Below are 57,671 nucleotides of genomic sequence, written 5' to 3'. Positions count from 1 at the left end.
TAACATCGGTAAAGACATAGATAATATGCTTGGCTTTGTTGCCTTTGGCAGGGTAAATCAACAGGTCTTCGGCTTTTAGTGCTGCAAAGATTTTCTTGTTTACATCGGATTGCAGGGTTTCGCTGACATTATACAGCTGTTTGTCACCCAGGCGGATCACATCACCCTGAATGATATATTTACCATCACTGGTCGCATAGACAGACGACATGCCTTCCAAGCTGACCCAGAACAGATTGGGTACTTCAGTGGTTTTAACGCCAGTGATTTTTGCCTTAATACCAGCCTTTTTGAAGTGACCTTCCAGGGTTGAGATCAGGCGTTGCTGAGCATTACGTTCTGATACGGTAGATGCTTCACCCGTCGCTGGTGCACTTGCAGTTAAAGTATCTGACTTTTTATCGTTTTGATTAGAGTTGGAGCAAGCAGTAAGACTGAAACCTGCAGCAAGCATACATGCGATAAACAGACTGGAGCGGGCAAATGTCATGGATAACCCTTTTTGTTCTTAGATAAAAATAGATGCCTAGCATAACAAAAAAATAGTTTGCAGGTTGAACTTCTCTGTACACGTTGTCAGTTCAGGTTCAGGCCCGTGGATGATGTGACGCATGCAGCTGTTGCATACGCACTTGTGCCACGTGGGTATAAATTTGGGTGGTCGACAGGTCACTATGTCCCAACAGCATCTGCACGACACGTAGATCTGCACCATGATTCAACAGGTGGGTGGCAAAGGCATGACGCAAGGTATGGGGGGAAAGCTCTGCCTGGACACCGGCCTGTAGTGCATAACGCTTGATCGCATACCAGAAATTCTGTCGGCTCATGATGCCACCATGCTGGGTCAGGAACAGATAGTCGGTTGCTGTCTTGTACAATTGCGGACGTGCTTCATTCAGATATTTCTCGATCCATTCGCAGGCGACCTGCCCCATGGGTACTAATCGTTCTTTGTTGCCTTTACCTACGATACGCAGATAGCCTTGTTTTAGGTTAATCAGTTCCAGTCGCAGGTTGAGTAGTTCTGTCACACGTAATCCACAGGCATAGAGCACTTCCAGCATCGCCCGGTCACGTAAACCCAAGGCAGTATTGATATCCGGTGCATTGATTAGTGCTTCAACATCGGCTTCAGAAAGATCTTTGGGCAGGGCACGTCCCAGTTTTGGTGTCTTGTGTGCAGCAACCGGATTGTCATTTCTCAGCTTTTGTTCACGCAAGAATTTATAAAATGAGCGCAGGGCGGACAAACAGCGTGCAATTGAACGTGGACTTTTTTGCTGTTTGGTCAGCTCAATCAATACATCCGAGACATCATCATGATTCCATTCTGGTAAGGCTTTAGTTAGGCAACTATTGCATTGAATTAAATCAGATAAATAGGCATTCCGCGTATGAGGACTTACGGTTTGTGCAATCAGATAGTCACGATAACCGTGCAGAAACTGGGCATTTTCCGGAATCTGGACAGGAGCGGGAATACGGGGTTTTTTATTCAACATAGGATGAAAGAATCTGATCTAAAAAAGCGATAATGAGTATTGATATTCTCCAATGTAGTTTAATTTTATTACAGTGTCGATGTGATATAAGCTAAATCGGTTTGTAATTAATCTTATTTGTTAATTATTCTCATTTGTTTGTATACTGTACAAAATAGTTTAGGAATTTTCGCGGTGCGTTTGTCGGATTTGAAAGTGAAGCAAACAGCTATCATTCGAAAGGTTAATCGAACTACTGATGGCGAGGGCGCTCAACACGATGTCGTGGCGAGTCGCCTGGAAACGTTGGGTTTTGTGCCTGGCACAGAAGTGCAGGTCATTACCAAAGGTATTTTTGGTGGGGATCCGATTTTAATTCAGGTCGGTTTTACCCGTTTTGCCCTGCGTAAGTCAGAGGCAGCCAAAATTGAAATTGAAGCTGGAGTGTCGGCATGAGTGATGCCTTACGTATTGCCCTTGTCGGTAACCCTAACTGTGGTAAAACCTCATTATTCAACCATTTAACAGGTACACGTCAAAAAGTCGGCAACTATGCCGGAGTGACAGTAGAACGTAAAGTAGGTCACTTTACTTTGCCATCGGGCAAGGCTGTGCGTGTACTGGATCTGCCGGGGACTTATAGTCTGGATGCTACCAGTCCGGATGAAGCGATTACCCGTGATGTTGTACAGGGCAAAATTGCAGATGAAGAACAGCAGGATGCATTCCTGTGTGTGGTCGATGCCACCAATCTGAAACTGCATCTCGGTCTGGTTCTGGAAATGATCCAGCTCGGCCGTCCGGTGTTACTCGTTCTGAACATGATGGATGAAGCACGCCGTCGTGGGATGCAGATCAATACCCAGAAATTGTCCGAGCGTTTAGGTGTACCCGTCGTTGAAACGGTTGCAGTGCGCAAGTCCGGTGTTGAAAACCTGATGAATGCACTGGATCAGGGAAAATATGCTGTTCCAGAGACTGAAATGACCGGCTTAAGCGGTGACGGTCATCACAAAGTTGAAAGTATCCTGAAAGATGTGGTGAACTTTGTGGATCAGGAAGACAAGCGCACCGATTTTCTGGATAAAATTTTCCTGCATCCGGTACTCGGTCTGCTTAGCCTGGCGGTGATGATGTTCGTGATCTTCCAGGCGGTATTTGCCTGGGCGGCACCCTTCATGGATGGGATTGAAACCTTCTTCGGCTGGCTTGGTGAGGTAGTGGGAGACAACATTGCCCATCCTTTGCTGAATAGTCTGCTCGTAGATGGGATTATTGCCGGTGCCGGCGGCGTTGTAGTGTTCCTGCCACAGATTCTGATCCTGTTCTTCTTTATCTTGGTACTGGAAGAATCCGGTTATCTGCCACGTGCCGCATTCCTGCTAGATAAATTGATGTACAAAGCCGGTCTTTCTGGTCGTGCCTTCATTCCATTGTTGTCGAGCTTTGCCTGTGCAATTCCGGGCATCATGGCGTCACGTACCATTAGTGATCCACGTGACCGTTTGACCACAATTTTTGTAGCACCCTTGATGACCTGTTCAGCTCGTCTGCCGGTATATGCATTGCTGATTGCTGCATTCATTCCATCACAGTCGGTCTGGGGTATTTTTAACCTGCAAGGCCTGGTGCTGTTTGCTCTATATATGGCAGGCATTCTAAGTGCACTGATTGTTTCGTTTGTGTTGAAGTTTTTCAGCAAAGACAAATCAGAGCATATGCTGCTAATGGAACTACCAAGTTATCGTTTTCCAGATATCAAGAACGTCTGGATTGGTTTGCTGGATCGCGGCAAGATCTTCTTGAAGCGTGTTGGTGGCATCATCTTCGCATTGTCGATTCTGCTGTGGTTCCTGTGTACCTTCCCGCAACCGCCTGAAGGTGCCACGTTGCCAGATATTGATTATTCCTTTGCCGGGATGATTGGTCATTTTATCCAGCCGATCTTTGCACCGTTGGGCTTTAACTGGCAGATCTGTATTGCACTGATTCCGGCAATGGCAGCTCGTGAAGTGGTTGTGGCCGCACTGGGTACAGTTTATGCCTTGTCAGCAGTTGATGAAGATGCGATGTCTGAAGGGCTTGCAGCTTTGATTAGCGGTGGCGGTGACTTAGGCTGGACATTGGCAACCGGTTTATCGTTACTAGTTTGGTTTATCTATGCACCACACTGCCTGGCAACTCTGGCAACGGTAAAACGTGAAACAGGTTCATGGAAAACTGTGGGCTTTATGACAGTTTATCTGTTTGGTCTGGCATATATCATGTCATTCCTGACTTATCAGATTGCTTCACACTATTTCGGTTAATACTGACTGAAACAGCACAGTGAAGGGGAGATTGAGATGATTGAAATTCTGATTGTGACGGCACTGGTGCTTTGGAGTGCAGTGGTGGTATTTAAGAAGGTACTTCCGGATACTTCACGCTCGGTCTTCCTGAAGCTATCCAATGCTTGCGAAGCCCAAGGCTGGCATAAGCTGGCGAAATGGTTAAAACCTGCGATGGCCAGCGGTTGTGGAGGCAATTGTGCCTGTCCGGCATCCGAGCAGCCAGCAGAGAAAAAGCCTGCTCAGCAAGCAGTGAAGTGGAAATAATTTTCCAGCAAAATTAAAAGTGAAAAAGCCATCATTTTTATGATGGCTTTTTTATGCAATATACAAAAAAATCTGCAGAAAGATGAAACAGAAAAAGCATTCAAAACGGCAAAGTGCTAACATTTCAAAAGTTTCAAATTAGACCAGAACATGAGGCAAAAATGTTAATACAACGTGGTGGACTTAAGGTCGTTGCAGGACTTGGAATTTCAGGTGTTGCAGCAGTCAATTTCTTACATGACAAGGGCTACCGCGTTGCAGTAACAGACTCCAGGGCAAATCCACCGGGGCATGACCAGATTCCTGCCGAAGTACAAACCAGCTTTGGTAAATTTGACCAGGAATTATTACTCTCAGCAGAAGAAATCGTCATCAGTCCGGGGCTTGATCCGAAACTTCCTGAAATTCAGGCAGCGATTGCCAAAGGTATTCCGGTGGTGAGCGAAATCCAGATTCTGCGCCGTTCTACCGATAAACCCATTGTTGCGATTACCGGTTCAAATGCCAAAAGTACCGTCACCACATTAATTGGCCTGATGGCCGCAGATGCAGGTAAGAAAGTGGCCGTTGGTGGCAACCTTGGCCGTCCTGCGCTGGATCTGACCAAAGATAATCCTGAACTTTATATTTTAGAGCTTTCAAGTTTTCAGCTGGAAACCACGTCGAATCTGAATGCTGAAGTGGCAGTCGTGCTAAATATGAGTGAAGACCATCTGGATCGTCACGGTGACATGATGGGCTACCACACAGCAAAACACCGTATTTTCCAGGGTGTCAAAAAAGTGGTGTATAACCGCGATGATTCACTGACTCGTCCACTGGTTCCAGATATAACGCCAATGCAAAGCTTTGGTTTAAATGCACCTGATATAAATCAGTACGGCGTGTTACGTGACACGGATGGCACGATCTGGTTAGCGCGTGGTCGTGAGCGCTTGCTGAAAAGTTCTGAGATGTATATTCAAGGCACGCACAATGTCGCGAATGCTTTGGCCTGTTTGGCTTTAGGTGAAGCAATTGGCTTGCCAATAGATAGCATGCTGGAAACACTCAAAACCTTCAAAGGGCTGGAGCATCGCTGTGAATTTGTCAAAGAATTTAATGGCGTGCGTTATTATAACGATTCTAAAGGTACCAACATCGGTGCGACTCTGGCCGCTTTAGACGGTCTAGGTGCGGCGATCGAAGCACAAGGTGGGAAAGTGGCAATCATTCTCGGTGGCGAGGGTAAAGGCCAGGACTTCTCTGCTTTACGTAATTCACTGTCTAAATATGCGAAGGTAGCAGTGTTGATTGGTGTAGATCGTTCAATCATTGAGGCAGCAATTGAAGGAACCACGACACTTGTGCATGCGGAAAGCCTGCAGGAAGCAGTAGAAATCTGTCAGAGCAATACCCAGCCACATGATGTCGTGTTATTGTCTCCGGCATGTGCAAGTTTTGATATGTTCTCAGGCTATCCTGAGCGTGGTCGTCAGTTCGTTGCGTATGTCAACGCACTTAATTAAGAACAACAAGGATTCGTGATATGGCTGAGTTTGCTCAGACTGCGATCAATAAAATTACTCAAATCTACGAGCAGTGGGTACCCAAGTTACCCGCTGAAGTTAATCCACGTAATGTGCTGATTTTCTGTGTATTGGCTTTGCTGTGTATTGGTTCAATCATGGTGGCATCGGCTTCGATGCCGTATGCAGAACGAATTAATGGCAATGCCTTTCACTATATTACCCGTCATGCCATCTCGATCGGGGCTGGGGCAGCAGTCGCCTATGCTACTTATAAGATTCCTTTAAATCGCTGGTTTAACAGTACTTTCTTCTTATGGTTTGTGACCATTCTGCTGCTATTGGCAGTATTGCTGGTCGGTACTGAAGTCAATGGTTCCAAGCGCTGGATTCGTCTTGCTGGCTTTACCTTGCAAGCTTCAGAAGTAGCGAAGGTAATGATGGCAATCTTCACCGCAGACTACGTAGTACGTCGTGCTGAAGAGGTACGTAACAAGATTTCCGGTTTGGGACGCTTAAGTATCATCATGGGGGCAACCATCCTGTTGGTCATGCTTGAGCCGGACTTGGGGGCAACTGTAGTCATCACGCTAACCATGCTTGGAGTGTTCTTCCTGGCGGGTGCGCCATGGAACCAGTTTGGTCTGGCTTTCGGCGTCATTATTGGTGCGTTGATCGCTGCAATTGCTTTTGAGCCATATCGTCTGCAGCGTTTCCTGTCTTTCTCGAATCCTTGGGAAGATCCGCTGGGTACGGGTTATCAGCTATCCAATGCGCTCATGGCTTTTGGTCGTGGAGAATGGACGGGTGTCGGTCTGGGACACAGTATTCAGAAAATGTCTTACCTACCTGAAGCGCATACCGATTTTATGCTGGCAATTCTGGGTGAGGAATTCGGTTTTCTGGGCATTGCGATCGTTCTGATTCTGTCTTTCAGCATGATTGTCTGCTGTATTCGCATTGGTCATCGAGCCCTGAAAAACCATTACCTGCGTGCTGGTTATCTGGCATATGGCATTAGTATTATTTTCCTGTTACAGGTTTTGGTGAATGCAGGCATGAACATGGGCATGCTGCCAACCAAGGGTTTGACCCTGCCATTTATCAGTTATGGTGGTTCTTCGCTGATTATGTGTGCCATGATGATCAGCCTGATTCTCAAGATTGATGCCACAACTCGTGAAAGTAATCCAAGCCGTGAGGAATCAAGCTTCTAGATTAGACTGACGATTCGAGTCAGGCTGGGCATGGTCGAGAACTGTGCTTGGCATGACCGTACCGCAGTGATTACAGCGCACAAAAGCATCCTTGGCTTTCGACAGGGGAATCAAGGGAATAAAGAATAAGGAAAAATAATTACGCTGCTGTCTCAATTCGTAACCGGCTCGGGTTCGGCACACTGGACATAAGAACTGACTTTTCTCAATGACTTTGGTTTTCGGTCCAACACCAAAAATAAAAAACATAGACTGACTTCCACCTGAATTTTTCTTTAGCTTAAGCCAAAACAGCCCTTTATAAATAGTAGCCTTGTAGCTCAGTTGTGTGTGGAATCCGTTCGATTTTCCATTGTGCCACTGCCTGTTTCAGCATTTTTTCCGGAGTATCCAGTTCAACTTCAGCCTGGTGCAAAGCTTTAAGTACCTGTTTTAATAATTGCGGCGCCTGAGTTAAATCCAGTGCTTGCGCCAGATTCTGTTTAGAGAGTTTCTGACCCTGATCATTCATTGCGAGTGGCAGGTGCATATACTGCAGACGAGGGTAGCCGAGCAATTGGCCTAGATAAATCTGACGTTCGGTATTATCCAGCAGGTCCGCGCCACGTACCACATGAGTTATGCCTTGCAGGTAATCATCCACCACGACTGCCAGCTGATAGTTAATGATGCTATCACGGCGCTTCAGGACAAAATCTCCCAGATCATGCTTAAGATTAGAGCAATGATGACCTTGCAACGGATCATCAAAACAGATTTCGACATCTTCAACTTTTAAGCGAATGGCCTGATGTTCGAAAGCTAAGCCTAAATCACGGCAGGTATCCTGATAGATATGATTGGAACCGAGCATCTTGCGCGTACATTGACAGGCATAGACCAGACCCTGCTGACGTAGCTGTTCAATCACAGCATCATAAATGTCTAGGCGGTCTTTTTGAAAAATGATTGCGGCATCGGGATCGAAACCAAAGACATCCATGGCACGAAGAATATGATCTTCACTACCGGGATAAATGCGGGGAATGTCGGTATCTTCAATACGAACCAGCCATTGACCCTGATGGGCACGGGCATCGCAGTAGCTGGCGACTGCAGTAATGAGGGAACCAAAATGTAAAGGGCCGGTTGGCGATGGCGCGAACCGACCTGAGTAGCGAGTTAGCGAAACATCGTTTCGCCGCTGCGCATGAGGAGCATGCTCCGCAAGGGAGCTGTGCTCGGCTGAGGAATTCTCAACAGTCACGATTAACCGTTATTTTGCTTCTCTTTGATTTCAGCAAGAGTCTTACAGTCAATACACAAAGTCGCAGTTGGACGAGCTTCTAAACGACGCAGACCGATTTCGATACCACAAGTTTCACAGAAACCGTAGTCATCATTTTTGATTGCTTCGATAGACTGTTCGATTTTGCGGATCAGTTTACGTTCACGATCACGGGTACGTAGTTCAATCGCAAATTCTTCTTCTTGTGTTGCACGGTCGTTTACATCTGGAAGTGCCGTATTTTCGTCTTGCATGGTATTCAGCGTACGGTCAACTTCAGTCATCAACTCAGCTTTCCAAGCCAGCAGAATCTGGCGGAAGTGCTCAAGCTGACCTTCAGACATGTATTCTTCATTTTTTTTCGGTTGATAAGGTTCGATACCAAATAAGCTAGCAGTAGAACCACCTTCAGTCGTTTTTGGCTTAGATTTGCGCACACGTTTTGTAGCTTTTTCATCTACCACATCAGTTTGTTCATCTAAGACTTGATTTTGGTTGTCATTCGCCATTTAGGGCATTCCTCATCATATGCGTAGGTAACTACGCAAAAAATATGGTGATATGCAAATTTTTATCCACCCCGAAGAAGGATTATCCTCCTATGGGGGTCGTCATCATATAGACTTTTTATGCGTTTTGATAGTCTTTGATGGCGGGATTGTAGATATCACGTTTCCTTTAAGAGCAATAAAGTAAAGCAAAAAAAACAAATTGAAAAGTTAATAACCTGAAATTTCAGTATTAATTTTAGCTTGCTTTAAAACTACCCTTTGAATGTAAGTCTGGTACTCACCATTGTCTTTTAATTGTAATACGCGATAGCCGGGCTGCGCCTGGTCTAAGGCAAAATTTTCGCTCAAGGGTTTGAACTGTACACTGGTTGAAGGGGTAGACAGATAGCGTACGCCCTGCCATTCATTTTCAGAATCCTGATGCACATGTCCAAATAGCACCATTTTGACATTGGTATGTCGTGCAATCACATCTTTCAATGCTTCTGAATTTTTCAGCCGATGCTGGTCAATCCAGTGTGATTGCATCGCAAAAGGATGATGATGACAGGCCACGATCACATACTGCTTGCTATGTTCAAGCAATAACTGTTCCAGCTGATCCAGCTGTTTTTGTTCTACCCAGCCATCGACCCGGCCTTTTACAGCACTGTTGAGCAGAATTAACGTCCAGCAACCAAAGCTAATCGCATGCGCTTCATCACTATTTTTATAAAAAGGGAAAATAGCGAGATAATCATCATGATTACCCGGAATCTGATAATGCGGCACATTCCAGGCCTGCATAAATTGTAAGTAACGTTGATAGGTAGATTCTGCTGCAACCTGGGCCAGATCTCCGGTATGTACCACCGCATCAATATGCGGAAAACGCTGCTGAATGTCGTGTACGACCTCTAAAAAGCTTTGCTCCGGATTCATGCGGGCAAATTCAAGCTCAGGCTGGTCCATCAGATGCGTGTCTGAAATCTGGATGAGCGTCCAGACTTTTTCAGATGCAGGAGTAGAGGTCTGTGTCATCTGATCTACTCCTTTGGATAGGCTGTTGAGATATGTTGCTGTAACCATTGTAATGCCATAATGACGGGCGCATTTTTGAGGCGGTTATAACGGAATAATTCTGGAAGGTGGGCATAATCAAAAATATGCAGCTGGATATTTTCCCCTTCATCCGGCATGCCATGTACACCGCCATGTTCAGGCAGTTCTGCCTGAGCCACATAAAGGTGGAACAGTTCAGAGCAGGCACCCGCTGAAGGATAGAAACTATACAGATGTTGCAACTCCTGGATTTCACAGCCAGATTCTTCCAGTGCTTCACGACGGATGCAGTGCTCTGGAGATTCATCACCATCTAAAACCCCGGCGATGATTTCTAACTGCCATGGGGAATCGGTATCATCCAGTGCACCAATACGGAACTGCTCGATCAAGGCAAATTTTTGTTGTTGGTCATTATAAATCAGCACCCCAGCTGCAGGACGCCGCGCAATCAGTTCACGCTGAATCGGAGGAATATATTCCTTGCTCTCAAAAAGACGATGACTCAGCTGCACTTTTTCGACTTTCACGAATCCTTGATACAGATATTCGCGCTGTTGCAGGTCGACATCATTATAGTTATAGGACGCTTGCTGAATAATCTTCATAAATCAGAAAAGGATGAAAACATTTATTTCATCCTATCTGAGTTTTTAGCAAAAACAACTGATTTTCAGTGGGAATTAGACTTTATGATATAAATTTCGACCACTTTCAATGAAGCTGGTTTTCATGCTGTTAAGACCTGCTTCAACCTCTGGATCGAGCTCTGCTGCCTGCTGTGCATTTTTCTGATTATTCGCATAATCCCGCACATTCTGGGTGATCTTCATCGAACAGAATTTCGGACCGCACATCGAACAGAAATGCGCTGACTTATGTGCCTCTTTCGGCATGGTCTCATCATGCATGCTGCGCGCCGTATCCGGATCCAGACTCAGGTTAAACTGATCTTCCCAACGGAACTCAAAACGGGCTTTGGACAGGGCATTGTCACGTGCCTGTGCACCCGGATGGCCTTTGGCCAGATCCGCTGCATGTGCGGCAATCTTGTAGGTGATGATACCGTCTTTCACATCCTTTTTATTTGGCAGACCCAAATGTTCTTTTGGCGTCACATAACACAGCATCGCGGTGCCATACCAGCCGATCATCGCGGCACCAATGGCGGAAGTAATATGGTCGTATCCCGGAGCGATATCGGTGGTCAGTGGTCCCAATGTATAGAAAGGCGCTTCTTTGCAGACTTCCAGTTGCAGATCCATATTTTCCTTGATCATATGCATTGGCACATGGCCTGGACCTTCAATCATCACCTGTACATCATGCTCCCAGGCACGATGGGTCAGTTCACCTAAAGTACGTAACTCAGAGAATTGTGCTTCATCATTGGCATCCTGAATACAACCCGGACGCAGGCCATCTCCCAGACTGAACGAGACGTCATAGGCTTTCATGATTTCGCAGATCTCATCGAAATGGGTATACAGGAAGTTTTCCTGATGATGGGCCAGACACCATTGCGCCATGATTGAACCACCACGGGATACAATCCCGGTTAGACGGTTCGCAGTTAGTGGGACATAATGTAATAACACGCCAGCATGAATCGTAAAGTAATCCACGCCCTGTTCGGCTTGCTCAATCAGGGTATCTTTAAAGATTTCCCAGGTCAGGTCTTCGGCTACACCATTCACTTTTTCCAGCGCTTGATAAATTGGCACAGTACCGATTGGCACAGGGGAGTTACGGATAATCCATTCGCGGGTTTCATGAATATTCTGACCTGTAGACAAATCCATAATCGTGTCAGCACCCCAGCGGGTCGCCCAGGTCATTTTTGAAACTTCTTCTTCAATGGATGAACCCAGTGCCGAGTTACCGATGTTGGCATTAATCTTGACCAGGAAATTACGCCCGATGATCATCGGTTCGCATTCAGGGTGGTTGATATTGGCTGGAATAATGGCACGACCCGCTGCAACTTCCTGACGCACAAATTCAGGCGTGATTTCAGTCAGGTTTTTCGCACCAAAGTTCTGTCCGGCATGCTGGCGCATATCGACACCTTCACGCTGGCGCAGATTTTCACGAATGGCGATGTATTCCATTTCCGGTGTAATAATGCCTTGCTTGGCATAGTGCATCTGGCTGACATTGTGACCGCGTTTGGCACGACGGGGTTTTTGAATATGCGCAAAGCGGATATTGGCAGTACGGATATCGCGTAGGCGCTGGCGACCAAATTCGGAACTTAAGTCTTCTAGTACTTCGCTATCACCACGCTGTTCAATCCAGCTTTCGCGTACATGCGGCAGACCTTTGTTCAGGTCAATCGTGATTGCAGGATCGGTATAAGCACCAGACGTGTCATACACCATTAAAGGTAGATTTTTTTCACCGCCTAAACCTGTGGGAGTATCTGTCAGTGAGATTTCACGCATTGGCACCTGAATATCAGGGCGTGAACCTTGAATATAGACTTTGCGGGAAGCTGGTAAAATACGGGTGAGATCTCGAGCTTCCTGCTCATGATGAGCATCGGTTGCGGGAGTGGAGAGATTCGTTAATTGGTTCATGGCAATGATCCTTAGAATGACATCAACGAATCAAGCACGACCAAAAACGCAGGCGGATCTATCTTATAGATAGAAAGAGGGCTTTAAGTTTTTAGAGGCTTGATTCCTACGCAGGTCTTAACCTGATCAGGTTCAACGGTACTCACCATCAAATTGCACTCTAAAAGGCTATTTTGGTGATCTCAGCGAGTGATTACTCGCGCTCCGTCAAGCTCAGGCGATCATATAATAGTTAGGGAATAAAAAGTAGACGTGATTCGCTACTTTCTAGCAGAAATATGCAGTAAAGATTTCAGGGAAACAGGGTTGTTATAAACAGATGGCGTCCCTGAAACAGTCTTTTTTATAGTCTTGGGCTGGCATCTGAATTCCGGAATAATGGGCAATCTGTTCCCAGGCTGAACGGTTCTGATATTCGCTGTCAAGCACCTGTTTGCGCTGCTCTTCATTCATATCCAGAAATTCTAGAAAGCGTTGTGCCTTGGAAGTGATACCACCTTCATTTCCTTTAGACAGACCGATAATGGTTTCCAGATGGCTGTGATCAACGGCATAACGATCCCGGTAATCCTGGGAAATTGGCGCACTATTCATGCCATGAAACAGGAAGTAGCTGTATTGCTGTAGCAGATATTCAGCATCCTTTTGGTAAGGGCTTTGCGGAAAACGCTTGAGATAATCCTCCCAATCCAGAATACGCGCAGCAATTTCAGCAGGTTCAATCATTAAGCGTTGTTGCGTGAATACCGGTTCAAGATTCTGCTGAGACAAGGTTTCAATAAAAGCACGTTCTGCTGCCGGGAGATAAGGTGCAAAGATACGAGCCAAATATTCAGGACTACGACGATAAGTCAGTTGCTGTTCCCCTTGCTCCACCACTTCGACATATGCTTGTCCCTTATGTTTAAGCAGGTACTGGTCACGGGCAGTCAGTTCAACAAAATGACTTTGCTGAATGGTCGGATGTTGAGCCATTTCCAGCGCATATTGTTCAAATGCACGTTGCTGGGCTGGTGTTCTTTCAACTTTCAGGAAACGGCTATACATGGCATTGGCATGACGCATCAGGTTTTTTTGCTGTTTATGCTCTAACAGTGGCAGACACACTTTAAGATTCTGATTGATCTGCTCAAGTGCAAAAGTTGTGCGCTGGTCATCAATTTCAGCCATCTGTTTTTCAATATTCTGGCACATCAGGCTAAAATCTTGAGTTGCAGTATTTTTCTTGACACTAGTTTCAGCAGGCTCAATTTCGACCTGCGGCTGTTTGGGCTGCTGACAGGCAAGCATCAGCAACAGCAGCAGGGCAAGGCAGCTGGCAACTAAAATTGAGGAAAAACGTGTAGACACTATAACTCTATGCTCTGATACAAATAATGAATAACAGCGGGGAATGCACCTATTGTATACATCTTGTGCCAACAGACTGTTTAGTATTGTGAAGCTGTTTGTTAAGCTGTTGTCATCGACTCAAAAATGTGAATCAATATAGGATAAATTCACTTATTTGAATTAAAAAATTAATAAAAATCATACGTAAGTTTAGGAATAGACAAGTAATATTTGTATCACTTTAAGATTCAAGCATTTGGCTATATTTTGTTATGTATGACGATGCAGCAGTTAGGGATTCACATTATAAATGAAGATAAAATTCATCCTTAGTGCCAGCCTATTGTGTTCAAGTTCTGCCGTATGGGCACTGGACTTGGTTGAGGCGTATGAGCGTGCCAAACAAAATGATCCAAACTGGCAGGCCAATGTACTGCAATATGAAGCCGACCAGCTGAATCTTGGAATTGCCAGCGGCAATTTACTTCCAACTGTAAGCCTGTCGGGAAATGTGACCCGAAAAAACCAGTCGACTGATAATTCTGGAACACAAGGCTTGCCTGCGGAATTTGGGGAATTACAGGGTTCAAGTACAACCACCCGACAGATTGCTGTGACTGCGCGTCAACCTTTGTTTCGCTGGGATGCCTGGCAGGGATACAAGCAGGTCAAAACCTCAGTAGAACTGAGTGAAGTCAATTTGCGTCTGCAGAAGCAGCAGCATATTTTGCAGGTAGCGGAAGCTTATTTTAATGTATTACGTCAGCAATCCCTGACCGGTGCTTATTTGCAGGAAGAGCAGGCGCTGGCTGAACAGTTGCGCATGATGAATGCCAAACTCAAAGAAGGTCTGGTCGCACGCAGTGATGTCAGCGAAGCCAATGCCCAATATCAGAGTGCCCAAGCTAACCGAATCGCTACCCAAGTACAGTTGGTGTTGGCACAGGAGCAACTGGCGCAGTTAATTGGTCCTTATCAGGACAATCTGGCGGTCCTACGCAATGATTTCCAGTTCCAGAAACCATTACCAGCCAATATCCAGTCCTGGACCGAACTGGCACAAACTCAGAACCTGGAAATTCTACAGGCTCGTCTGCAAAAGCGTTATTCCGAAGATGCCAAACGTGTTGAAGAAGCAGCACGCTATCCGCAAGTTGAAGCAGTGGCAACTTATGGTTATCTGAAACAGACGCCAGAAACCGTTTTATCTTCCAATGGAGACTTTGATCAGGTCGGAGTAGAGGTAAACTGGAATCTGTTTAGCGGTGGCCGTACCAGTAAGAATATCCAAAAAGCAGGGGTGCTGGTGCAGCGTAGCGATGCCCAGCTGGATGCTGCGATGCGTAAAGCTAATACCGATGTGAAGCAGTCTTATCTACAGGTGGAAACAGATGAAGCCAAGCTGAATGCCCGCAAGGCGGCAATGGAATCAGCAGAAATTGTTTCCCAAGCATCCCGAGCACAATATCAGGAAGGGCTGAAAGCTATGGTCGATGTGCTGCTGGCACAGCGTAATGCTTTTTCTGCCAAAACTGATTATCTGAATGCTAAGTATGATTACCTGATTCATGTGCTGCAGTTGCAGGCCTCAGTAGGGCAGCTCAATGAACGGCAGCTAGCGGAAATGAATGCCTGGCTAGTAGAATATAACTAAAATCTAGCAAGCTCTTTTGAATAGATTGCCACCCTACTTTCATTATTGCAGTGCTTTAGGACAGGGGGGATTTCTCTCTAATACGGTTCGATGCAGCGTTAATTTTCTAGGTAAATAAAGCTATAAAGACACGCCGATTTATAGTAAATTTTTATTATAAATTAACAAAAATGAAATCCTAATTATTTGTTTAAGATAGTGAATCATTTAAATGTTAATAATTTTTAAGCAATAAACTAATGCAAAAGTTACAAAAAATATATTTTTTAATAAAAAAATAATACAAAAAAGCGTACAATTGTGCGAAATGTGATCCAATCTCCCTTGAAAGTGTGAAGTAGTTCTTGAATTCCCGCAGGCATATTTAATGCAACAGATATTTATATAAGAAAATATCCGCATTTCTTCTGATCACATAATTAATTCTATTTAGGATGGTTTAGGCATCCTATTAAGCAAATTCACGTATTGAAGAAAAAATCTATGATCATAGATGAAAATAAAAAAGCAGGGTCTGGGCTTTACTTTACTGTACAGCTTAAGTTCGTTGTAGCATTTATTGGTGCCTGCTTCTGGGCAGGATTTTCAATATGGATCGCTCAAGATTGGATAGATGATCTGAGTAACTATATTGGTCAATTTGCGGCTATTTTTTTCGTATATGGTATAGCTATTATTCCTGGTTTTATGAATTCATTTGCAGCTTTTAGTCTGTTGATGGATCGAAGACCGAAGCGAGAACCTTTACCCGTTTATCCTGGGATTACAATGCTGGTTGCTGCCTATAATGAAGCTGCCTCAATTAAAGATACGCTGGTCAGTATTGCTCTGCAAAAATATCCAGGACCATTACAAGTAATCGTTATCAATGATGGCTCCCAAGATAATACAGCAGATATTGTTCGACAGGCTGAAGCCAATATCCTTGGCTAGCCTTGCTGGATTTAAAGAAAAATGCAGGTAAAGCCAATGCATTAAATCAAGGTTTAAAAATTGCTGAGCATGATCTTATCATTACTGTTGATGCTGACTCTTACTTACATAAAGTGGCATTAATTAATATTGTTGAGCGCTACAAGTTAGATCCCCCTAATACACGTGCTGTGGCTGGCAAGATTCTGGTGCGTAATTCTCGTGAGAATATGCTTACCAAGGTGCAGGAATGGGATTATTTTCTGGGCATCGCTGCTACTAAACGTTTGCAATCTTTATATCAAGGAACCCTGGTTGCTCAAGGTGCTTTTTCTATTTATGACCGTGATGCATTAATTGAGGTGGGAGGATGGCCTGAATGTGTAGGTGAGGATATTGTGCTGACCTGGGCTTTATTAAAAGCAGGCTATCGTGTTGGGCATTGTGAGGACGCCTGTTTATTTACCAATGCACCCATGACTCTTAAAGTCTTTGTCAAACAACGTCAGCGTTGGGCACGTGGTATGATCGAAGCCTTTATCAAACATCCCGCTATTTTAATTAAACCAAGATTGTCTACATTTTTTATTCATTGGAATTTATTTTTTCCCTGGTTAGATATTGCTTTTACTTTTGGCTTTATCCCGGGGCTCATCTTGGCATGCTTTGGACACTATTGGATCGTTGGGATTATGACTCTTGCACTATTGCCACTGGCATTTCTACTTGGTCTACTTAATTACAAGATTGAGCGGAGCATGTTTAAAGATTTAAATCTCAAAGTAAGAAAAAATTTTGTTGGTTTCTTACTGTATGTGCTGACCTATAGTTTTTTGCTACAACCCGCCAGTATTTTAGGATATCTGGATGAAGTCTTCAGAACAAGAAAAACCTGGGGGACAAAATAAAATGAGAAGTTATAAAATCAGTCTATATGGTGTTGCTTTAATCATTAGTATGACGAGTACCAGTAATTATGCAGATGTATTACAAGAACAGCAAACTGGAAAAGAGCATGCGGCTGGAACTGAATTCTTTTTCAGTGACGATAGCGAAGGTTTCCAGACTCGTAAATTATCAGCAGAATTTTTGCCTCAATATGAAGATGCTGATCATTATTTAGGGGTGCGTGGCAGTGCTTATCAATATAGAGCTGATGACTGGAAACAAGATGGTCAGAAGATCTCATTTATTGGACGTGATATTGAATCTGCTACCGCTAATGGCTGGGTTTTAGAAGCGGGGCTATTCGAGCAAGGTGATCATACTTTATTAGCCTTCGATGGTAGTTATCGTACGCTTCTTGCAGAAAAGACAGCTATTGAAGTTTTTGCTAACCGAGATTGGATTGAAACCCAAGCTGCTTTAGAATATGGAACACATTTTACTTTTGTGGGTGCTGCACTGGATCAAGGTCTGGGAGATCATGTCACCGTAGTAGGAGTAGCGGGTTCACAGCTCTTTTCAGATGATAACCGCCGTGATCATGGACGAGTTAGGCTTATCTATCAGCCTTCACTTGACCTAGGCCTGACATTGCAAGCCCGATATCGCACTTATCGCAGTAGTGAGAAGGATGTAGGGGGTGAGTACTTCAATCCGAAAGATTATCAAGAAAGCATGTTTGCTATTGGCTGGCGTAAACGTATTTCCGGATGGACCACCGGTATTACTGCCGGGCTGGGCCGTGAAAAAATTAATGATGATGCTAGTCAGAACACACGATTATTTGAATTGAACTTACAAAGTCCTGTACGTAGTGAGCAGTTTTTGCGCCTGAATGCTGGATATAACCGCAGTGCTTCTTTCTATGGGCCAGATTATAACTATCGTTATGTTCGAGGTGAGTGGATTTTACGCTTTTAGGCAAATTGAACTGGTTCGCTGAATAGCGGTCTATTAGGCCGCTTTTTTTTAGATCTATGTTTGAGGGAATAGAACTTTTTCAGCTTCTTAACTATGTGTTTCCTCTTCTGAATCCTCCTCAAAGGTCTTGGCAATCTTTTCGATATTGAGGCTCTTTGCCATCGCGTCAAAGATTTGCTTATACACGCCGTCCTGATGATAAAGCTGATCATGCTCGCCATGTTCAGCAATCGCGCCTTCTTTCATCACGTAGGTATAATCCGCATCAATAATCTGCGACAGGCTATGCGAGATAATAATCACGGTACGACCTTGCTTGATCTGATCCAGACTCTGCTTAATCTGTTCAGCAGCAATGGCATCCAGGCTGGCAGTCGGTTCATCCAGAAAAATAATCGGCGGATTTTTCAGGAACATGCGTGCCAAGGCAATGCGCTGCTGCTGTCCACCAGAAAGCTGCAAGGCATCGGAATCATAACCATTGGGCAACTGTAAGATCTGTTCATGAATCGAAGCTTTCTGCGCAGCTTCAATGACATCTTGCATACTGGCACTGGTCTTGCCATAACGGATATTGTCAAAAATCGTACCCTGGAAAATATGATTTTTCTGTAGAACCAAGCCAATATGATCACGTAAATACTGGGTGTCATAATCCTGAAGATCAATACCATCCAAGGTGATCTTGCCTTGCTGTGGTTCATAAAATTTATCCAGTAAACTAATCAAAGTGGATTTACCCGCACCAGATAAACCGACCAGCGCAGTGATCTTGTTAGGGCGGATTTCCATATTGATATCTTTCAGCGCATGGTGTCCATTCGGATAATAGAATTCGACATGGCTCAGCTGAAATTTACCCTGAACAGGTGGCTTCTGCTGTCCACTGGATTCAATTTCATGATCTGCTTCCAGAATATTAAAGAAGCTCTCGGAATAGATCATGGCATCATTAACTTCATCATAAATCCGGTGCAATGAACGGATCGGTGCCGAGACATTATTAAACAGCAGCACGTGATACATGATCATGCCAATACTCATCTGACCAGCAAGCACAAAATAAGCGGTCAGAATAATGATAAGGACGATGCCAATCTGCTCAATAAAGGTTTTCAGACCATCAAACAGAAAACTGGTTTGACGGGTTTTCATCTGATTATCGGTCAGTTCACGCTGTAGGCCGAGCTGCTTTTCGGACTCAATCGACTCACGGTTAAAGGATTTAATTACGGTTATCGAGTTAATAATACTGAGAATGCCCTGACTCTTTTTCTCGCGACCATCTCTTAAACTACGGCGCCAGCCGCCCAGTTTTTGTGCCTGTTTGTAGGTCAGCCAGAAGTAAATTGGTACAATCGCCGTGGCTACCATCCCCACATAAATATTGGCATAGTACATCAGGCCCAAAGCTACAATCGCGCTGGTAAATAGCGGCAGGATATCAATAAAGAAGATCTGCACCAGACGCGTCAGTGAGCCAATGCCACGGTCAATACGGGTTTGCAATTTACCGGCCTGGTTATTGTCCTGATTAAAAAAAGCCAATCGATAGGCCAGAAACTTTTCAATAATGCCTTGTGCCAGATCCTGAGATACAAAAATTCGCAACTTTTCCCCATAGAATTTTTGTCCAAACTGTACAAAAGCATTAATCACTTCTTTCACCAGCAAGATCGATGAAATGGTAATCAGGATATGCCAACCCTCATTCAGTCCTTCACCTGCTTCAAGCAGCTTATTGATACTGTCGACCGCATATTGCAAAGTGATCGCGTTGACCTGAGCGGTAAATGAACCGATCAGGGTCAATATCAGGGTCGCAATCACCAGCAGCCGGTAAGGACGGACAAAGGGACGCAGCTTGTGAAAGAGTTGCCAAAGATCCATGCAGTATTATTTTTATTGTGAAAGTTAAAACAAGTTTATGCCCCTGAATGATCATTCACAAGAAGCTGATTTGTATTGATTTGTGCAATTTTAGTTGTGTGCAGAAAGCGAAAATGACAGGATAAAAGCTCTAAAAAGAATGAAACTGACATGACACTGGATTTGTTTTCACCCCAGCCTCAAACCAATCTTTTGCCCTGTGACGGGGTAGTAGAAGACCATGGTCTGATTTTAAATGGAGAGCAAAGTCAGAAATATCTCGACTATTTTTTGCAGCATCTGGCTTGGGAGCAGGATGAGGTTTTCCTTTTTGGCAAGCACCATGTTACTGCCCGTAAAATTGCCTGGTATGGTGATGCAAATTACCAATACCATTATTCGGGCAGCTTGAAGAAAGCCCATATCTGGCAGCCAGCACTATTGAGATTGAAACAGCATATTGAACAGCAGGTAGGTCATCCCTTTAATTCCTGTCTGGCCAACCTGTATGAACATGGTCAGCAAGGCATGGGCTGGCATAGTGATAATGAAGCCAGCTTGATGTCAAAACGGCATGAAACTGTCATTGCTTCTTTAAGTTTTGGTGCTACCCGCAAAATGCGTTTTAAACATAACTATACTGGGGATCTGGTAGAGTTGCTGCTTCAAAGTGGGCAGCTGATTGTGATGCGTGGGCAAACCCAGCAGTGCTGGAAACATCAGATTAGCAAGACCACGAAAGTCATTACACCAAGGATCAATCTGACCTTTCGCTATTTTTATCCCGAAAATTAGAAATATATAAGGAGCAAGATTACATGCGTATTTATTTAAGATTTCTTGTTTCGCCTACCCATTAAAAAAGCATCCATCTGGATGCTTTTTATTTTAAGGATTCACTCCGACCGGATGCCGATACCAGCTTTCAATAAATAGCGCTGCTGCAATACTGTCAGCCGCTAACTTTTTAGCTCGACCTTGAGTCTGATAACTCTCTAATTCATCCCGCGCTTCACGTGTAGTGAGACGTTCATCGACCATCAAGGTTTCAATATTGGTTTGATGACGTAAACGGCGGGCAAATTTGCGTGCACGCGCAGAAAGTTCAGATTCTGTATCATCCATATTCAGCGGTAGACCGACTAAAAATAAAGTCGGTTGATATTGCTTGACGATTTTCAGTAATGTATCCCAGTTGGGGATTCCATCTTTCATCGGGAACAAGGCAAGAGGATTGGCACTTTCAATCAGGGATTGTCCAACCGCCATGCCCATTTTTTGTGTACCAAAGTCAAACGCCATAATCATCTGTGGCGCGTTTACATCAGGCATGTCCAATCTCAGAAGACAACCAGTTCCGATCTACGCCCATCTTTTTATAGGCAGCATCCCAACGGTCGTCATAAGGTAAATTAAAAATTAAATCCATATCAGATTCACAGATCAGCCACTCACCTTTGGCAATTTCTTTTTCCAACTGGCCTTTACCCCAGCTGGCATAGCCAAGTGCAATCTGGTAACGTCCGACACCTTGGTTATGGGCGATGGCATCTAGAATATCCTTGGATGTGGTAATACAGACATTTTCACCGACGGCAATTGAAGAATGCCAAGTAGGCTGACCGGTGTGCAGCACAAAACCGGCTTCAGGTCGCAATGGGCCCCCTTGCAACACTTCATGAGGATTGACATTATCTGCTTCGATTTCAAGATCATTCAATAATTCTTTAATCTGAATGCCTGCAGGTCGATTAATAATGATGCCTTGCGCTCCATCTTCGTCATGTCGTGCGAGATAAATGACCGTGTTGGCAAAAAAATCGTCACGCATTTCTGGTGGAGCAATCAGACAACGGTGTGTCAAATATTGTTTGTTCACCGAAAAGCTTCTCCTTAAAATCAATTTCTTGGCAAAGAAATCGTGTGATCTTCACCTTTAACTTACTAGAGCTTTGTTAATTCACCAACAGTTTTTTGTGAGCATTGTAATATTTTTAAACATGCTGAAACTTTAGCTGACGTAATTGACGCGCGTGTTGCAGTGTTGTTTCATTAATTTCCACACCGCCTGTCATTCGTGCAAGCTCTTGAATACGTTCGTCTTCTTTCAAATCAAGAATTGTGCTGCTAGCCGGATCGGTTTGCTGCTTTTTCACCAGCAGATGCTGATCAGACTGTGCTGCGACCTGTGCCTGATGGGTGATACACAGAATTTGTACATGCTGCGCCAGATCGGCCAACAGACGTCCTACAATTTCCGCCGTACCCCCACTGATGCCGACATCAATCTCATCAAAGACCAGAACTTCAGCTTCAGTTTTTTCAGCATTCATCACTTGCATTACCAGTGCAATACGGGACAGTTCACCACCGGATGCCACGCGTGCCAGTGGCTGTGCCGGAATACCTTTATTGGCAGTAAATAGCAGCTGAATAAAGCTCAAGCCTTCACTGTTTGGTTCATCGAGCGGTTCAAATTTAAATTCAAAATAGGCTTCTGGCAGGGCAAGCTGTTTGACCTGTTCCGTCAGTTGTTTCGCCAATGGACCAGCTGCTTCACGACGAATCTCATCCAGATGCTGTGCTTTGGCCAGAAACTCCTGATAAGACAATTCGACTTGTTCCGCCAATGTTTCTGGATCTTCGAGTTGATGCAATTGTGCTAGTTCAGCCTGCCAGGTTTCATACTCTTCCTTCAATAATTCGGGTTGGGTACGGTATTTACGTGCCAGACGGTGAAACACTTCAAGTTGTGAATTCAGCTCTTCCATACGTTCAGGATCAAAACTTTGACGATCCATAAAATGACGCAGGTTGGCTGTAGCATCTTCAATTTCACTCTGCGCATTGAGCAAAGAAGTGTGGATTTCAGAAAGCTGCTCACTACGACCAGCATGGGATTCTACACGACGCAGGATAGAGGAAAGCTCCTGATTAATATTCTGTTCCGCTTCATCCAGGCCATTCAGACTATAGACACAGTCCTGCATGATCGCTTCATGATGAGAGAGACGATCAAATTCCTGTTCAATTTCCTGATAATCAATCTGTACTACATCTTCAAGTTCTTCGAGCTGCAGTTCCAGTGTTTCCATGCGCTGTTTACGGGTGGCTTGAGCATCAAGTGCTGCCTGATGCTGGCGGATATTTTTATGCCAGATACTGTATGCATCACGAACTGCCTGGGCGGGCTCATAAAAATTATAATAACGGTCCAACCAGTGTTTCGGGTAAGGCGGCTCCAGTAGCTGTTGCTGGCTGTGCTGGCTATACAGTTGTACCAGTAAACGGCCAATTTCTTTCAGTTCAGACAGACTGCTTGGACGGCCATTAATCCATGCCTTGCTACGTCCCGTAGCAAAAATCACCCGACGCAGATGGATTTCACCCGACTCATCATCCAGTTCATGCTCTTTAAGCCAAAGCGCTTCGGGACTATTGTCCTGATAACTGAAGGTTGCTGTCACATCGGCTTTTTCTGAACCATAGCGCACATAGTTGGTATCGGTGCGTTCACCCAGACAGGCCGAGAGGGCGTCCAGCAACAAAGATTTACCAGCGCCGGTCTCGCCGGTGAGCACGTTAAAACCTTGATGAATATCAATGGCCAGGTGGTCAGCTAAGGCAAAATTGATCAGAGTTAAATGTGTCAGCATACACGCATCCAAGCTGCGAAAAGTTTGATTGAAATCAAGTAGGATCTGATATGCATCAGATCATGTATGTCATTATAAATCAGGATGAAACCCTTTGATTCTATCTTATATTATGGTCAATGATACAAGCAGATTTTGTAGTATTGTCAGTATGCACGACTAAAGCAGGTCAATCTTCCCACAAAATTGATTACTCCCTACAGTTCAGCGAATCCTACTAAATTTGATTTTGCATTGCAGAATTTCTCATTTTCCTTTAAATCACTTTATTTTATATATTTGCTTATTGAATATATGTACAAAATATATACAGAAAATTTTAAGCTGAGCTAGGCAAACTTCGATTGATTAGTTAGGAATGCGCATTTAAACTACAGCCATTCCAATATTATAAAACCCGTGCTCTGGAGATAAACGGATGTCAGCTCAGTTTGACCATGTTTCAGTACTTAAGAAATCAAATGTATATTTTGGCGGTCTGTGCATCAGCCATGTGGTTCAGTTTGAAGATGGTACGAAAAAAACCCTGGGAGTCATTCTACCGACTGAAACCCCACTTACATTTGAAACACATGTGCCTGAGCGTATGGAAATCATTTCCGGTGAGTGCCGTGTGCAGATTGCGGATAGTGAAGAAAGCGAACTGTTCCGTGCTGGCCAGTCTTTCTACGTGCCAGGTAATAGCCGTTTTAAAATCGAAACTGATGATGTATTAGATTACGTTTGTCATTTTGAAGGCTGATTTTATTATTTCATCTCCCTAACCGGACTGAAGCTGATCAGGAAATTTTCTGCCGAATCGGTTAAACTTCATTTATACAGAAATCCTGTGAAGCTGGCTTTGCAGGATTTTTCTTTTGCAGCATATTTCCCAAATTAATTTAGAGGTCGTTCATGGCTAAACCTGAGTATTTTTATGGCGTACATTCAGTTGAGTCATTACTGGAGCTTGAGCCTGAACGCGTCCTGACGCTGTTTACTCTGAAAGGTCGTGATGATCAGCGCTTAAAGCGTGTATTAGAGCTTGCTGAACCGTTTGGGATTAGTGTGCAACAGGCTAGTCGCGACAAACTGGAAAAGCTAGCAGGTTTGCCGTTCCATCAGGGGGTGGTAGCAGCAGTGCGTCCGCATCCAACTTTAAATGAAAAAGATTTAGAAGAGCTTTTAAAACAAGATTCACAAGCACTTTTATTAGCGCTTGACCAAGTCACCGATCCGCATAATCTCGGTGCCTGTATCCGTACGGCAGCAGCTATGGGTGTCGTGGCTGTAATCGTGCCACGTGACCGTTCTGCAAGTTTGACACCGACTGCGCGTAAAGTCGCAGCTGGTGGTGCCGAGAAAGTTAAATTTATTCAGGTCACCAATCTGGCACGTACTTTGGGTCAGATCAAAGATGACTTTAATGTCCGCGTTGTGGGGACTATGCTGGATGAGAAAGCATTACCAATTCAGCAATTTGATTTTACTGGTACTGGTGTCTGCGTGGTAATGGGGGCGGAAGATACCGGTCTGCGTCCAATTACGCAAAGTCAGTGTGATCAAACGGTTTATATTCCGATGGCAGGCAACTTGCAAAGTTTAAATGTAAGTGTGGCAACAGGTATGGCTTTATATGAAGCTTGCCGTCAGCGTAATGCTTAATCCCTGATGAGATTATCCACACGTGCACAAGGTTATTTTTTCCTCTTAACGACCATGTGTATCTGGGGCGGTTTTACTTTAACCGCTCGCCTGAATGCAATCTGGCAGATCAGTGCCTGGGATATCGTCGCACTACGCTTCTCTCTGGCTTTTCTGATTCTCATGCCGATTTTAATCTATCGTAAAGAGGCTTCTTTTTTACTGAAAAAAGAATCTTTTATCCTGGCTATGATCGGTGGAGTGGTGTATTGCCTGTTTGCTTATAGCGCATTCCATTACGCACCGACTGCCCATGCCGCCATTTTCTTGAATGGCTGCATACCGTTGTGTACTGCAGTGATGGCTTATTTTCTGATGAATCAGGCTTTTGATAAACATACCTGGATCAGTCTGAGCATTATGATCGCGGTGCTGTGTCTGATGAGCGTACTGATGTATCAGGAAACAGGTGTGGCCTTTGGGGCAGGGGATGTCCTGTTTTTCATCAGTGCGATTTTATGGGGGATATTTACGGTCTTGTTACGTAAATATCAACTGTCTGCCTGGCAAGCCATGTGTGGCGTGGCAATTTGGTCGGCTGTGGTGTATGTACCGATTTATTTACTGTTCTTACCTAAAAATTTAACTATACCTGAGCCACAACATTTATTGTTTCAAACACTTTTCCACGGGGTGTTTGTAGTCATCATTGCAACCCTAACCTATGTGGAAGCGATTAAGCGGCTTGGCGCATTTAAAGCAGGCAGTATTACCAATCTGGCACCTTTTATTGCTGCTATTCTGGCCGTGCCCTTGTTGAATGAACCGCTGAGTCTGGCGATGGTCTGTGGTCTGATCGGGATGGCAATCGGTGCCTTGCAGCCATGGCGCTGGCTGCAACATCAGGACAGTTTGGCCATCAAACTTGAAGAACAAAAAAAGCAGTCTTGATGACTGCTTTTTTTGTTAGTTCAGAGAGCTCTTTGCAAATATTGTTCATGGAGAGGCTGTAGATGCGCATATAAGTGTTCCAGATGGCCATCATTTAATACGATATCATCCGCCAGTTGCTGTTTTTGTTCACGGGGCATCTGAGCAGCAATAATACGGTGAATCTGTTCAATATTCTGACCATCACGCTGTGAAGCACGCTGGATCTGCAACTCAATCGAAGCATCAATCAGTAAGGTATGGTCGGTAAGTTCATGCTGGTTGGTTTCAAACAGCAGAGGAGACACCAGAATCACATAAGGACTTTGTGCATCCTGTAATTGCTGAATAATCGATTGGCGAATTGCGGGATGAGTAATGCTTTCTAAGATTCTACGGGCATCATTGGATTGGAAAATATGTTCGCGTAAAGCACGACGGTTTAAGGTTCCATCTTTCTGTAATACCCAGTCACCAAAAGCTTGCTGAATTTGTAGCAGTGCTGGCTGACCGACTTCGACAATCTCGCGTGCCACAACATCAGCATCCACGACCACAATACCATGCTGTTCAAACCATTGACTGGCAGCAGATTTGCCGCTGCCAATACCACCTGTCAGACCTAGTATAAATTTCAAATTATTGACCTAAATAGACTTTCATAATCTGCTCGCCCCACAGGAAAGCGATCCAGCCGGCAATGGCAATATAAGGACCAAAAGCAAAAGGCTGATTTTCCTTACGTACTTTTAACAGAATAATGCCAATAATTGCACCGACGAGTGATGACAATAATACAACTAGTGGCAACATTAACGGTCCCATCCAGGCACCTAGAGCAGCCAGCAATTTAAAATCACCATAGCCCATGCCTTCTTTACCAGTTACTATTTTGAACAGGTAGTACACGACCCATAAACACAGGAAGCCAATGATATAACCCCAGATGGCTGAAGTTGGTGAGGTGTAAATTGCATAGCTATTCACCCCTAAGCCTAAAGCTGCAAGTGGAAGGGTATAGCGATCTGGAAGCAGCTGGGTATCAAAGTCAATAAAGGTTAGTGCAATGAGAATATAAGTCAGCACTAGACCGAACAACATTTGTATGGTAGGACCCAATACAGCCAAAACGGTCAATGCACAAACGGCTGTTAGAATTTCAATGAATGGATAACGGGCACTAATTGGATTTTGACAGTTCGCACATTTGCCGCGAAGAGCCAGCCAGCTGATCACAGGAATATTTTGATACCAGCGAATCGGTGTATGACATTTTGGACAGGTCGACGCAGGTTTACTTAATGTAAGCTTGCTCTCATCAATGATCGGTTGATCAGGGTGTAAAAACAGCTGGCAGTCGTTACGCCATTCCTGTTCCATCATTTTAGGGGTGCGGTAAATTACGACATTCAGGAAACTACCGATACAGAGACTAAAAAGCCCGACTGCAATATAGAGCGCAGTCGGATTTTGAGTGAAATATAAAATAAGATCTTGCATTAAACCACGGAACCCATCTGGAAAATCGGCAGGTACATTGCAATAACAAGACCACCTACAAGCACACCAAGAACGGCCATAATCAATGGTTCCATCATGGAGGTCAAACCATCAACGGCATTATCGACTTCATTTTCATAATGGGTCGCAACTTTATCCAGCATGGCATCAAGTGCACCAGATTCTTCACCAATCGAGACCATTTGCACAGCCATAGAAGGAAATTTATTGGTGACACGCATAGCAAACTGCAGTTGTTGACCAGTAGCAACATCTTCACGAATTTTCATGACAGCATCTTCATAAACTACATTATTGGTCGCGCCTGCAGTTGATTCCAGTGCATCAATTAATGGAACACCAGCAGCAAAAGTCGTTGCCAGAGTACGACTATAACGAGCAATAATCGCTTTATAAACCAGATCACCGAAGATAGGTGCTTTTAGTGCAGCCTTATCCAAGAAATCACGGAATTTTTTACTACGCTTTTTAGCTTCTAAAAATGCTGTAATTGCAATACCAATAAAGATAATTAATAGAAACCAGTATTTCTGCATCCATTCAGACATATTGACTACCATTTTTGTAAATGCTGGCAAGTCTGCACCAAATGACGAGAAGAGATCCTGGAAAACTGGAACGACTTTAACCATCAAAATAATCGTAACAATAATTGCAACAACAACCACTGTTGCTGGGTATTTCATGGCTTTTTTAATTTTCTGCTTTAACAGTTCACTTTTTTCTTTATAAATCGCAACACGATCCAGCATGGTCTCTAAAGCACCGGATTGTTCACCGGATTCAACCAGCGAACAGAATAGCTTATCAAAGTATTGAGGATACTTGCGCAGTGCACCTGCAAAGGTATTTCCGCCTTCAACCTCACCTTTAATCCCGAGTACAACCTCGCGCATTGAAGGATTTTCAAGGCCTTCCGCCACAATTTCAAAGCCTTGTACGAGTGGTACCCCGGCTTTCATCATGGTAGCAAGCTGACGGGTAAAAATGGTGATATCCAGTGTGGTCACTTTTTTCTTCATCAGGCCTTCAAGAATATTCTTCTTTTTTTCTCGAATACTCTTGATACTGATACCCTGCTTACGCAACGTGACCTTGGCCAAGGCGAGGTTACGTGCAGGTATTTCCCCTTTAATCTTTATACCTTTACGGTCTACCCCTTCATAGGTGAAGGTCGGCATCATTTGACCTTTTTTCACTGAAGCCATGAGTTTATCCTTATTTTATAGCAGCACCTGATCATTCGCTGGTAACACGATTGACTTCCTGAAGAGAAGTCACCCCCTGCATTACCTTTAATAACCCTGATCGGCGTAAATTGTTAAAACCTGCGCGTGCGGAAGCTTCGGCAATCTCAATTGCATTGCCATCTTCCATAATAATACGTGAAATCTCTGGTGTCACTTTCATGACTTCATAAATACCGACTCGACCTTTGTAGCCTTCGCGACATTCGTTACATCCGACAGGTTCAAAAATATTAAATTCCGGATTCTGTAAATCATCATCGCTAAAGCCCATTTCAAGCAGGCTCTGACGTGGAATATCTGCCGGTTTTTTGCAATGTGGACAAAGGCGACGCGCCAAACGCTGAGCGATCACCAAATTCACCGAGGTGGCAATATTAAATGATGGCACACCCATATTCCGTAAACGGGTCAAGGTTTCTGGTGCGCTGTTGGTATGTAGTGTTGACATCACCATATGACCTGTTTGTGCTGCCTTGATCGCAATCTCTGCAGTTTCCAGGTCACGAATCTCACCGACCATGACAATATCAGGATCCTGACGCAGAAATGATTTCAAGGCAGCAGAGAAGGTTAGGCCGACTTTATTATTGACGTTAACCTGGTTGATCCCTTGCAGGTTAATTTCGACTGGGTCTTCAGCAGTTGAAATATTGGTATCTTCACGATTCAGGATATTTAAACCGGTATATAGAGATACGGTTTTACCAGAGCCTGTCGGACCGGTGATCAAGAGCATGCCCTGTGGTTTGTCTAATGCTTCCATAAACAAGGCTTTTTGATCAGGCTCATACCCCAGTGCATCAATACCCAGCATGGCACTCGATGGATCCAGAATACGCAGTACCAGTTTTTCCCCAAACAGGGTTGGGAGTGAGTTGACACGGAAATCGATAGCCTTATTTTTAGAGAGTTTTAACTTGATCCGACCATCTTGAGGCACACGCTTCTCGGAAATATCCATTTGTGACATAACTTTAAGACGTGAGGCCAGACGTGTTGCAAGCTGTAAAGGTGGCGTGGCGATTTGACGCAAGACCCCGTCGACACGGTAACGCACACGGTACATTTTTTCATAAGGTTCAAAGTGTAAATCAGATGCACCCATACGGATTGCATCAATCAGTAACTTATTAATATATTTAACAATTGGTGCTTCATCACCTTTATTGTCATTCTCATCATCTTTATTCGGGTCAGAGCTATCGATATCAACATCTAGATCAAAATCATCATCAAAGTCAAAGGTGCTTTCTTCAGTAAAATTCTGCTCGATCAGTTTTTCGAGTTTATTATGTTCAACAATGATGGTTTCAATGTTGAGTTTGGTCGCAAAACGAACGGCATCAATTGCCTCTATATTGGTCGGGTTACTGGTCGCGATAAACAGAATATTGCTATTTTTAAAGATCGGCAGTACGCGGTGTTTGGTAATAATCTTTTCATCAAAATCTTCGCGTACGATCAGGGCAGGATCATAAGCACTGATGTCAAATAGCGGTTCACCGAATTCAAGAGAAATCGTTTCTGCGATTTTGGTTGGCGAGAGGCGGTGATGTTCAATCAGATAGGGAACAATATCAATTTTATCTTTTTTGGCACTGCTCAAAGCACCCTGCATATCTTCTGCAGATATAACCCCTTCATCGACAAGTCGACGAATAAACCCCGTAAATCTTGGAGATCCCTGAATTGCTGTCATGCTCTAATATGCCCGTGAATCAAAATTGTTTTAATTGCTTTATCAAAATTATACGTTGCTTGCGTAAAATTACCATAGCGTAAAATGCTGCCTTCTTCGCATTAATATTCAAAATACTGAATGAATCCTAAGAAGTGATCCCCATAATCTTAAGTGATAACAAAAAATGAGCAGTTTGAACAGACCTGGCACTGAAAATGCCGCAAGAAAACTCTTCTTCAAATTTTCTAATTCCGTGTAGAATGTGCCCAATTAAAGATAGGTATTCAGAATAGGTTGTTTATGTCGTTGTCGACGATTACCCCATGGGTAGTGGGTAACTGGAAAATGAACCCGCTGCAGACAGATGCGCAGACATTGCTTCGTGGGGTGAAAGATTTACTTGAATCTACACCGATTTCAGCAGAAAAGTGTCATTTAGGCGTAGCACCTGTAGCAATTGCACTGACTCAGGTTCAGGCTGAATTGGCTTCTGCCGTTCGTCCGGTTTATACCGTTGCTCAGGATGTGTCTCGTATTGCAGGCATGGGCGCCTATACGGGCGAAGTGAGTGCAGAACTGCTGGCAGATAGTGGTATTGGTTATGTTCTGGTAGGACATTCTGAACGTCGTGAAATCTTTGGTGAGTCACGAGAGATTCTCAATACCAAAATCAAAAATGCTTTAAATGCCGGTTTGACTGTGATTTATTGTGTAGGTGAAAGTCTGGAACAGCGTGAAGCCGGTCAGGCGGAAGCTGTGGTATTGCAGCAAATCTGTGATATCGCGGCTGTAGTTGAAGCAGAGCAATGGAAGAATATTGTAATTGCCTATGAACCGATCTGGGCGATTGGTACTGGTAAAACTGCTTCTCCGGAAGATGCACAAGCGATGCATGCTCAGATCCGTCAAGGTCTAAAACAGATTACTGGTTATGGTGAAACCACTGCAATTCTGTATGGTGGTAGTGTTAAACCTGAAAATACAGTAGAGTTGGCAGCCTGTCCTGATATCAACGGGGCACTGGTGGGTGGTGCATCACTCAATGCCGAGTCATTTCATAAAATTGCCCAGGCATTTGCAAATACACAATAATTAGGAGTTCAGCATGCAAACTTTTGTGCTGGTAGTACATATTATCTTAGCGATTTTGATGATTGTCTTGATTTTAGTTCAGCATGGTAAAGGTGCAGATGCTGGTGCATCTTTCGGTGGTGGCGGTGCTGCGACTGTTTTTGGTGCTTCAGGTTCAGGTAATTTCCTGACCCGTTTGACTGCAGTATTTACGGCATTGTTCTTTATTACCAGCTTGACTTTAGCGGTATTTGCTAAAAAGCAGACCACAGATGCTTATACTCTGAATAGCGTTCCAACGACTCAGACTGCACCTGCTCAATCGACTGAAACTTCACCAACTGCACCAAAAACTGGTGAATAATTTCGCCAAAGGCTTTCTTTTTGTGCATGATGCGAATAGAATGCCTGCAGCTGCGGTGGTGGTGGAATTGGTAGACACGCTACCTTGAGGTGGTAGTGCTTTCGGGCGTGGGGGTTCAAGTCCCCCCTTCCGCACCAACTTATAATCCAGAACATAAGTTGGTGTATGCAGCTAAAAAACTTCTGTTGTTGCGGGATGGAGCAGTCTGGTAGCTCGTCGGGCTCATAACCCGAAGGTCGTTGGTTCAAATCCAGCTCCCGCTACCAATCAATCCTTTTATAAAGACGCAAACTTTAAAGAGGCAACTTGAAACCAGTTTTAAGTTGAGAAGAGTTATTTGCATGTTGTTGCGGGATGGAGCAGTCTGGTAGCTCGTCGGGCTCATAACCCGAAGGTCGTTGGTTCAAATCCAGCTCCCGCTACCAATCAATCCTTTTATAAAGACGCAAACTTTAAAGAGGCAACTTGAAACCAGTTTTAAGTTGAGAAGAGTTATTTGCATGTTGTTGCGGGATGGAGCAGTCTGGTAGCTCGTCGGGCTCATAACCCGAAGGTCGTTGGTTCAAATCCAGCTCCCGCTACCAATCAATCCTTTTATAAAGACGCAAACTTTAAAGAGGCAACTTGAAACCAGTTTTAAGTTGAGAAGAGTTATTTGCATGTTGTTGCGGGATGGAGCAGTCTGGTAGCTCGTCGGGCTCATAACCCGAAGGTCGTTGGTTCAAATCCAGCTCCCGCTACCAATCCTTTAAAGATGCAAACTTTAAAGGCAGTTCTATGAACTGAAAAGTTTTTTGTATGCTGATGCGGGATGGAGCAGTCTGGTAGCTCGTCGGGCTCATAACCCGAAGGTCGTTGGTTCAAATCCAGCTCCCGCTACCACTTTTTGGAAAGTGTGATTTCGTTATTTTAATCAGTTGCAAGCTCGTCGGGCTCAACTCTTTATAAAATCTCGAAGATCGTTGGATTAAAGTCCAGTGAGCGCTACCAATTTTTCAGCGACAAAAGACCAACATATCGATAGAGATAGTTTTGATTGAAAACTTATCGTCTTTTGTATATAATTTTTGCACGTTGATGCGGGATGGAGCAGTCTGGTAGCTCGTCGGGCTCATAACCCGAAGGTCGTTGGTTCAAATCCAGCTCCCGCTACCAAGTTTCTTAAAAGAGGCTCACAACTATGGTGGGCCTTTTTGCACAGTGGGATTTGAAAAAATCCGAAATTGTGCATTAATTGGGGCGATTTACGCCCTTTTTTATTGGCTATCGTGTAGTGTCGACAAAATTTGGTCATATCTCCATGTTTCACTACTACTATAGTTTGTATTGGTTTGTAGTGGTCAAATAGATCATAAAATCGCACCAGATGACGAGAGTAAATGAAGCTATCAAATAAAACTCAAGCACTTCAGGACTTGATTGCACCTGCAGTTGAAGCCTGTGATGTAGATCTTTGGGGAATCGAATTTGTTCCTCAGGGTAAACGTTCTCTATTACGTATTTATATCGACAAGCCAGTCGATCCAACTGCTGAACCGGTCATCAATGAAGACGGTGAAGTGGAGCAGGGCCGCGGAATTGGTGTGCAGGACTGCGTACGCGTTACCCAACAGGTGGGCGCGATGCTAGACGTACATGATCCGATTTCAGGTGAATATGCACTTGAAGTGTCGTCTCCAGGCTGGGACCGTCCATTCTTCCAGCTTCAGCAAATGGCAGATTATATCGGTCAGACCGTTGCCTTACGTCTGATCAGTGCGGTGGACAACCGTCGTAAATTCCAGGCAAAACTGGTTGCAGTCGACCTTGAAAATGAAATGATTCAGGTAGAAGTAGAAAAGCAGCAGGTTCTGGACATCGACAGTCACAATATCGATAAAGCAAATTTGGTCTATCAAGATTAACTAAATCAATAAGAATCTGAACGAATAGGTGACATATGGCACGTGAAATTCTTACCGTCGTTGAAACGGTTAGTAACGAAAAAGGTGTACCTCGTGAAGCAATTTTTGAAGCACTAGAACAAGCTTTAGTTGCAGCGACCAAGAAAAAGTTCTACGAAGGAACCAACTCGGAAGAAGCACGTTTACGTGTAGAAATCGATCGTAAAACTGGTGACTACCGTACTTTCCGTCAGTGGGAAGTGGTTGCAGACGAAGATCATGAAATGCCAGCTTGTCAGGATGCCATCTCTGATGTTGATCCGGCAAAATGGTCAATCGGTGACATTCGTGAGCTGGAAGTTGAGTCAATCGATTTCGGTCGTATTGCTGCACAGATTGCTAAACAGGTGATTGTACAAAAGATTCGTGAAGCAGAACGTGCACTGGTTGCTGATGCTTATGAATCTAAAGTCGGTGAGCTGATCTATGGTGAAGTGAAAAAACAAACCAAAGACGGTTTCATTATTGACTTAGGGGACAATGCTGAAGCATATCTTGCACGTGAAGAAATGATTCCGAAGGAAATCCTTCGCCCGAAACAACGCGTGAATGCGATTCTTTTCAATGTCAACCGTGAAGGTCGTGGTGCTCAGCTACAGCTTTCTCGTGCTAAACCTGAAATGCTGATCGCATTGATGAAAAAAGAGATTCCAGAAATCTCGGAAGAAATCATTGAAATCAAGGCAGCCGCACGCCAGCCAGGTGTACGTGCCAAAATTGCAGTGAAAACAAATGACCACCGTATTGATCCGGTTGGTGCTTGTATTGGTATGCGTGGTACACGTATCCAGGCAGTGCAACAGGAACTTAATGGTGAGCGTATTGATGTCGTAGTATGGTCAGATGATCCTGCTCAGTACATCGCAAGCGCACTTGAACCAGCAGATGTATCCAGTATTGTTATCGATGAAGATGCACGTACTGCAGACATCATTTTCGCAACGAGTGATCAGTTGGCTCGTGCGATTGGTTCACAGGGTCAGAACGTTCGTCTGGCATCAGAACTGACTGGCTACAAGCTGGATATGATGCTGGAAGAAGAATACTACGCGCGTCAACAAAGCGAAGCACAAAAATACCTGGACATGTTTGTAACACGTCTGGATATTGCTGAAGATTTGGCTATGGCGTTGGTAGAAATGGGCTTCACCTCGCTTGAAGAAATTGCATACGTACCTGCAGAAACGTTTGATGAAATCGAACTGGATGCGGAACTGGTTGAATTACTGCAAAGCCGTGCAAAAGAAGTTGCACTTGCTGATGCATTACAACAGCAAGAAAACGTACAAGCGCCAAGTGAAGAACTTGTTGCAATGGATGGCATGACAGCAGAGATCGCGCAAGCTCTAGCAGCTCGTGGTGTGGTAACAGTGGATGACCTTGCAGATCAGGCAACTGACGATATCGCAGATATTGAAGGTTTAGGCGCTGAAAAAGCGGGTCAGCTCATTATGAAAGCGCGCGAATCATGGTTTAACTAGGAGGTAGTATATGACGGACAAGTCGATTAAAGAGTTAGCCCTCAAATTGGGTCGCCCAGTTGAGAAGCTCCTGGAACAGGTTCGTGAGGCAGGTTTACCACAGAGCAAATCTGACGAAATTATTACCGCCGAACAACAAGATCACCTGATGAGCCATGTGAAAAAATCACAAGGTTCGGATGGTCATGCAGGACAAATCACGTTGAAACGTAAAACGACCAGTACGGCTAAAGTAGCCAGTACTTCGGGTAAGGCAAAAACCATTAATGTAGAAGTTCGCAAGAAACATACATTTACTAAGCCTGATCCAGAACAGATCAAAGCAGAAGCATTGGCAAAAGCCAAGGCTGAACAACAGGCCAAAGCTGCGCCTGAGCAGAATACAGCGCAAACCGTTTCTTCTGCTGAAGCTCCAAAAACTGGCGTCAATAACGCGAGTAAAGCTTTAGAAGCCATGCGTGCTGCTGCAAAGCAAACCAGCGACAAGCAAGAAGTTTCTAAAGCGGCTGTAGTTGTAAAACGCAAATCTACAAACAAACCAATTGTGAAGCAGGTTGTTAAACCGACTGAAACTGCTGAACAGAAAAAAGCACGTGAAGCGCAAGCAGCACAACTCAAAGCTGTTGAAGAAGCTGCACGTCGTAAGGCTGCTGAAGAAGCGCAACAACGTACGCTTGAACAAATGCGTCAAATGGCGTCTAAGTACACAGCGGAAGATACAACAGCAACGATTCGTGTTGTTGATGATTCTCCTCTTGCTGCTGGGCTGGTTGGTCAAGCATACGAAGACTCTTTCGCAAAAGAAGACCGTGAAATTAAACGTGGTACGAACACGAATAATACTCGCTCATCTAAGAAAGGCGGTCGTCGTGGTGAAGAGCAATCTTTCCGTGATAACTCACATAAACGTGGTCTGAAAACAAGTCAATCGAACAAACATGGCTTCGAAAAACCTGTTAAGAAACAAGTTTATGACGTTGAAATCGGTGAAACGATTGTCGTTGCTGACCTAGCTGCGAAAATGGCAGTTAAAGTTCGTGAAGTCATCAAATCACTGATGAAAATGGGTGAACTGGTTACTCAGAACCAAGCGATTGACCAGGAAGTTGCTGCGCTGATCGTTGAAGAAATGGGCCATCATCCGGTACTGGTTTCTGAAACTGCAGCAGAAGATACGCTGATGGAACAAGCTGAAGAGGCGCGTGGTGTGCAATCTACACGTGCACCTGTTGTTACCATCATGGGTCACGTTGACCATGGTAAAACATCGCTGCTTGACCGTATTCGTCGTGCCAAAGTGGCTGCGGGTGAAGCGGGTGGTATCACACAGCATATCGGTGCTTACCACGTAACAACTGATAAAGGCATCATCACTTTCTTGGATACTCCGGGACACGCAGCATTTACAGCAATGCGTTCACGTGGTGCGAAAGCGACAGATATCGTGGTGTTAGTTGTGGCGGCAGATGATGGTGTAATGCCACAAACTGCTGAAGCAATTGACCATGCGCGTGCTGCGGGTACGCCAATCATCGTTGCGATCAACAAAATGGATAAAGAATCTGCTGATCCAGATCGCGTATTGAATGAATTGACGACCAAAGAAATCGTGCCTGAACAGTGGGGCGGTGACGTTCCTGTAGCTATGGTTTCTGCGCACACAGGTGCCGGTATCGACGAGCTTCTTGATCTGATTTTAATTCAGGCTGAACTTCTAGAGCTTAAAGCTTCTGAAGAAGGTGCTGCACAAGGTGTAGTTATTGAAGCACGTGTTGATAACTCTCGTGGTGCAGTAACGTCGATCCTTGTACAAAACGGTACCTTGAAAGTAGGTGATCTTGTTCTTGCAGGTTCATCATACGGCCGCGTTCGTGCCATGACAGATGAAAACGGTAAACGTATTCAATCTGCAGGTCCTTCGATTCCAGTGGAAATCTTGGGTCTTCCAGAAGCGCCAATGGCAGGTGACGAAGTTCTTGTGGTAAATGACGAGAAGAAAGCACGTGAAGTTGCTGATGCGCGTATGGATCGTGAACGTCAAAAACGTCTTGAGCGTCAATCTGCAATGCGTCTTGAGAACATCATGGCATCAATGGGCAAGAAAGATGTGCCGATTGTGAATGTGGTTCTGAAAACTGATGTACGTGGTACATTGGAAGCATTACACGTTGCGCTTGCTGACCTGGCAACCGACGAAGTTAAAGTACGTATTATTGGTTCAGGTGTCGGTGCAATCACCGAGTCTGACGTAACACTTGCTGAATCTTCTGAAGCTGTACTTCTAGGCTTTAACGTCCGTGCCGACAACACTGCGCGTCAAAAAGCAGATGCTGACAGTATCGATATCCGTTACTACTCAGTAATCTACCAGTTGATCGACGATGTGAAAGCAGCCATGAGCGGTAAGCTTGCACCTGAACACCGTGAAACAATTCTTGGTGTTGCGCAAGTACGTGAAGTATTCCACTCTAGTAAATTTGGTGCAGCTGCGGGCTGTATGGTACTTGAGGGTACATTACACCGTAACAAACCGATTCGCGTATTACGTGATGACGTGGTTGTGTTCCAGGGTGAACTTGAATCTCTACGTCGCTATAAAGAAGTGGTTGAAGAAGTTCGTGCCGGTATGGAATGTGGTCTTGCAGTGAAAGGCTATAAAGACATCAAACCTCTCGACAAGATCGAAGTGTATGATGTTCAACTGATTAAACGGAGTCTTTAATGGCGGGTAGTCAGCGTCTTAAGCGTATGGCTGATACAGTTCAGAGAGAACTCTCTGAACTGATTCGTCAGGAGCTTAAAGATCCACGTTTGGGTGGTCTAGTGACCATCTCGGCGGTGAAAGTCAGCCCTGATTTAGGCTATGCTGAAGTTTATGTGACTGTAATGGGTCGTGAACTGGGTGATGAGCAAAGTGAAGCGGCAAATAAAGAAACGCTGGATGTGTTAAACAAAGCGTCTGGTTTCTTGCGCCACGAACTAAGCCGTCGGATCAAGACACGTATTACGCCACGTCTGCGTTTCCATTACGACAAAACCAATGCATATGGTAACTATATGTTTGGTCTGATTGCTGAAGCTGTGAAGGATTTACCTCCAGCTGAAGACAAGAAAGATGAAGAATAAACACTGATCAAGTGTAATAAAAAAGCCACCTTCGGGTGGCTTTTTTATTGGGCATGAGGAATAAAGAAAAAGGAGTTTCGCTTATTTATACCCTCTTTTTATTTTTTCCCAGAAGGAAAATAGAGGGAAATGAAAGCGCTTACTATTTTAAATCATCATCGCAGTTTTTCTTTTCAAAAAAAGCACGACGACGGGTTTTCTGCCAGGGTAGGGGACGTTCCAGTGCTTCCGGTACTTCACCACTCATTGAGCGCAAACGTAAGTGCAGTGCTGCCTGAGCCATCAGATTGGCCGAAACTGGTGCTGTAATAAAGGCAAACAGGGTAATCAGCACTTCAGCAAAACCAAAACGACCAAAGCTTGCAGAATAGATCATCGCAGCAATCAGGAAGCTACCGAGGCCCAAGGTACTGGACTTGGTCGGTGCATGCAGGCGCATAAACAGGTCAGGTAATCGAACCATACCAACCCCGCCGACCAGCATAAAGAATGAACCGATCAGCAGGAAAATCGAGATCAGAATTTCTAGGTATAATTGCATCTGAGAACTCCTAATCGATCACATGACCAGTGGTAAAGTAACGTGCCAGCGCAGCCGTAGAGACGAAACCTAACATTGCCACGAGTAAGGCACCTTCAAACATAAAGGTACTGGCCCAGTAAATACCGAGGATGACGACCAGACAGGTAGCATTCAGGAACAGGGTATCCAGAGCCAATAGTCGGTCCACAATAGAGGGTCCTATGACCAGACGTGCCAGACACAGGAACATGGAAATGGTCACGGCACCCAGACAAATCAGTAAGGCATAAGGCAAAATCGTCATGCATTTTCTCCAGTCTGAGCGCTAAAAATCTCAATCAGTGGACGTTCATAGCGCTGTTTGATAACTTCAATCTCAGCAGCTTCATCGTCGGTACTTAAGGCATGCACCAGAATGTCGCCACGATCCTGATCAATTCCGGCAGATACCGTACCTGGCGTTGTGGTAATGATCATTGCCAGTAAGGCATTTACTTCTTCATGTTCAGTATCCAAAGGAACACGGAACCATTTGGGATGTAAATTCTTGGTTGGCCCTAAGACCAGAATAGCGACTTTAATATTGGCAACAATAACGTCCCAGATCACCACAAAGAACAGACGAATGGCGGGTAGCCAGTGAATATTCGGTGTGTAGTCAATAAACCGGAATACCATTCGTGGGATTAGTACTGCAAGGACTAAGGCGGTGACGAGTGTACCGGCATCTAGACTATGATTGAGTAAAGACCAGCTTACTCCGACAATGACGGAAACCAGTGGATGAGGGAACCAGCGGCGTAAGAACGATGCTTTCATTATGGTCCCTCCTGCGGTTTAAGCTGGTTATCGCTTGGCGCATTTTTCTGTTCAATATACTGTTCATTGATCTGACGCTGTTTGAATTCAGAAATATTTTCACCTTCTAAAGTTGCCGGTGAAATTACATATGGAATCAGATGTGCATTTGGATCTGGATTTTCCCCACCATATTTGGTTTCAGGCAAATATTCCGGATCAAATGGCTGCACGCTAATGACCTTGCCTTCGGCATCACGTTTCAATAATGCCGCTTCATAGACTGGATTATCTTTAATTTGTACCGCAGTGCGATACACATAATTATAGACAGGTGAAGCAAATACCACATAGGCTGTCAGTCCAGCGAGCAACAGGTAAATCACCTTATCATTACGCAAAGGTGCCCGGCTTGGCAGGGTTTCGTACTGGGTAAAGGCTTCAGAATGGACATTATCATCCGGTTTGCTGGCGCGCCAGAACAGGATAAAACCAACCCGGGTAAAGGCTAGAATACTCAGCAAGCTGACCAGTAGCACCGTAATGATGATGATCATCTGATAAGGCGAGCCTGTCGTAGCCTGCAAGATGAAGACCTTACCGAAGAAGCCACTAAATGGTGGCAGACCCGCCATCATCAAGGCAATGATAAAGTAGACTATCGATACCAGGGTATTCTGTTTCATCTGTGGTGCGCTTTTAAAATGATCTTTGAATTCACCACGCTGAGAGGTGATCCAGCCGCTAAGCATATAGAAAGCGGCAGCAATCACGGTACTGTGCACCATATAGTACAAACCGCCTGCCCAAGCTGCTGAATTATTCAAGGCAATCGCAATCAGAATAGTACCCACTGAAGACAGCAGCATAAAACCAATAAAGCGGCGCAAACGATCTGTGCCAATAGCTGCCACAGCACCATATAAGGAGGTGATCAGACCGATGACCATCAGACAGTTCATCAGAATCTGATGGCTGTATTCATCATCAAAGACCGTACCATTGACTCGCAGGATGGCATAAATACCCACCTTGGTCATGATGGTAAACAGGGCTGCTACCGGTGTTGTTGCCACAGCATACGTTTTCGGGAGCCAGAATCCGACAGGCAGCATGGCAGCCTTGATCCCAAACACTACAAATAACAGCAGTGCACCAGCGACTGCAATTTTATGCTGATCATTTTCCAGCGTTGGCATCAGTCGGGCAACGTCGGCCATATTCAGGCTGCCAACACTGCCGTAGATCATGCCTAAGCCAATCAGAAACAGGGCAGAAGCCAGTAGGTTAATTGTGACATAGTGAATACCCAGCTGGAAACGAGCCTTGCCTTGACCATGCAGAAGCAGGACATAAGATGCCATCAACAGGATTTCAAAGAATACAAACAGGTTGAACAAGTCACCTGTGAGGAAAGCTCCACTGAGTCCCATCAGCAGGAAATGCATCATGGCATGGAAATAACGCCCGCGCATGTCCCAGTCACGACTGGCATACCAGATAATCGGCACAGCCAGTGCATAGGTCAATACCAGCATCAAGGCAGACAGCTGATCCAGAACCAGTACAATTCCGAATGGAGCAGACCATTCACTTAGGGTATAAACACTGATTTGTCCCTGACTGGTGCTTATCAAGTAACTGATCGAAACCACCAGGCCCAGCAGCGTTGAGACATGGCTGATGCCACGACGCCAAGGTTGACGCCAGTCTGTCGCCAGTGAACCTGCACCAGGATTGCCTAATAACAGCAGAATGAATGCAGTGAATGCTGGCAGGAGAATACTGAAAATAGGTGTATGTTGGACCCAGAAATTATAAAGATCAGTCATTAAGGCTCATCCTCACGTGGGTCATGGTTTGGTATTTCTTCTTTGGAATCAACGTGGTCTGTCCCTGATTCATAACGGCTGCGAAGTGCCAGCTGAACAATGAATGCCGTGGTGGCAAATCCGATTACAATAGCAGTCAGTACCAATGCCTGTGGCAGTGGGTCCGTAGTTTTGGTGGTTTCTGTAAGGACTGCAGGTGCATTGAGCTGAATACGTCCCATGGCAAACAGAAACAGGTTGACGGCATAACCGATCATTGCCAGACCCAATACTACAGGGAAGGTACGGGCACGCAGGATCAGGTAGATCCCGGTTGCTGTCAGGAGTCCAATTGCAGAGACCAATAAAAATTCTAGACTGATCATTGCATTATCCTCTTGGTACCGGGCCAGTCATAGACGAGTGACGTGAATCCCCAAGCACAGAAATCATTAACATGGTCGCGCCGACCACGGTGACATAAACCCCGACGTCGAACAGCGCTGCAGAAGCCAGATGCATATCGCCCAGTATTGGTGGATGGACATAAATATGTGCACTGGTCAGGAATGGACGTGACCAGAACCAGGCGGCAACACCAGTTAGGCCAGCAAACATCAAACCGCTACCAATCCAGATTTCATAGAGACGACCAGATTTAGCACCAAGCATTTTTTCTGCATGATCCTGACCGATGGCAATGTACTGAATAATCAAGGCTAAAGAAGTCACCAGACCTGCGATAAAACCACCGCCAGGCTGGTTATGGCCGCGCATGAAAATATACAGGCTCACCACCAGTGCAACTGGCAAAATCCAGGAAGCAGTAATTCGCAGCATCAGCGGGGAGGGGTTAAAACGATAAGTCAAACCCTGAGTAATGGTAGTACCATGGGCACGCATACCATCCATCAGGCTCAATACGCCAATCGCCGCAATACCGAGTACGGTGATTTCACCGAAGGTATCGAAACCACGGAAATCCACTAGAATCACGTTCACCACATTGGTGCCGCCGCCGAGCGGAATTGACTGCTGGGCAAAGAACCAGGAAATTGAATTATGATCTCGGGTCATGACGAGCCAGGCTACCCAGGCAATACTCAGACCACCCGTAATTGCAATAATGGCATCGCGCCAGCGTCGGGTCGGGCTGGATTCATAAGGGGTAAGCTGTGGTAATAGAGACAGGCTCATCAGCAGCAATACTGTGGTAACTACATCGACGGTAATCTGGGTCAGGGCCAAATCTGGTGCCGAGAAACCGATAAAGATCATGGTCACGACCAGACCGACTGCACCGCTGATCAGTACGGCTTTAATCCGCTCATGATGGAACCACAGCATCATCCAGCAGGCTGAGAATAACAGCAGCCATAAGATAATCGCTAAAGCCGGTGCATGGGTCAGCTCACGTGCGCCAGTACCAATCTGATGAGTCAGCAAAGGTACAGCAACCAGACCGATGGTAAAGATCACAATCCACAGCAGATAGCTTTGCAGTTTGCCATTTTCAGTGGCACGGCGAAAACGACGTGAATTTAGCAATAATGATTTTAAGAATAGGTCAAATAAAATCCGGCCCTGAAATTTGCCCAAGCTCGGATCAAGATCAATTTCACGAATCAAGCCGCCTTTGGCCAGCGAGAAATAGAACAGGATTCCGCCAATCAGGGCGATCACACTCATTAAGAGTGGTGCATTAAAACCATGCCAGATAGCAAGGTGGGTGCCTTCAAACGCCAGGTTTTGTGTGGCAGCCCGGACAGTGCTATTAACAATTTTCTCAACCAGTAAGGCAGGCAAAATACCGACCAGAATACATAAGGTTGCCAGTAAAGTTGCTGGCGCACGCATGCCAAATGCGGGTTCATGTGCATTTTTATTCGGTACATGGCGTCCAATTGGACCATCGAAGAATACGCCGTGAACCAGACGAATCGAATAGGCTACCGCGAAAATACCGGCTAAAGTCGCGACAATGGCAGAGCCAATCATTACTGGACCACTTAGGTTGGCCAGCAGTTCAGTAAAGAACATTTCCTTGGACAGGAAACCATTGGTCAATGGGACACCTGCCATTGAGGCAGCAGTGATCATGGTGAGGGTTGCAGTAAAAGGCAGTAATTGCCATAAGCCGGACAACTTGCGTAAGTCGCGTGTACCCGATTCATGGTCAATAATGCCGGCTATCATAAACAGTGCAGCTTTAAAGGTTGCATGGTTAATGATATGGAAAATTGCAGCAGCCACCGCGAGTGGTGAACCAATCCCCAGCAGACACATGATCAGGCCAAGATGACTGATGGTTGAATAGGCCAGCAAGCCTTTCAGGTCTTCCTTAAAGATGGCAAAAAAGGCTGCCATGCACAGGGTAAATAGACCGATAAAGGTAACAATATTATGAAAAAGTGCCGCGCCAGCAAAAATTGGCAGCAAGCGTGCGACTAGAAATAAGCCCGCTTTTACCATCGTGGCAGAATGCAGATAAGCAGATACCGGTGTCGGTGCTGCCATGGCATTTGGCAGCCAGAAATGGAAAGGAAACTGCGCACTTTTGGTAAAGGCACCAAGCAAAATCAGCAGCAGGGTAGGTACAAACAGGCTATGCGATTGGATCAGCTCGGTCATCCCAAGGATCTGATCAATCTGATAAGTTCCTGTGATCTCACCCAGTAAAACGAAACCACCGAGCATTGCCAGACCACCCATGCCGGTAATGGTCAACGCCATGCGTGAGCCACGTTGGGCCACTTCATAATTGCTCCAGTAACCAACCAGCAAGAACGAGGAGATACTGGTCAGTTCCCAGAAAATTAATAAAATAATCAGGTTATTCGACAAGGAAATGCCGAGCATCGCTGCCATGAACAGCATCAGCAGGATATAAAGTTTGCTGAGCGAGTTCTTCGGACTTAAATAATAGTAGGCATAAATAAAAATCAGGGTGCCGATGCCACTGATCAGCAGAGCAAATAATAGCCCCAGAGAATCCAGGCGGAAACTGAAATCAATACCAAGTTGAGGCAGCCATGACCAGCTTTCGCTAATGACTGCGCCATCTAGCACCGCAGGCGCTTGGCTGAGTAATAATGCAAAACTGCTGAGGCTGACACCAATGGCCCCTAAGGCCGTTACCCCGCGCGAAAATCTTTTCAGCCACGAGACAAGGGTTGTGCCTAATACTAACGGTAACAATATAATAATCGGCAGCACACTCGTATCCATTGTCGTGAGTTAGGTCGTCATGAACCTAGGGTGAATCTTTATCTTTCAAGGATTACAGGAATGCAAGGAGCAGCCCAAATTTCTCAATCTTGAAAGCCAAATCGTATTCAAAGAATAAAAACAGTTGTATTGCGCAACTTATAAACGATAGCAAATTCCGATTTTACAATGAAAAATGCAAGTAATTCCGATCATATTACAGGATAACAACAACATCAATCTTTTTGTGTACGACTTAACAATTATACGATGACCCCATAAAAACATGGGGTGCATGCTTGAGCACATCGACTAGATTGAACTGAAAATAAAGATCAAATTTGAAGATTCTATTGAAAAAAATGGACAGCCTTGAAGGTCTGCTTCGATAAGGAGCCATTCAGAAAAATTAAATCAGGTTAATTCAAGAGCCAGCTTATTCGCTTAAAACGGAATTTGGGGAATTTTCCGGTCATTCTGATTCAGTAAACGTAGCAACTCCTGTTGCTGCTCTTCATTCAATGTTTGCTGAATCAGTTGCAAGATTGAAAGTGGTGTTACTTGTTCAAGCTCGGGCTCGAGCAGCACGATTTCCTCAGTATTCAGTGTTTCTTGACCCAAGCCTAAATTGGCATAGAGTTGATCAAATTGCGCTGGGATTGTATCAACTTGAATTGGGGAGAGTTGTTTATTTTCAAGACACAGACATTGAAAATCCGCTGCCTGTTCCAGTAACTCAGGACGGTTAGCTGTCACAATGATTTGCAGTTCAGGAAAGGCTTGATGCAGACGAGACAGAATGACTGCTGCCATGTCCTGATCCAGCTGATGATCAATCGCATCAATCAGTAGAATGCCACTGCCTTCCTTGCATGGAAACAGGCTTTTCGGATTGAGCAGACATAGGCGACGCACAATATCTCCGACTAAGGCAATCCAGTTGCGGATGCTATTCGGTAATTGCTGTAAAGTCTGGGTTTGTCCTTGGTAGCTCACCATCAGCTGCATTTTAGGTTGGTACTGCAAATAGAGATTGCTGACTTCAGGCAGAACGATCGACAAAGCTTCACGCAGGCTATTTAAACTTGGAGTATTCACCTGGATCTGGGCATGTTCAATATGTTTGACCAGTTCATCCATATTGTGTTTTTTATCCTGCTGCGAAGCGCGGCTCAGGATCTGCTCTAGAATCTGCGCACTTTGCGCATTTTCAATGTCGCTGATTTCCCGAAACCATTCAAAAAAACGGGTAAAAGTCGTGAAGGAAATAGCTGCAATTTCATAGGCATACACCGTCTGTAAAATCGCCGGATTGTTTTTACTGAGTAGATTGATTTCATTTACAAAACGCTCAGACGGATAATAGGCAATCAGCGGTAAGCCCAGCATTGGATCTTTGGCGAGGGCTTTCTGATACAACGTGACCATCGCTTCGAGTTGCGATGTATCTACCTTACTCAGTCCCACACCCTGACTATTTAAAGTTTTATAAAGCTGCCAGCTGCACTGCTGGGTAGCAGATTGCTGTTGATCGCTACTTTCTGCAAAAGAGCCAATTTCTTCAGGAAAACGGACCTGAATATTGATCTTGGATTGCAGACGATGTTGCATGATGTCCTGATCCAGCATCACCATACCGGCAGTACGCAGGTCACGATAGCGCGCAGCGAACCAGGTCAGTGCCTGATAGGTGCTACGCAGCAGCGCCGTTTTACCCGAACCCTGATCACCGAGAATTAAGGTAACAGGCAATTTATGATATTTAAATTCAAGCTGGATATCAGAAAAATGCAGGGTATGTTTGAGTTGTATGGATTCGACTTGCATAGACCACCTGTATCGTGATGCCTACATCCATGCCGTACTAGCCTGTTGCCTGCCGTAATGATAGAGGCATTTTAATTTTTAGCTGCTGAATCAGGTCATAAATGTGGTGAATATTTAAGCTTACTTTAGCACGTGTACAAGCCACGTAAAGCAGTCTTAACTCTTCATCACTAATCTTGTGATCTTTTTCATTTAATTTAAACTGGTAGTCATCTTCAATATGGACCCGGTCCCATTCCAGTCCTTTGGCTTTGTGGGCGGTGGAGATGATGTAGTCGGCCTGTCCGATTGGCGTGATCTTGGCCAGCGCAGTTTTCAGCGGATCAGTACCATGCTCATCAACCAGTTTCACCAAAGGTTTAATGTCACTGCCTTCATTGGTCTCGCAATATTCATGTACATCATGCCAGGAGTTAAACCAAGCCAGTTCAGGTACATCCACCACGCGTTTGCCCTGTTTCAGCATGGCAGCCGCTTCGACAAAACGGTTCAGCTTGACATGATCGGCCTGCAAACTGACCTTTTCACCACGCACAAGTCCAGCAAGCAGCAGTTCCATGGCTCGGGCATTGGTACGGCATAAAATCGCATCACGCATTTTGGTATGTGGTTTATTCACTACTTTAGAGTTCAGATGCGGATTACCGAGTAAGGGCACGGTTTCATTCAAGGCTCCCAAAATTGCATTGGCATTCAGGGCAATTTCAGGACCAAAACGGAATGAGGTAGTTAGGCGGGATTCTGGTAATGGCAGTTGCTGCATGGCATTGACTGCACCACGCCAGGCATAAATCTGCTGATGCGCATCCCCGACATAGATCACCTGGGTGCTGCGCTGTTTTAGCAAAATACCCAACATCAGGGGGTCAGCATCCTGAGCTTCATCAAAAAGTACATAATCCGCTGGAATATTCGGTTCTGATAATGCCCAGAGTTTCAGATAAATATCATGTCCGATTCCGGCCTGATGATTCGGATCAATCGATTCCAGCCAGCGACGCTCAACCGCAGGATAGAGTTTCTTTTGCAGGGCTTCGACATCGTCCGGATGTAACCAGCTTGGTGCCTGAATATGCCGTGGAGCAGGGTATTGTGAACTGGTTGAACAGAAATAACCGACCGCATTCGCGACCAGACTGGCCAGACGCGAAGGCATCATGACATATTTTTCATAACGGCCACCCATCATGCGGCGCAGGGTCATCGGCTCAAGGCGATATTCCTTGGCAATGAAGCTTGGACTGAGACGGGGCAGGCGCATTTTATCCGTGACTCCACGTGGAACACTGCGATAGGCCAGTGAGTGGAAAGTCCGGCAGTCCACACCACGATGGAACTTATTTTGTGCTTCCGCAGCAATGGATTTGTTAAATGCCAGATACATGCCACGCCGCTGCGGCATGGCATCGCTGATCATTTGTAAAGTTGTGGTTTTACCTGTGCCGGCATAGGCAATCACTTTAAAAGATTTGCCCAGACGTGCGTTATCAATGGCAGTGGCCTGCTCATAGGTTGCGGTCGGTTTAATTGGCTCAGACACAGTTAAATTGAAAACTTAGTGTGAACGGTTGGCTTTTTCAACCAGACCAGATAAGCCCTGACGACGTGCCAGTTCATTTAAAACCAGTTGTGGATCAAGGTCGAAATAGCCCAGCATCACGATAGTATGGAACCACAGATCTGCCACCTCATAGATCAGGTCATTTTTATTGTCTTCGGTTGCTTCAGCTTTAAAGTCTTTGGCAGCAATCACAGTTTCAAAGCTTTCTTCACCGACTTTTTCCAGAATTTTGTTTAAGCCTTTGTGATAGAGCTTGGCAACATAAGATGAATCGGGATCAGCCTGCTTACGTTCAGCCATCATCTGACCCAGATAAGACAAGACCTCAACCTGTTCTGATTGGGCATTAGATGCATTCATCGCCATGGTATGCGGGTTTGCAGATTTTTCACCATAGATCGCTGCAGGATCTTTAATTTGTACATCGACAATTTCCCAGCCATTCGGCGTCAGTTTGCGATAGAAACAAGATTCACGACCAGTATGACAGGCAATCCCACCATGCTGTTCGATTTGCAGCACAATCACGTCAGCATCACAGTCCAGACGGATTTCATGCACCGTCTGAAAATGACCTGATTCTTCACCCTTATGCCATAACTTATTGCGGGAACGAGAGAAATACACGGCCTGATTCTTTTCTGCAGTCAGCGCCAGTGCTTCACGATTCATCCACGCCACCATCAATACACGACCGGTTTGATGATGCTGGGCAATGGCAGGTACAAGTCCTTGTTCGTTAAATTTTACTTCATCGAGCCATTGCAGGTTATTCATAAGGGTGTCCATCTGTTGAATCAATATCTAAATGTTTAATACATGCGGATCAAATATCCGTCCGATAGTGTACGTGATCTGAGATCATTTGCGGCAAAAATCTGCATCTGAAATGACAGGATCTGTCGTGATAATTCAGGGTATCTTGATTGTTAGCCGATCAAAATAATAAAGCCGCCAGCAGGCGGCTTTGTTCAAAGTGCATTTTCGCCTGAACTTACCAGTGCTCACCCGGGAAGATACGTGCATATGCTTTCTGTACCCAGTTCAGCTTCTGTGGCTGACCTACAGAGGCAGATGAACTTGGGAACAGGTTGTAGCCGATTGACATCAGTTTATTGTTAATGTCTGGTGCAATTGCATAAGTAATTGAAGCTAGACGGCCCAAACCGGTAGCAACTTTTTTCGGTCGTTTCACAATTGCATGTGCAATCAGATCAGATGCTTCTTCAGGAGAAAGCGTCGGAACATATTTATAGATCTTAGTTGGTGCAATCATTGGCGTACGTACCAATGGCATATAGATAGAAGTAATTGCGATCTTATGTGAATTGACTTCTGCAGACAGACAGCGACTAAATGCATCCAAGGCTGCTTTCGATGCCACATAAGCAGAGAAGCGGGTCGCATTTGCCAATACCCCAATCGAACTGATGTTGATGATGTGACCCTGACGACGAATCATCATATGTGGCAGGATGTTCATCACCAGACGCACAGCACCGAAATAGTTCAGCTGCATGGTACGTTCAAAATCGTGGAAGCGGTCTACAGATTCATGTACCGCACGACGGATCGAGCGACCGGCATTGTTAATCAGAATATCAATGTGATCAACAGAAGCCAGAATCTGTTTGGATACTTCATCAATGGCGTCCAGATTATTCAGGTCACACGGAAAAACTGTTGCCATGCCGCCTTTTGCTTCAATTTCTTCTTTTACCTGGTCCAGAGTCTCTTTGGTACGTGCTACTAGCAGGACATGTGCACCTGCATCTGCCAGACGGTGTGCTGCTGTCAGGCCAATGCCGCTGGATGCACCCGTAATGAGGATGGTTTTGCCTTGAACTCGTTTCAGTAGATGTTTCTGTAGTCTGGATTTCACGTTTGTTATTCCTGAAATATGCTGTAGGTTTACGTTTTTTCTTATTTGGTTTGTACGTAGGTATGCACGAAAGTTCGTACACAATGAAGTCTGTATATGATAACGAATTATGCAGGAAAATCCAGAGATTAAGTTATTGAAAATAAGAGAAATTTTAGAGTAATTGCTCTATTTTTAAACTACGTTTCAATTAATTTTTATTGTGATCTAACCATAAGATAAAGCTCATGAAAAGTAAAGCCAGATAAAAAAACTCCATCAGAAATGATGGAGTTTTTTGCTTTAAAAGAGGGCTTAAACGGCTGCGAGTGACTGTTCCAGATCAGCAATCAGGTCATCAATGTGTTCAATCCCGATAGAAAGACGAACCATATCTTCACTCACGCCAGCCGATTTAAGTTCTTCTGGATTAAGCTGGCGATGAGTCGTAGTGGCCGGATGGCAGGCCAGACTCTTGGCATCTCCAATATTGACCAGACGGGTGAACAGCTGCAGAGCATCAATAAAACGCGCACCGCCTTCACGACCGCCTTCTACCCCAAAGGTTAAGATTGCAGACGGTTTCCCTTTCACATATTTCTGTGCCAAAGCATGTTGAGGATGATCTTTCAGGCCAGCGTAATTGACCCATTTTACTTTCGGATGCTGCTGCAAATATTCCGCAACTTTAAGTGCATTTTCAGTATGACGTTCCATACGTAGACTTAAAGTTTCCAGGCCTTGCAAAATTAAAAATACATTTTGCGGGCTGATCGCAGCACCAGTATTACGTAATGGCACGACACGGGCACGGGCAATATAGGCTGCTTCACCCAAAGCTTCAACGTAGTTTACGCCATGATAGCTTGGGTCAGGTGTATTCAGGGCAGGGAAGCGTGCTGCATGTTTACCCCATGGAAACTTGCCGCTATCGACAATAATGCCGCCAATTGAATTACCATGCCCGCCAATATATTTGGTCAGCGAGTGCACCACGATATCTGCACCGAAATCAAAAGACTTCTGCAAGACAGGAGTTGCTACAGTGTTGTCGACAATCACGGGTACGCCGTATTCATGCGCAATCTTTGAAATCGCTTCCAAGTCGATAATGTTGCCGAGTGGGTTACCAATTGATTCCACAAAAACCAGTTTGGTTTTGTCGTCAATCAGACCACGCAGTGCTTCCGGGTTTTGATAGTCAAAGAAGCGGACTTCAATGCCTTGCTTTGGCAGGGTGTGTGCAAACAGGTTATAGGTGCCACCATATAAAGTAGATACTGAAGCAATATTATCCCCAGCTTCAGCAATGGTCTGAATCGCATAGGTAATCGCAGCCATACCGGAGGCCAATGCCAGTGCGCCAATACCACCTTCTAGCGCAGCAATACGCTGTTCCAGTACCGCTGTGGTCGGATTCATGATACGGGTATAAATATTGCCCTGAACTTTCAGGTCAAACAGGTCTGCGCCATGCTGGGTATTGTCAAAGGCATAAGAGGTAGTCTGGTAAATTGGCACCGCAACAGCTTTGGTGGTTGGTTCCGGGCTATAACCTGCGTGAATTGCTAAAGTTTCTGCTTTATAAGTCATGATCGTTAGTCTTCTTTGTGTTTTGCTTTAATAAAGTTGCTCAAATATTAGCACTTGAAATATGAAGAAAAGTGCATATTTATTCAGATGAATATCTTAATTAACGATATAACATCAATAAAATAATGCAAGTTTAGGGACTAAAAATTTTGTTTGAAAAATAAACAGGATTAAACTTGTAACAAGGCATTAACTTCACCGGAATGGCTTATGTTTTGGAGACATTCTGCGTATAATAGCCGATTATTTTTTCGCTCATGATTGAGCAGGGGAAATTCATTTTTTCCCCATCTGGTTTTTCAATTGAGGAGTCCTACGTGGCCCAATATATTTATACGATGAACCGAGTATCCAAGATGGTTCCGCCGAAGCGCGAAATCCTCAAAGATATCTCCTTATCATTTTTCCCAGGCGCAAAAATTGGTGTGCTTGGTCTGAACGGTGCGGGTAAATCTACTTTGCTTCGTATTATGGCGGGCGTAGATAAAGATTTCTCTGGTGAAGCTCGTGCGCAACCGGGTATCAAAATCGGTTATCTGGAGCAAGAACCACCTTTGGATGAAACCAAAGACGTTCGTGGTAATGTTGAAGATGGCGTACGTGAAGCACTTGATGCTTTGGCACGTTTGGATGAAGTTTTCGCTGAATATGCAGCAGAAGATGCAGATTTCGATGCACTTGCAAAAGAGCAAGAAAAGCTAGAAGCGATTATTCAGACTTGGGATGCGCATAACCTGAACAACCAGCTTGAACAGGCTGCAGCTGCATTAAACCTGCCAGCTTGGGATGCTGATGTAACTAAATTGTCTGGTGGTGAGCGCCGTCGTGTTGCACTTTGCCGTCTGCTTCTGTCTAAGCCAGACATGTTACTTCTAGACGAACCGACGAACCACTTGGATGCATCATCTGTATCCTGGTTAGAGCGTTTCTTGAAAGACTTCCCGGGTACCATCGTTGCGATCACGCATGACCGTTACTTCCTGGATAACGTAGCAGAGTGGATTCTTGAACTTGACCGTGGCATGGGCATTCCATACCAAGGCAACTACTCTTCTTGGTTAGAGCAGAAAAATGCCCGTTTAGAGCAGGAACAGAAGCAAGAAGAATCTTTTGCTAAAGCACTTAAGAAAGAACTTGAATGGGTTCGTTCTAATGCCAAAGGTCAGCAAAAGAAAAACAAAGCACGTATGGAACGGTTTGAAGAGCTTAACTCGCGCGAATTCCAGCAACGTAACGAAACGTCTGAAATCTACATTCCACCTGGTCCACGTCTAGGTAACAAGGTTGTAGAAGTTGAAGGTATCAGCAAATCGTTTGGTGATCGTACGCTCTATAAAGATTTATCGTTTGTTGTACCGCCTGCTGCGATTGTGGGTATTGTCGGTGAAAACGGTGCGGGTAAAACCACACTCTTCCGTATGATGACAGGCGAATTACAACCTGATACGGGTACAGTAACTTTAGGTGATTCAGTTAAAGTTGCTTATGTAGGGCAGATTCGTGACACCTTAGATAACAACAAAACTGTTTGGGAAGAAGTTTCTGGCGGTTTAGATATCTTGCGTATTGGTGAATACGAAATTGCATCACGTGCGTACATCGGCCGTTTTAACTTTAAAGGCCAAGATCAGCAAAAACGTGTCGGTCAGTTGTCAGGTGGTGAGCGTAACCGTTTACAGCTTGCAAAAATCCTGCAAATGGGCGCTAACGTAATCTTACTCGATGAACCGTCGAACGACTTGGACATCGAAACTTTACGTGCACTCGAAGACGCGATTCTTGTCTTCCCGGGTACAGTGATGGTGATCTCGCATGACCGTTGGTTCCTTGACCGTATTGCAACGCACATCCTGTCATTCGAAGGTGAAACACCTGAATTCTTCACCGGTAACTATGCAGAATTCGAAGAATATCGTCGTAAGCGGGATGGGGATGACCTTGTTGCGAAACGTCAGAAATACCGCAAAATTGGTGCTTAATTAAAGCGCAAAAAAACCAGCCCTAGGGCTGGTTTTTTATCCTCTATTCTTAAGTTTTTCAGCTTTCTATTTCTGATAAAAGTTGTGCAGCCTTACTATGATTTTGCTGTCTGGCTTTATCTAACCATAATCTGGCCTGTTCATCATTTTGATCTAGACCTAGTTTCCCATGCAAATAATACACGCCAAGTCGATATTGTGCTTCCATATGTCCTCTTAACCCTGCACTCAGGTAGTTCCAGACAGCATTGCGTTGATAGATGTGTTTTGGGGTTAGGCGTTGGCTAATCTCTGGTACAGCCTGTAGTTGTTGCAGGGTCATGCAAAGTGACTCATATTGCAAAGCCTGCAAATAATAAGTATCTGCTTCACTTGGCTGCTCCTCAATGAATGGAATAGGTGGATCATTACAAGAAAATAGAAAATTTATAATTTTTTTAAGCATTTTTATTATTCCTTTATGTTGCATCCCTGCAATAAATTGGAATCCTTTTTTATAAGAATAAATTACACCAGTTTGTCTGATGATGTTTTTAAATTTTTAGATAATCCGATAAAACTAATCTAATGAAAGGCATAAAAAAGACTGCCGAAGCAGCCTTAAATACGAAAGAGAAAAATCAGATTTCCCATTCATGATTACATTCACGGCATTTCCATTTTTTCTGGCTTTGCATGAATGCCTGCATAGAAATTTTAAAGTCAGGCAAGTCTTTATAGAACATAAAGCCTGCAATCAGACAGATCACGAATACAATCACTGTCGCAGTCTGTAGGGTAGTGCCTGCGCCGTCACCAAAAATCCACATACCAATACTGATGATCACCAGCAGAAGTAAGACAAATAGGGCAGGTACAAGAAGTACCAAGCTTTTTGGCACGACTGGACGTGCTGCTGGCTGACCTGGTTGTGCAAGCGGCATAATTTTAGGACTTTGACATTTCGGACAACGGTATTGCATTGCAACTCCAGAATTTTTCAATTTTGTCTATTTTAATCTTAATCATACAGAAAGCCAAAAGTGGCTCAAAGTTATCATAATAAATTTCAGACAATAAAAAACCCAAGTCGCAATGCTTGGGTTTTTTATTAAGATCACCATAATATATTATGGTGATCTTAAATATGGCGTCCCTACGGGGATTCGAACCCCGGTTACCGCCGTGAAAGGGCGATGTCCTAGGCCTCTAGACGATAGGGACAAATGAGGCAAATACACAAGTAAAGCAAGACTTTTGGTGGAGTCAAGGAGGATCGAACTCCTGACCTCTACAATGCCATTGTAGCGCTCTACCAACTGAGCTATGACCCCAGTCTGTGTGAGCGCTATATTATGGATATAACGTTCACACGTCAACTAAAAATTTAATTAAGCTTCATCAACTGCATCATTTTTCGGCAATTTTAAGCTTTCATTAAGTTTTTCCCAGACTTTCAGCTCTTTTTTGCTTGGACCACCGACAATTTCCAGGGCATGACGCAGACGGGCAAAGGTCAGGTCCGGTCCAATCGTCACCATGGTTTGCATCACGGGTGTAGATGCAGTTGAACCGGCAATGGCAATAAAGAAGGCTGGCATAAAGTCACGCAACTTGATGCCCATCTGATTGGCAAGATCCATCAGAGTTTGGCTGACCGTATCATTATTCCAGGTAAACAGGCTTTCCAGACGCCAAATTGCAAACTGCAAACTTTGACGTACCTGTTCTTCAGTCAGTTTTTTGCTTTCAAACTGTTCTTTAGACAGCGTAGGGAAATGGTTGAAATAATGCGCTGACCAGTTCACCGCTTCTGACAACAGGTTGATACGTGGTTGAATCGCAGCAGCAATTTCTTCTAATTTGGCACGATCAGCTTTCCAGGTCAGCAAGGTATCCAGAAGCTCAGCTGGAGAAAGTGCCTTAATCCACTGACCATTCAGCCAATTTAATTTTTCAACATCAAAGATCGGGCCGCCAAGAGAAACACGATTAATGTCAAAGTGTTCAATCATCTCAGTCAGTGTAAATTTTTCACGCTCATCTGGCATTGACCAGCCCATACGACCCAAGTAGTTCAGCAGGGCTTCTGGCAATACACCGATGTCTTTATAGTAGTTAATAGACGTCGGGTTTTTACGCTTAGACAGTTTTGATTTGTCCGGATTACGCAGTAGTGGCATGTGGCACAGCACTGGCATGTCCCAACCAAAATATTTGTATAGCAACTGATGTTTAGGCGCAGAAGGAATCCATTCTTCACCGCGAATCACATGGGTGATTTGCATCAGGTGATCATCGACCACGTTTGCCAAATGATAAGTTGGCAGACCGTCAGTTTTTAGCAGAATTTGCATGTCGACTTGCGCCCATGGAATTTCTACTTCACCACGCAACATATCATTGAAGGTACATACACCTTCAGTTGGCACTTTCATACGAATCACATGCGGTTCGCCAGCTGCCAGACGACGTGCGACTTCTTCTTTAGAGAGTTTCAAACCACGGCCATCGTAACGTGGTGATTCACCACGTGCCTGCTGTTCAGCACGCATTTCATCTAACTCTTGCGCAGTCGCAAAACAGTAGAAGGCATGACCTTTATCTACCAGCTCTTCAGCATATTTTTTATAGATGCTCATACGTTCTGACTGACGGTATGGCGCATGTGGACCGCCAACATCCGGACCTTCAGACCAGTTCAGGCCTAACCAGCGCAAAGAATCCAGAATCATTTTCTCTGATTCAGGGGTAGAGCGCAGCTGATCAGTATCTTCAATACGAAGAATAAATTCACCGCCGTGCTGCTTGGCAAAGCACAGGTTAAACAAGGCAATATAGGCAGTTCCTACATGAGGAAAACCTGTAGGAGAAGGGGCAATACGAGTACGAACAGTCATAGTCGGATGGAATCTAAATATAAATTTCTGGCTATTATAACGAAAAAGCCACATCACTTAATGCTTAATTCAACATTGAATGATATGGCTTTAGATCAGAAGCAGTTTTAAATGTTGCGAGCTGTCAGCTGATAATTAGGAATTGCTGCTAAAGAAAAAATTTTGCAGAAAACGAGTAAAACTCTGGTTTTGATCGGCAAAAAAGTTTTGTGATGGACGTACTTTAATTGCAGTCAAAACTTTCAGGTTTTCTTCAGGATGCAGAGATTTTTCAGTTTTTTGCTGCTGAATTGCCTTTTCAATAGGAGATGACTTAGTCACTGTTACTGCTGGTTTAGAGGCAGCAGCTGTTAGTGCAGCCGGATTATTAACTAGCTCAGGGTGCGCAACAACAGCGTTGCTGAATTGTGCGGTAAATAAAATGGATAGGCTCAGGATGCCGGTCTTGAACGTTGCAAATTTCATGTCCAAACTCCCTCTCTTGTTGTGGTGCTGGATTTATAGTCTTAGGTTTTTTGTTGTGTTGAATACAATTCAATCACATTTAACCTCTAAAAAGTAGAACCAAGTCACAAAATTTACAAAAAAAATAAATATGACAATGGAAAATTGAGAAAAATCAGAGATCACCTCATAACGGCGCTATTTTTAGCACAGGACTATGAAGAGACTATGAAGATTATATCCTAAAGTAATCAATTGATAGGCGATAAGTATAAAAAATGCAGAGAATTGTCATTTATAAGATATCTGAAAATAAGAAAAACTTTAAAATTATTATTATAAGCATATGATTGTTAAATATATTTCAAATTTATATAGTGTTTTTTAGATAAACAAAAGAGCTATTGTAATGAAAAAAATAATTGTATCTGCATTTTTCGCAGTGCTTTCGGGGACAAGTACACAGCTGGCAATAGCCAAAGATTTCCTGAATGTTTCCTACGATCCAACCCGTGAGTTCTATCAGGAATATAATGAAGAATTCGGCAAATTCTGGAAACAAAAAACCGGACAAACGGTTAACTTTAAGCAGTCACATGGGGGTTCAGGTAAACAGGCCCGTTCCGTAGTGGATGGTTTACAGGCAGATGTCGTAACATTGGCACTGGCCAATGACATTGAAGAAATCGTCACTGCTGGTCTGA

The 57,671-nt window shown here is 44.5% G+C and carries 53 protein-coding genes, 9 tRNA genes and 1 riboswitch (2 of these 63 cut by a window edge); of the genes, 28 read left to right on the top strand and 34 right to left on the bottom strand.

Annotated elements, in window-relative coordinates; all coding sequences use genetic code 11:
* Both F899_RS14520 and xerD read right to left on the bottom strand, forming a co-directional pair.
* Positions 1-490: the 5' portion of a DsbC family protein gene (locus F899_RS14520; RefSeq protein ID WP_004896384.1), read on the bottom strand. 326 nt of this gene lie to the left of the window's left edge; 490 of the gene's 816 nt are visible here — the first part of the coding sequence; the start codon lies at positions 488-490; its stop codon lies off the left edge, out of view.
* A gap of 97 nt (positions 491-587) precedes the next feature.
* Complete coding sequence (gene xerD, locus F899_RS14515; RefSeq protein WP_004896382.1) at positions 588-1,505, bottom strand: site-specific tyrosine recombinase XerD; 918 nt, start codon at positions 1,503-1,505, stop codon at positions 588-590.
* A gap of 174 nt (positions 1,506-1,679) precedes the next feature.
* On the opposite strand from xerD, the gene F899_RS14510 reads away from it, so the two are divergent.
* From F899_RS14510 to ftsW, 5 genes are all read left to right on the top strand, one after another.
* A complete protein-coding gene (locus tag F899_RS14510; RefSeq protein ID WP_004810128.1) occupies positions 1,680-1,940 on the top strand; it encodes a FeoA family protein in 261 nt (86 codons plus the stop codon).
* Positions 1,937-3,793, top strand: coding sequence for a ferrous iron transporter B (feoB, locus tag F899_RS14505; protein WP_005223513.1), 1,857 nt, complete (start codon positions 1,937-1,939; stop codon positions 3,791-3,793). Before F899_RS14510 ends, feoB begins: the two co-directional genes overlap by 4 nt.
* A gap of 36 nt (positions 3,794-3,829) precedes the next feature.
* Positions 3,830-4,081, top strand: coding sequence for a DUF6587 family protein (locus F899_RS14500; protein WP_005223512.1), 252 nt, complete (start codon positions 3,830-3,832; stop codon positions 4,079-4,081).
* Positions 4,082-4,242: 161 nt separating this feature from the next.
* Positions 4,243-5,589, top strand: a complete 1,347-nt coding sequence (gene murD / locus F899_RS14495) for a UDP-N-acetylmuramoyl-L-alanine--D-glutamate ligase (protein ID WP_005223511.1) — start codon at positions 4,243-4,245, stop codon at positions 5,587-5,589.
* A gap of 20 nt (positions 5,590-5,609) precedes the next feature.
* A complete protein-coding gene (gene ftsW, locus F899_RS14490; protein ID WP_005223510.1) occupies positions 5,610-6,806 on the top strand; it encodes a putative lipid II flippase FtsW in 1,197 nt (398 codons plus the stop codon).
* Here ftsW and F899_RS14485 read toward each other — a convergent pair.
* The 7 genes from F899_RS14485 to F899_RS14455 all read right to left on the bottom strand — a co-directional run bounded on the left by F899_RS14485 (position 6,795) and on the right by F899_RS14455 (position 13,555).
* Positions 6,795-7,055, bottom strand: a complete 261-nt coding sequence (locus F899_RS14485; RefSeq protein WP_004896373.1) for a zinc ribbon domain-containing protein — start codon at positions 7,053-7,055, stop codon at positions 6,795-6,797. The two genes, ftsW and F899_RS14485, sit on opposite strands and share 12 nt — an antisense overlap.
* A gap of 49 nt (positions 7,056-7,104) precedes the next feature.
* Positions 7,105-8,052 carry a tRNA glutamyl-Q(34) synthetase GluQRS gene (gene gluQRS, locus F899_RS14480; protein ID WP_005223508.1) on the bottom strand — a complete coding sequence of 316 codons (948 nt, stop codon included), beginning with the start codon at positions 8,050-8,052 and terminating at the stop codon, positions 7,105-7,107.
* A gap of 2 nt (positions 8,053-8,054) precedes the next feature.
* Positions 8,055-8,582, bottom strand: coding sequence for an RNA polymerase-binding protein DksA (gene dksA / locus F899_RS14475; RefSeq protein WP_004810113.1), 528 nt, complete (start codon positions 8,580-8,582; stop codon positions 8,055-8,057).
* A 210-nt stretch (positions 8,583-8,792) separates the two neighbouring features.
* The gene (cpdA, locus tag F899_RS14470; protein WP_005223506.1) at positions 8,793-9,605 is read right to left on the bottom strand and encodes a 3',5'-cyclic-AMP phosphodiesterase; all 813 of its coding nucleotides are present in this window, start codon (positions 9,603-9,605) and stop codon (positions 8,793-8,795) included.
* Positions 9,606-9,610: 5 nt separating this feature from the next.
* On the bottom strand, positions 9,611-10,234 hold the full coding sequence (locus F899_RS14465; protein ID WP_004896367.1) for an NUDIX domain-containing protein: 624 nt from the start codon (positions 10,232-10,234) through the stop codon (positions 9,611-9,613).
* A gap of 75 nt (positions 10,235-10,309) precedes the next feature.
* A complete protein-coding gene (gene thiC, locus F899_RS14460) occupies positions 10,310-12,205 on the bottom strand; it encodes a phosphomethylpyrimidine synthase ThiC (protein ID WP_004896364.1) in 1,896 nt (631 codons plus the stop codon).
* An 86-nt stretch (positions 12,206-12,291) separates the two neighbouring features.
* A riboswitch (TPP riboswitch) is annotated at positions 12,292-12,422 on the bottom strand.
* A 92-nt stretch (positions 12,423-12,514) separates the two neighbouring features.
* Positions 12,515-13,555 carry a hypothetical protein gene (locus tag F899_RS14455; protein WP_004896362.1) on the bottom strand — a complete coding sequence of 347 codons (1,041 nt, stop codon included), beginning with the start codon at positions 13,553-13,555 and terminating at the stop codon, positions 12,515-12,517.
* Between the two features lie 292 nt (positions 13,556-13,847).
* On the opposite strand from F899_RS14455, the gene F899_RS14450 reads away from it, so the two are divergent.
* From F899_RS14450 to F899_RS14435, 4 genes are all read left to right on the top strand, one after another.
* Positions 13,848-15,191, top strand: coding sequence for a multidrug efflux outer membrane protein AbuO (locus F899_RS14450; protein ID WP_004896359.1), 1,344 nt, complete (start codon positions 13,848-13,850; stop codon positions 15,189-15,191).
* Positions 15,192-15,674: 483 nt separating this feature from the next.
* Complete coding sequence (locus F899_RS15965; protein WP_004896357.1) at positions 15,675-16,124, top strand: glycosyltransferase; 450 nt, start codon at positions 15,675-15,677, stop codon at positions 16,122-16,124.
* A gap of 2 nt (positions 16,125-16,126) precedes the next feature.
* Positions 16,127-17,011 carry a glycosyltransferase family 2 protein gene (locus tag F899_RS14440; RefSeq protein WP_005223503.1) on the top strand — a complete coding sequence of 295 codons (885 nt, stop codon included), beginning with the start codon at positions 16,127-16,129 and terminating at the stop codon, positions 17,009-17,011.
* Position 17,012: 1 nt separating this feature from the next.
* Positions 17,013-17,969: a hypothetical protein gene (locus tag F899_RS14435; RefSeq protein WP_228127700.1), complete on the top strand. Its 957-nt coding sequence runs from the start codon at positions 17,013-17,015 to the stop codon at positions 17,967-17,969.
* 87 nt (positions 17,970-18,056) lie between these two features.
* Here the strand turns inward: F899_RS14435 and F899_RS14430 are convergent, their stop codons facing one another.
* The gene (locus F899_RS14430) at positions 18,057-19,859 is read right to left on the bottom strand and encodes an ABC transporter ATP-binding protein (protein WP_005223500.1); all 1,803 of its coding nucleotides are present in this window, start codon (positions 19,857-19,859) and stop codon (positions 18,057-18,059) included.
* A gap of 150 nt (positions 19,860-20,009) precedes the next feature.
* Between F899_RS14430 and F899_RS14425 the strand changes: the two genes are divergently transcribed.
* Positions 20,010-20,633 carry an alpha-ketoglutarate-dependent dioxygenase AlkB family protein gene (locus F899_RS14425; RefSeq protein WP_004896351.1) on the top strand — a complete coding sequence of 208 codons (624 nt, stop codon included), beginning with the start codon at positions 20,010-20,012 and terminating at the stop codon, positions 20,631-20,633.
* A gap of 93 nt (positions 20,634-20,726) precedes the next feature.
* Here the strand turns inward: F899_RS14425 and ruvX are convergent, their stop codons facing one another.
* From ruvX to recN, 3 genes are all read right to left on the bottom strand, one after another.
* Positions 20,727-21,170 (bottom strand): Holliday junction resolvase RuvX, encoded by a 444-nt coding sequence (gene ruvX, locus F899_RS14420; protein ID WP_004810094.1) that lies wholly within the window; start codon positions 21,168-21,170, stop codon positions 20,727-20,729.
* Complete coding sequence (locus tag F899_RS14415; RefSeq protein WP_004810091.1) at positions 21,163-21,717, bottom strand: YqgE/AlgH family protein; 555 nt, start codon at positions 21,715-21,717, stop codon at positions 21,163-21,165. The genes ruvX and F899_RS14415 overlap by 8 nt, the downstream gene beginning before the upstream one ends.
* Positions 21,718-21,832: 115 nt before the next feature.
* Positions 21,833-23,494 (bottom strand): DNA repair protein RecN, encoded by a 1,662-nt coding sequence (gene recN, locus F899_RS14410; protein ID WP_004896349.1) that lies wholly within the window; start codon positions 23,492-23,494, stop codon positions 21,833-21,835.
* A 418-nt stretch (positions 23,495-23,912) separates the two neighbouring features.
* On the opposite strand from recN, the gene F899_RS14405 reads away from it, so the two are divergent.
* The 3 genes from F899_RS14405 (at position 23,913) to F899_RS14395 (ending at position 26,068) form a co-directional block, all read left to right on the top strand.
* Positions 23,913-24,236: a pyrimidine/purine nucleoside phosphorylase gene (locus F899_RS14405; RefSeq protein ID WP_004810087.1), complete on the top strand. Its 324-nt coding sequence runs from the start codon at positions 23,913-23,915 to the stop codon at positions 24,234-24,236.
* Positions 24,237-24,388: 152 nt separating this feature from the next.
* Complete coding sequence (gene rlmB / locus F899_RS14400; protein WP_004810085.1) at positions 24,389-25,138, top strand: 23S rRNA (guanosine(2251)-2'-O)-methyltransferase RlmB; 750 nt, start codon at positions 24,389-24,391, stop codon at positions 25,136-25,138.
* Positions 25,139-25,144: 6 nt separating this feature from the next.
* Positions 25,145-26,068: a DMT family transporter gene (locus F899_RS14395; protein WP_034434135.1), complete on the top strand. Its 924-nt coding sequence runs from the start codon at positions 25,145-25,147 to the stop codon at positions 26,066-26,068.
* A gap of 20 nt (positions 26,069-26,088) precedes the next feature.
* Here F899_RS14395 and coaE read toward each other — a convergent pair whose 3' ends face one another.
* From coaE to pilB, 4 genes are read right to left on the bottom strand one after another with little or no spacing between them, the layout of a single operon-like run.
* Positions 26,089-26,685, bottom strand: a complete 597-nt coding sequence (coaE, locus tag F899_RS14390; RefSeq protein WP_005223496.1) for a dephospho-CoA kinase — start codon at positions 26,683-26,685, stop codon at positions 26,089-26,091.
* A gap of 1 nt (position 26,686) precedes the next feature.
* Positions 26,687-27,547, bottom strand: a complete 861-nt coding sequence (locus F899_RS15960; protein ID WP_005223494.1) for a prepilin peptidase — start codon at positions 27,545-27,547, stop codon at positions 26,687-26,689.
* Positions 27,547-28,776: a type II secretion system F family protein gene (locus F899_RS14380; RefSeq protein WP_004896339.1), complete on the bottom strand. Its 1,230-nt coding sequence runs from the start codon at positions 28,774-28,776 to the stop codon at positions 27,547-27,549. The genes F899_RS15960 and F899_RS14380 overlap by 1 nt, the downstream gene beginning before the upstream one ends.
* A 31-nt stretch (positions 28,777-28,807) precedes the next feature.
* Positions 28,808-30,517 (bottom strand): type IV-A pilus assembly ATPase PilB, encoded by a 1,710-nt coding sequence (gene pilB / locus F899_RS14375; protein ID WP_005223492.1) that lies wholly within the window; start codon positions 30,515-30,517, stop codon positions 28,808-28,810.
* A 282-nt stretch (positions 30,518-30,799) separates the two neighbouring features.
* Between pilB and tpiA the strand changes: the two genes are divergently transcribed.
* The 13 genes from tpiA to F899_RS14310 all read left to right on the top strand — a co-directional run bounded on the left by tpiA (position 30,800) and on the right by F899_RS14310 (position 38,484).
* Positions 30,800-31,591 (top strand): triose-phosphate isomerase, encoded by a 792-nt coding sequence (gene tpiA, locus F899_RS14370; protein ID WP_005223490.1) that lies wholly within the window; start codon positions 30,800-30,802, stop codon positions 31,589-31,591.
* 13 nt (positions 31,592-31,604) lie between these two features.
* The gene (gene secG, locus F899_RS14365) at positions 31,605-31,934 is read left to right on the top strand and encodes a preprotein translocase subunit SecG (RefSeq protein WP_004810073.1); all 330 of its coding nucleotides are present in this window, start codon (positions 31,605-31,607) and stop codon (positions 31,932-31,934) included.
* Positions 31,935-31,986: 52 nt separating this feature from the next.
* A tRNA-Leu gene (locus F899_RS14360) sits at positions 31,987-32,071 on the top strand.
* A 52-nt stretch (positions 32,072-32,123) separates the two neighbouring features.
* Positions 32,124-32,200, top strand: a tRNA-Met gene (locus tag F899_RS14355).
* 82 nt (positions 32,201-32,282) lie between these two features.
* Positions 32,283-32,359: transfer RNA gene (locus tag F899_RS14350), tRNA-Met, on the top strand.
* 82 nt (positions 32,360-32,441) lie between these two features.
* Positions 32,442-32,518: transfer RNA gene (locus tag F899_RS14345), tRNA-Met, on the top strand.
* Between the two features lie 82 nt (positions 32,519-32,600).
* Positions 32,601-32,677, top strand: a tRNA-Met gene (locus F899_RS14340).
* 62 nt (positions 32,678-32,739) lie between these two features.
* Positions 32,740-32,816: transfer RNA gene (locus tag F899_RS14335), tRNA-Met, on the top strand.
* Between the two features lie 196 nt (positions 32,817-33,012).
* Positions 33,013-33,089: transfer RNA gene (locus F899_RS14330), tRNA-Met, on the top strand.
* Positions 33,090-33,313: 224 nt separating this feature from the next.
* Positions 33,314-33,838, top strand: a complete 525-nt coding sequence (gene rimP / locus F899_RS14325) for a ribosome maturation factor RimP (RefSeq protein WP_004810072.1) — start codon at positions 33,314-33,316, stop codon at positions 33,836-33,838.
* 35 nt (positions 33,839-33,873) lie between these two features.
* A complete protein-coding gene (gene nusA, locus F899_RS14320; RefSeq protein WP_004810069.1) occupies positions 33,874-35,358 on the top strand; it encodes a transcription termination factor NusA in 1,485 nt (494 codons plus the stop codon).
* A gap of 10 nt (positions 35,359-35,368) precedes the next feature.
* Complete coding sequence (gene infB / locus F899_RS14315; protein ID WP_004896323.1) at positions 35,369-38,080, top strand: translation initiation factor IF-2; 2,712 nt, start codon at positions 35,369-35,371, stop codon at positions 38,078-38,080.
* Positions 38,080-38,484 carry a ribosome-binding factor A gene (locus tag F899_RS14310; RefSeq protein ID WP_004810065.1) on the top strand — a complete coding sequence of 135 codons (405 nt, stop codon included), beginning with the start codon at positions 38,080-38,082 and terminating at the stop codon, positions 38,482-38,484. The genes infB and F899_RS14310 overlap by 1 nt, the downstream gene beginning before the upstream one ends.
* A gap of 142 nt (positions 38,485-38,626) precedes the next feature.
* Here the strand turns inward: F899_RS14310 and F899_RS14305 are convergent, their stop codons facing one another.
* The 11 genes from F899_RS14305 to F899_RS14255 form a co-directional block, all read right to left on the bottom strand.
* On the bottom strand, positions 38,627-39,025 hold the full coding sequence (locus tag F899_RS14305; RefSeq protein WP_004896320.1) for a Na+/H+ antiporter subunit G: 399 nt from the start codon (positions 39,023-39,025) through the stop codon (positions 38,627-38,629).
* A gap of 10 nt (positions 39,026-39,035) precedes the next feature.
* Positions 39,036-39,311: a monovalent cation/H+ antiporter subunit F gene (locus F899_RS14300; protein WP_004810060.1), complete on the bottom strand. Its 276-nt coding sequence runs from the start codon at positions 39,309-39,311 to the stop codon at positions 39,036-39,038.
* Positions 39,308-39,826, bottom strand: a complete 519-nt coding sequence (locus F899_RS14295) for a Na+/H+ antiporter subunit E (protein WP_004896311.1) — start codon at positions 39,824-39,826, stop codon at positions 39,308-39,310. Before F899_RS14295 ends, F899_RS14300 begins: the two co-directional genes overlap by 4 nt.
* Complete coding sequence (locus F899_RS14290; protein ID WP_004896309.1) at positions 39,826-41,637, bottom strand: monovalent cation/H+ antiporter subunit D; 1,812 nt, start codon at positions 41,635-41,637, stop codon at positions 39,826-39,828. The genes F899_RS14295 and F899_RS14290 overlap by 1 nt, the downstream gene beginning before the upstream one ends.
* Positions 41,637-42,002: a Na+/H+ antiporter subunit C gene (locus tag F899_RS14285; protein ID WP_004896306.1), complete on the bottom strand. Its 366-nt coding sequence runs from the start codon at positions 42,000-42,002 to the stop codon at positions 41,637-41,639. The genes F899_RS14290 and F899_RS14285 overlap by 1 nt, the downstream gene beginning before the upstream one ends.
* 4 nt (positions 42,003-42,006) lie before the next feature.
* Positions 42,007-44,844 carry a monovalent cation/H+ antiporter subunit A gene (locus F899_RS14280; RefSeq protein WP_004896305.1) on the bottom strand — a complete coding sequence of 946 codons (2,838 nt, stop codon included), beginning with the start codon at positions 44,842-44,844 and terminating at the stop codon, positions 42,007-42,009.
* Between the two features lie 423 nt (positions 44,845-45,267).
* The gene (locus F899_RS14275) at positions 45,268-46,650 is read right to left on the bottom strand and encodes an AAA family ATPase (RefSeq protein ID WP_005223482.1); all 1,383 of its coding nucleotides are present in this window, start codon (positions 46,648-46,650) and stop codon (positions 45,268-45,270) included.
* A gap of 37 nt (positions 46,651-46,687) precedes the next feature.
* Positions 46,688-48,190 carry a UvrD-helicase domain-containing protein gene (locus F899_RS14270; RefSeq protein ID WP_005223480.1) on the bottom strand — a complete coding sequence of 501 codons (1,503 nt, stop codon included), beginning with the start codon at positions 48,188-48,190 and terminating at the stop codon, positions 46,688-46,690.
* A 15-nt stretch (positions 48,191-48,205) separates the two neighbouring features.
* A complete protein-coding gene (gene hisIE, locus F899_RS14265; RefSeq protein WP_004896299.1) occupies positions 48,206-48,988 on the bottom strand; it encodes a bifunctional phosphoribosyl-AMP cyclohydrolase/phosphoribosyl-ATP diphosphatase HisIE in 783 nt (260 codons plus the stop codon).
* Positions 48,989-49,205: 217 nt separating this feature from the next.
* On the bottom strand, positions 49,206-50,093 hold the full coding sequence (locus F899_RS14260; RefSeq protein WP_004810045.1) for an SDR family NAD(P)-dependent oxidoreductase: 888 nt from the start codon (positions 50,091-50,093) through the stop codon (positions 49,206-49,208).
* Positions 50,094-50,387: 294 nt separating this feature from the next.
* On the bottom strand, positions 50,388-51,665 hold the full coding sequence (locus F899_RS14255; protein WP_004896295.1) for an O-acetylhomoserine aminocarboxypropyltransferase/cysteine synthase family protein: 1,278 nt from the start codon (positions 51,663-51,665) through the stop codon (positions 50,388-50,390).
* Positions 51,666-51,982: 317 nt separating this feature from the next.
* Here F899_RS14255 and ettA point away from each other — a divergent pair, with 317 nt between their 5' ends.
* Entirely contained in the window at positions 51,983-53,644 is a 1,662-nt protein-coding gene (gene ettA / locus F899_RS14250) for an energy-dependent translational throttle protein EttA (RefSeq protein WP_004810042.1), read from the top strand.
* Between the two features lie 58 nt (positions 53,645-53,702).
* Here ettA and F899_RS14245 read toward each other — a convergent pair whose 3' ends face one another.
* The 6 genes from F899_RS14245 to F899_RS14220 form a co-directional block, all read right to left on the bottom strand.
* Entirely contained in the window at positions 53,703-54,089 is a 387-nt protein-coding gene (locus F899_RS14245; protein WP_004896294.1) for an SEL1-like repeat protein, read from the bottom strand.
* Positions 54,090-54,264: 175 nt separating this feature from the next.
* Entirely contained in the window at positions 54,265-54,606 is a 342-nt protein-coding gene (locus F899_RS14240; RefSeq protein ID WP_004810038.1) for a hypothetical protein, read from the bottom strand.
* 165 nt (positions 54,607-54,771) lie between these two features.
* Positions 54,772-54,847 (bottom strand) — tRNA-Glu (locus F899_RS14235).
* Between the two features lie 34 nt (positions 54,848-54,881).
* Positions 54,882-54,957: transfer RNA gene (locus F899_RS14230), tRNA-Ala, on the bottom strand.
* Positions 54,958-55,014: 57 nt separating this feature from the next.
* Entirely contained in the window at positions 55,015-56,523 is a 1,509-nt protein-coding gene (gene gltX, locus F899_RS14225; protein ID WP_004896292.1) for a glutamate--tRNA ligase, read from the bottom strand.
* A gap of 135 nt (positions 56,524-56,658) precedes the next feature.
* Complete coding sequence (locus F899_RS14220) at positions 56,659-56,988, bottom strand: hypothetical protein (RefSeq protein ID WP_004896289.1); 330 nt, start codon at positions 56,986-56,988, stop codon at positions 56,659-56,661.
* A 388-nt stretch (positions 56,989-57,376) separates the two neighbouring features.
* On the opposite strand from F899_RS14220, the gene F899_RS14215 reads away from it, so the two are divergent.
* Positions 57,377-57,671 carry the 5' end (the start) of a sulfate ABC transporter substrate-binding protein gene (locus F899_RS14215; RefSeq protein WP_004896287.1) on the top strand. Its footprint extends 707 nt past the window's final position, so the window shows 295 of its 1,002 coding nt (coding positions 1-295); it begins with the start codon at positions 57,377-57,379; the stop codon falls past the right edge of the window.

Source organism: Acinetobacter sp. CIP 101934, assembly GCF_000369585.1.
Taxonomy (GTDB): Bacteria; Pseudomonadota; Gammaproteobacteria; order Pseudomonadales; family Moraxellaceae; genus Acinetobacter; species Acinetobacter schindleri.
This window is presented reverse-complemented; position numbering and strand designations above follow the sequence as displayed.

Excerpts from the sequence above, each read along its gene's own strand:
- F899_RS14395 (WP_034434135.1), top strand. The coding sequence starts at position 25,145 with ATGAGATTATCCACACGTGCACAAGGTTATTTTTTCCTCTTAACGACC.
- F899_RS14255 (WP_004896295.1), bottom strand. The coding sequence starts at position 51,665 with ATGACTTATAAAGCAGAAACTTTAGCAATTCACGCAGGTTATAGCCCG.
- F899_RS14430 (WP_005223500.1), bottom strand. The coding sequence starts at position 19,859 with ATGGATCTTTGGCAACTCTTTCACAAGCTGCGTCCCTTTGTCCGTCCT.
- F899_RS14450 (WP_004896359.1), top strand. The coding sequence starts at position 13,848 with ATGAAGATAAAATTCATCCTTAGTGCCAGCCTATTGTGTTCAAGTTCT.
- F899_RS14245 (WP_004896294.1), bottom strand. The coding sequence starts at position 54,089 with ATGCTTAAAAAAATTATAAATTTTCTATTTTCTTGTAATGATCCACCT.
- F899_RS14280 (WP_004896305.1), bottom strand. The coding sequence starts at position 44,844 with ATGGATACGAGTGTGCTGCCGATTATTATATTGTTACCGTTAGTATTA.
- dksA (WP_004810113.1), bottom strand. The coding sequence starts at position 8,582 with ATGGCGAATGACAACCAAAATCAAGTCTTAGATGAACAAACTGATGTG.
- F899_RS14405 (WP_004810087.1), top strand. The coding sequence starts at position 23,913 with ATGTCAGCTCAGTTTGACCATGTTTCAGTACTTAAGAAATCAAATGTA.
- F899_RS14275 (WP_005223482.1), bottom strand. The coding sequence starts at position 46,650 with ATGCAAGTCGAATCCATACAACTCAAACATACCCTGCATTTTTCTGAT.
- F899_RS14465 (WP_004896367.1), bottom strand. The coding sequence starts at position 10,234 with ATGAAGATTATTCAGCAAGCGTCCTATAACTATAATGATGTCGACCTG.
- cpdA (WP_005223506.1), bottom strand. The coding sequence starts at position 9,605 with ATGACACAGACCTCTACTCCTGCATCTGAAAAAGTCTGGACGCTCATC.
- F899_RS14425 (WP_004896351.1), top strand. The coding sequence starts at position 20,010 with ATGACACTGGATTTGTTTTCACCCCAGCCTCAAACCAATCTTTTGCCC.
- murD (WP_005223511.1), top strand. The coding sequence starts at position 4,243 with ATGTTAATACAACGTGGTGGACTTAAGGTCGTTGCAGGACTTGGAATT.
- secG (WP_004810073.1), top strand. The coding sequence starts at position 31,605 with ATGCAAACTTTTGTGCTGGTAGTACATATTATCTTAGCGATTTTGATG.
- F899_RS15960 (WP_005223494.1), bottom strand. The coding sequence starts at position 27,547 with ATGCAAGATCTTATTTTATATTTCACTCAAAATCCGACTGCGCTCTAT.
- F899_RS15965 (WP_004896357.1), top strand. The coding sequence starts at position 15,675 with ATGATCATAGATGAAAATAAAAAAGCAGGGTCTGGGCTTTACTTTACT.
- recN (WP_004896349.1), bottom strand. The coding sequence starts at position 23,494 with ATGCTGACACATTTAACTCTGATCAATTTTGCCTTAGCTGACCACCTG.
- F899_RS14285 (WP_004896306.1), bottom strand. The coding sequence starts at position 42,002 with ATGATCAGTCTAGAATTTTTATTGGTCTCTGCAATTGGACTCCTGACA.
- thiC (WP_004896364.1), bottom strand. The coding sequence starts at position 12,205 with ATGAACCAATTAACGAATCTCTCCACTCCCGCAACCGATGCTCATCAT.
- F899_RS14500 (WP_005223512.1), top strand. The coding sequence starts at position 3,830 with ATGATTGAAATTCTGATTGTGACGGCACTGGTGCTTTGGAGTGCAGTG.
- F899_RS14310 (WP_004810065.1), top strand. The coding sequence starts at position 38,080 with ATGGCGGGTAGTCAGCGTCTTAAGCGTATGGCTGATACAGTTCAGAGA.
- F899_RS14435 (WP_228127700.1), top strand. The coding sequence starts at position 17,013 with ATGAGAAGTTATAAAATCAGTCTATATGGTGTTGCTTTAATCATTAGT.
- rimP (WP_004810072.1), top strand. The coding sequence starts at position 33,314 with ATGAAGCTATCAAATAAAACTCAAGCACTTCAGGACTTGATTGCACCT.
- F899_RS14220 (WP_004896289.1), bottom strand. The coding sequence starts at position 56,988 with ATGAAATTTGCAACGTTCAAGACCGGCATCCTGAGCCTATCCATTTTA.
- F899_RS14485 (WP_004896373.1), bottom strand. The coding sequence starts at position 7,055 with ATGTTTTTTATTTTTGGTGTTGGACCGAAAACCAAAGTCATTGAGAAA.
- tpiA (WP_005223490.1), top strand. The coding sequence starts at position 30,800 with ATGTCGTTGTCGACGATTACCCCATGGGTAGTGGGTAACTGGAAAATG.
- F899_RS14300 (WP_004810060.1), bottom strand. The coding sequence starts at position 39,311 with ATGACGATTTTGCCTTATGCCTTACTGATTTGTCTGGGTGCCGTGACC.
- hisIE (WP_004896299.1), bottom strand. The coding sequence starts at position 48,988 with ATGAATAACCTGCAATGGCTCGATGAAGTAAAATTTAACGAACAAGGA.
- infB (WP_004896323.1), top strand. The coding sequence starts at position 35,369 with ATGACGGACAAGTCGATTAAAGAGTTAGCCCTCAAATTGGGTCGCCCA.
- F899_RS14290 (WP_004896309.1), bottom strand. The coding sequence starts at position 41,637 with ATGACTGATCTTTATAATTTCTGGGTCCAACATACACCTATTTTCAGT.
- xerD (WP_004896382.1), bottom strand. The coding sequence starts at position 1,505 with ATGTTGAATAAAAAACCCCGTATTCCCGCTCCTGTCCAGATTCCGGAA.
- gltX (WP_004896292.1), bottom strand. The coding sequence starts at position 56,523 with ATGACTGTTCGTACTCGTATTGCCCCTTCTCCTACAGGTTTTCCTCAT.
- F899_RS14295 (WP_004896311.1), bottom strand. The coding sequence starts at position 39,826 with ATGAAAGCATCGTTCTTACGCCGCTGGTTCCCTCATCCACTGGTTTCC.
- F899_RS14305 (WP_004896320.1), bottom strand. The coding sequence starts at position 39,025 with ATGCAATTATACCTAGAAATTCTGATCTCGATTTTCCTGCTGATCGGT.
- pilB (WP_005223492.1), bottom strand. The coding sequence starts at position 30,517 with ATGACAGCAATTCAGGGATCTCCAAGATTTACGGGGTTTATTCGTCGA.
- ftsW (WP_005223510.1), top strand. The coding sequence starts at position 5,610 with ATGGCTGAGTTTGCTCAGACTGCGATCAATAAAATTACTCAAATCTAC.
- ruvX (WP_004810094.1), bottom strand. The coding sequence starts at position 21,170 with ATGCCTGATGTAAACGCGCCACAGATGATTATGGCGTTTGACTTTGGT.
- rlmB (WP_004810085.1), top strand. The coding sequence starts at position 24,389 with ATGGCTAAACCTGAGTATTTTTATGGCGTACATTCAGTTGAGTCATTA.
- nusA (WP_004810069.1), top strand. The coding sequence starts at position 33,874 with ATGGCACGTGAAATTCTTACCGTCGTTGAAACGGTTAGTAACGAAAAA.
- F899_RS14240 (WP_004810038.1), bottom strand. The coding sequence starts at position 54,606 with ATGCAATACCGTTGTCCGAAATGTCAAAGTCCTAAAATTATGCCGCTT.
- F899_RS14380 (WP_004896339.1), bottom strand. The coding sequence starts at position 28,776 with ATGGCTTCAGTGAAAAAAGGTCAAATGATGCCGACCTTCACCTATGAA.
- feoB (WP_005223513.1), top strand. The coding sequence starts at position 1,937 with ATGAGTGATGCCTTACGTATTGCCCTTGTCGGTAACCCTAACTGTGGT.